Raw genomic sequence first — 57163 nt, 5'->3', positions numbered from 1 at the left:
CGTTCGCCACCGCGGGGCACCTGGCCTCCTGGATCGGGGTGTGCCCGGGAATGCACGAGTCGGCCGGGGTCGCCAAGTCCGGGCACACCCGGCACGGCAACGCCAACCTCAAACGCATCCTGGGAGTCGCCGCGATGGCCGCGATCAAAAAGAGGGACTCCTACTACACGGTCTACTACCGGCGCATCGCCGCGCGCCGCGGCCGCCAGCGCGCCCTGGTCGCGGTCATGCACAAGCTCGTCATCGCGATCTGGCAGGTGCTCACCCGCAAGATCCCCCACCAGGACCTGGGCGCGCACTACTTCACCCGACACGATCCGGCCCGAGCCATACGCCAGATCACCAGACAAGCCAACGCCCTCGGGCTGACCGTCCGATTCGATCCGATCGCAGCGTAACCACACACACGACCAGCCACCTCCTAAGCTGCGGGTTCCGTTCATCTTCGTGTCAGGTCAGGCAGCCAGCCGCTTGACCTTGGCGGCCGAAGCGACCGCAGAGACAACGATGCCGTCCGGCCCGTATGGCTCGAACGGCAGCAGGTCCACATCGGCTCCGTACCCTTTGAGATACGGCATCCAGCGCGGATCGGTCCTTCCCGAGGAGAGGATCCGCCAAGCGGATCCAGTCGGTTGGACCGGCTGCCGTTTCATCCGCCAGCCGAGTTCGATCAGCGGCCGGTCGGCCTTGACGTGGTTGCACCTGCGGCAGGAGGAGACGACGTTGTCCCAGGCGTGCCGACCCCCGCGCGAACGCGGGATCACGTGGTCGATGCTCGTCGCCGGGGCGTCGCAGTACACGCAGCGCCCGGCGTCCCGGGCGAAGATGGCCCGTCGGGTGAGCGGCACGCCGCGGCGCACCGGAACCCGGACGTAACGGGTGAGTTTGACCACCGAGGGGGCCGGCAGTTGGAACGCCGCCGCGTGCAGCGGGGCGCCGGTCTCTTCGAGGGTGACGGCCTTCTGGCTCAGGACGAGGACCACCGCGCGCCGCTGCGGGACGACACAGAGTGGCTCGTAGGAAGCGTTAAGGACCAGCGAGTGTGGCACGGGTGCCTCCTCCTATCAGCGCCCGGCGCGTGGCTCGCACCGGGCTCCGGGTACCCGACGGGAGGGTGGCGCGATGCTCGAAAGGCGTCGAGCCCTGCGGGCGGTACGGCCATGACGGAACCATGGCCCATCCGCCGAGCAGCAGGCTTGCCAAGCCTGACCGCGGCCGCCCGTCGTCGGGCGTGTATCAAGTGTGGCTGTCTGGGTTGTTCCCGCGCCACCCTGTTTCCACGCGACCTGCGGGAATTCGCCGATTGGTCACCGGAGGTTCCCGACTAAACACCATGAATCGGGCCAGGTGCCCGGCCGGTGGCCGTCGGCACCGCACGATTGGGCTAACGTCGGACCGTCCTGATCCGCTCTCGCCCGAAAGGATGATCCGGACGTTGTCCGCGTTCGCCTCTCCGGTACCCACGGCCCTCACGCTTCTCGCAAACCGCCCCGCCAAGCTCGCCGCGCCGTCGCCCTCCGTCGGACCGTCGCAGGAGCCGGTGACCGCCGACAGCGTCGGTCACTGGTTCTCGATACACGCCTCCCTGCTGATCAGCCACGGCGCGCAGATCGGCACGATCGTCGCGGCCTGCCTGGTGCTCCGTGCGCTGACCAAGCGGTCGATCAACCGGGTCGTGCACCACGCGGCGAAGGCGGCCGAAGGCCGCACCGGCCGGCTGCTAGGCGGCGCCGGCCTGATGGCGGGAGAGCGCACCCGGCAGCGTACCCAGGCGATCGGCTCGGTACTGCGCTCGTTGTCCAGCGCGATCATCTTCACCGTCGGCGGGCTGATGATCATCTCGGTGCTGACCATCCCGATCACGCCCATCCTGGCCTCCGTCTCGGTGGTCGGCGTGGCGCTCGGCCTCGGCGCACAGGGCCTGATCACCGATTTCATCTCGGGCATCTTCATGATCTTCGAGGACCAGTACGGCGTGGGCGACGTGATCGACGCCGGGACGGCCAAAGGCACCGTCGAGGAGGTCGGCCTGCGCATCACCAAGCTGCGCGACGTGGACGGAGTGATGTGGTACGTGCGCAACGGCTCGATCACCCGGGTCGGCAACAAGTCGCAGGGCTGGTCACGCGTGGTGGTGGACGTGCCCGTCGCATACACCGAGAACGTGACCAGGGCGCGCGAGATCATGTCGCTGACCGCTGAGGAGCTTTACGCCGACGAGGCGTGGCGTGACCGATTCTTCGAGGGCAAGCCGATGGTGGTCGGCCTTGAGTCGCTGGACGGCGCGTACGTCGTCATCCGAATACAAGCGCGAACCGCGCCGCAGAAGGACTTCGAGGTCGCACGCGAGCTGCGTGCCAGGCTCAAGTCCGCACTAGACACCGCCGAGGTACAGGTCGCCTCTCTGAAGTAACAGAAGCAATAGAAATAGTAGAAGTAGTAGAAGTAATGACGAAACGCTCTAAGTGCCATGCAATAGCGCACGACACGGCGTAACGTTCACCCGATCGGCAGCATTTACCCGATAATAAGACTTCTTATACCATACGGCTCAATCCCGGCGCACGTGCTATTTCCGGCCTGCGCACGGACAACCGCGCCAGCGTGTTCGCTGACGCCGAGTTGCACACCCTGATCGTCACCGCATCCGCGCGGTACCGGTCGTCCGACCATCCCAGCGTGATTCCGGTCGGCGCGGTGGTCACCCGGCGCTGCCGCAACAGCGGGCTGCCACGCCGCACGCCGAGCAGGTCCGCCTCCGCCACTCCGGCGGTTACCGCGTCGATCCGGTAGTCGGCATGCGCGTACAGGAACCCCAACTCGGTGAGCCGCTCGGTGACCGATCCCGACGTGAGATCCATCGCGAGTATGTGGTCTGCGACGGTGCTCGCGTACAGCGTCCGCTCCACCATCACCGGTGCGCCGTCGAGCAGCCGCAGCCGCTGCAAGTCGAGCACCTCAGCGCCGGTCGGCGCGTTCAGCCGCTGCGCGTCCGCGACCGTCACCCGGCGGATCCCCGCGTGCAGCACCCGCGCGGTCGGCACGTGGCCCTGGCTGACCGCCCACATGGCGAAGCTCTGCATCTCGGAGAAGCTCTGCGTCGGCACCGAGCCGACCACCGTACGCCGGGCACCCTGCCGGGTCGCGACCACGCCCTCCTGCTCCAGCAGCGCGACGGCCTGCCGTACCGTCCCGCGCGCCACCCCGTACTGGCTGACCAGATCACCCTCGGAGGGCAGCACCGAGCCCACCGGATACTCGCCCCGATCCACCGCGAGGCGCAGCTCGTCGGCGATCTGCCGGTAACGCGCGGGCACGCCGGGTCCCCCTGCCAGTGTCTGATCGGCTCATGTCTGATCGGCTCAGGCTGTGCGTTGGACGACGCGATGATAACCCCGAACGCAGTTCCCTGCGTCCAACACCCATCAGAACTCTGCCGGATCAGACCCAGGCCTCGACCAACGCGACGCGCCGTGCCGGCCCCGCTCCTCAAACACCCCGGCCCGGCGCGCCGAGATCCACATCAGCGCGCAGAATCGAGTACGAGACCATGTCGCGCCAGGCCCCGCCCCGGAAGCACGAGCCGCGCAACACGCCCTCGCGGGTGAAGCCGGCCTTCTCCAGCGACCGCTGCTCGGCGATGTTGGCGATCTCGGTGCCCGCCTCGATCCGGTTGACCTGCGTGTGCAAGAACAGGTACTCGACCATCAGCCGCTGCGCCCGCGTGCCGTACCCCTTCCCGCGCTCCCTGGCCAGCAGGCCGATGCCGATGTTCCAGCTGAACGACTTCGGCCCGGTCACCATGCGGTGCCAGCCGACGTCCCCCACGTAGACGTCGCCGGACTCCCCCACCTCGTCCGGCGCACCGTCGCGGACGATGGCGAGCTTGCCGCCGTTGTCGTTGATGAACCCCTCGTCGAACCGCTTGCGCATGCGCCCCGTGCCGGAGTAGCCGTAGAAGCCGAACTCGGAGGCGTCCACCGGATCCTCGTAGAGCCGCTCCAGCAGCGGCAGATCGGACTCGACCACCGGCCGCAGCCGGATAACCTCGCTCATGCCAGCACCTTACCGACGTGCCCACTCGCCCGCACCGCGCGGCCCGCCCGGAGCGCACGACGTCCAACCCGCAGCCGCGCGACGATCAACGGAGGCTGCCGTGCCCGCGCCCGTGCCCGGACCCAAGTCCAACCGCTCCATCCCCTCAGCGACGGTGATCCCGGTCCTGATCTATCCCGATGTGCGCGCCGCGGTCGCCTGGCTCGAAGCGGCGTTCGGCTTCGCCGAACGTGTCCGGATCGGCGAGGACCACCGGGCGCAGCTCGCATTCGGTGACGGCGCCGTGATCGTGGGCGACGTGCGACACGACCGCCGACCGCCCCGCCCGGGCGAGGCCACGCATTCCGTCATGGTGCGCGTCAACGACGTGGACACGCACTGTGAACGCGCCCGGCGCAACGGCGCGCGGATCACGATGGAGCCGACGGACTTCGAGTACGGCGAGCGCCAGTACCACGCCGAGGACCTGGCCGGTCACCAGTGGACTTTCTCCCAGACACTCGCGGACGTCGCGCCGGAGGAGTGGGGCGGAACGTCCATCGTGCGCGACTGACCTGCACTCACCCGTGCGCCCCACGGTCAGGGCCCAGCGCGACTGACCAACTTTCTTATGCGACGAACTTCCGGCGCGGGACACCAGCGGCACCATGCCTATGCGTACGCCCATTCCCGCTTCCGTGCGAGTGCGCACGCCCACCCGGCCGGCCGCGACGCAGCGCCACCCGCCCCCGACGCGGGATCCAGCGCGGCACCGCGTTCCGGTACTCCCGATAGGAGTCCCCGAAACGCCGCTCCAGCCTCGGCTCCTCATAGCCGATGACGAACAGGTGGAAGAAGACCGCCATCGCCCCTGCGTACGCCAATACACGCAGGGACGTCCACAGCCACGCTTCTCCTAACACGACAAGCAGCGCGGAGATGTAGATCGGATTACGCACCCGGCGGTGCGGGCCAGCCACAACAACCCGCGTCGGCGCGTCCCACAACCCCGGAGTGCCCCGACCCACCGCCGCGAAGTTCCATACGCACCACACGTACAGCGCCGCCCCGGCCGCGATCACCGGTGCCGCTTCCCACGCGGTCACGGCCGGGGAGTGCCCATCATGCGCAGCGAGCCGCCACGGCGCCCAGACGCCGCCCAACCCCGGCACCACCAGGGTGAACACGACGTTGCGGACGATCAGGCTCCAGGTACGCGCCATCTTCGCTCATCACTCCCTCCTTCGCTGATACCCACACTCTGTGCAGTACAGCGCAGCGCATCAACAGCTCAGTTGGATGCCTGTACGACTGCGACGTACGGCGAAGGAGGAATGTGACGCGCGATCACTTCATGATCACTGCATGCGTCGGCGAGAAACGCGCCGCACGAGCAACCCGCCGGCAAGCAGCAAACCCGCCCCTGCGGCGGCCCACGGGCCGAGCGAGACGCCGGTCTCCGCGAGCGACGGGGTGACCACGGTGCCGCTCGGCGAGATGGCCTGCCCCGAGGAGTTGACCGTCCCGATCGTCGTGCCGCCGCCGGTCTGCACGACCGACCCGGGCGGCGGGGAGGGGATCGCGGCGCAGTCGGACCAGAAGACCTTGAACTTCGCCTCGCCGTGCTCGCCGGTGAAGTTCCAGACCAGCTTGTAGTGCCCGGCGGGCAGGCTCATGACCACGGAGTGGCCCGCGCCGTTCGACAGCGTCATCGAGCCGCTCTTCACCTCGGCGTGCCCGGTCGGCGGCTGCTGCCTGATGAGCCAGGTGATCTGCTGCACCGGGTCGAAGTTGAAGGCGTCGAGGTAGAACCGGCACACGTGCGGCTGATTGCGGTGGTCGACGAAGAAGGTCCCCACCGCGTGGATCTTCACATCGCCGTTGTCGCCCGGGATCGTCTTGGCGGCGCTCGCCGGGGCCGCGGCGGCGAAGCCGAGCAGCGTGGTGACCAGCGCCGCGAGCAGAAACGTCAGACGGCGTCTACCGCCGAATGAGGTACGCATAGGAACCACCGTTTCATGATTAATTCATAATGAATGGGCATATCTGCATCCATTCGTATCCCACGGCGGTCCCGTCACCCCGTTCTGTCACTTGGACAGCCCTGACGCGGTGTCATATTTCACTCGTTCGCCACACGCAGTCGCCGACCGATGCCGACGATGCGATTTGCAACGCTCGTACCGGGGCCACCGCTCGCCCCACAGGAAGGCACCGGTACGGACGCGGCGGCGCGGGTGCGCTCTTGCGCATGCGCGGTGGCGACGCGAGCGTGACGTATGTCAGTGATCTGTGATCATTCGCGAGTCGACGCGGAGACGGAGGGTACTGTGATGGGGAGTACAGCGATGCGGAGTACCACGATGGGGAGTACAGCGCGGCGGGCCCTCGGCACCGCGATCGTGCCACTGGCCCTCGCGCTCGGATCGTTCGTCATCTCCGGCCCCGCGGCGGCAAGCATGAGCGTGGCCTGCCACGTCACCTACACCGTGCTCGGTCGATTCCCCGGCGGCTTCTACTCGTCGATCGCGATCACCAACACGGGAACCGCTCCCATCAACGGCTGGACGCTCGCCTTCGACTTCGGCGGCGACCAGAAGATCAGCGTCGCGTGGGGAGCCACCGCGGCTCAAACCGGCAGCGCGGTGACGATGACCGCCAACTCCTATGACTCGTCGATCGCGCCCGGCGCCACGCTGAACGAGGTCGGCATGGAAGGCACCTGGACGGTCAGCGACGCGTCGCCGACCGAGTTCACGCTGAACGGCGGCGCCTGTACCTCATAACCGATCGAGTCCGGAAGACCGAACCACGCGAGCACGTCCTTCTCGAATCGCGTCAGGGCACAGATCCCGTCGGCGGCGACCGCGAGGACGAAGAGGCCGACGGCGTGGCTGATTCCCTCGGATGCGCGCACGTAAGCCCCGAACGCCGGTTGGCCGTTCGCCCTGGTCGGCACGAGGTCGAATCGCCGACCCGAGCCCAAGATGCTCGCGAAGAAGCGGGCCGCGGCATCACGGCCCTCGTATTCGAAGGGCATCGGCGGCATGGAGGTGAAGACGTCGTCGCTCAGCAGGGCAACCAGCGCGTCGAGATCCGCGGACTCGTACGCACTGACGAACCTCGCCACGAGCGCGTTCTCGGCCGGCGAGCCGCCGAGGGGAGAGCGTTCGCGGTCCGCAGCCGTCGGTCGCCGGCGTTCCAGACCGCTGCGCGCCCGTTTGAGGGCGCTGGTGACCGACTCCACGGTCGTGTCGAGCATCTCGGCGACCTCGGCCGCGTGGAATCCGAGCACGTCGCGCAGGACGAGAACGGCGAGCTGACGTGGTGGAAGCACTTGAAGCGCGGTGACGAAGGCCAGCGAGATCGCCTCGCTCTGCTCGTAACGAACCTCGGGGCCGGGCGCAGGCACGTCGATCACCCCCTCAAGGAGCGAATCGGGATAGGGCTCAAGCCAGACGACTTCGCCGAGCCGGGTCGGCGCGGGCGGCTCCACCCCCGGCACGTCCCACTCCTTGGCCCGCCGCCGGCCAGCCGCGCGACGCTCGTTGAGGCACCGATTGGTGGCGATCCGGTACAGCCAGGTCCGTAGCGAGGCCCGCCCCTCGAAGCCCGCGAGTCCCTGCCAAGCGCTCAGCAACACGTCCTGCAGAGCGTCCTCGGCGTCTTGGAAGGACCCGAGCATCCGATAGCAGTGCACCCGCAGCTCGCGGCGGTATGGCTCGGTGAGCTCACCGAACGCAGCCCCGTCGCCGGCCCTGGCCCTCGCCATCAGGTCGATCGTTGCCTCTGCCATCTCGGCCCGCGTCACCCCAACGCCTCCTCGTTCTCACGCCACGCTGCCCATCGAGCTGTCCCAGCCCTGTACAGACACCGATCGAGGGCCGAATTGGGCGGTCCGCGGGCGCCCAGTTTCCCGGCGGCGCGACCTCTGTACCCGTGACCGTGAAGCCACGAGTGGAAGAAGACGCGAAATGGGAAAGCTCATCGTCACCACCAACAGCTCGCTCGACGGGGTCGTGCAGGACCCGGACGGCAAGGAGGGCTCCCCGCTCGGCGGCTGGTTCGGCCGGTTCGGGGCCGACGACCTTGCGCAGTGGACCGAGGTCGAGACCGCCGAGACCCTGAACGCGGAAGCCCTCCTGCTGGGCCGCAGGAGTGACGAATGGTTCGCCGCGCGCTGGCAGTCACGCACCGGCGAGTGGGCGGACAAGTTGAACTCCATGCCCAAGTACGTGGTGTCCTCCACCTCGAAGCAGCCCGAGTGGTCCAACTCGACGGTCCTCACCGGCGACGTGGTGGGCGAGGTCGAGAAGCTCAAGCAGGGCATCGACGGCGAAATCCTCGTCTACGCGAGCTACCAGCTCGTCCAGACGCTGATCGAACACGACCTCGTCGACGAGATTCGCCTGATGATCTTCCCCGTCATACTCGGGGACGGAGCGCGCCTGTTCGGCCGGACCAGCGACAGGAAGGCGCTGCGCCTCGTCCGTACGAGCACCGTCGGAAACGGCCTGACCTTCGTCGCCTATGAGGTCGTGCACGCCGTCTAGCCGTGGCCCTCGCGGCACGTCCACGCTGAATCAGTCTGGGATCTTCCGGAATTTCCGGAAGATCCCAGACTATTCGCAGGAGGAGCATCGGCAGCCATGCCTCAAGACTCTTCATGCCTGCTGGCGAGAGAGCAGCCGGACACGGCCGCATGATCGCAGTTTGCGATACCAAACGGCCGGCCGGCAGCGCTTACACAGTTACACGGTGACGGTCTCCCGATCGGCCATCCCGGAGCGGGCCGCCGCATCGAGAGTCGTACGGACCGTCCTCACGACCCGCTCCGCGGTGAGGTCGTAATGCGCGACGAGGTGCTCCTGGTTGCCGACCTCGTCGACGAACTGATCCGGCATGCCCAGCCGCAACACTCGTATGGGCGCCCTCTCCGCGAGTGCTTCGGCCACCGCGCCGCCGAGGCCGCCGCTGCGCCAGTGCTCTTCGAGGGTCACCACGAGCGTGGCCGGTCGCGCCGCGGCCACCAGTGTCTCGGTGTCGAACGGCCGCAGCGTGTGCATGTTCAGCACGGTTGCCTCGATGCCCTGCTCGGCAAGCATGTCCGCTGCGGCGAGGCAGGCGAGCACCGGGTACGGGCCACAGCTCACGAGCACCACGTCGCCGCCCTGCCGCAGCGTCTGTGCCTGCCCGATAATCGGTGGCGGAGCCGCGGGCAGCTCCGGGGTCGGCTTGCGACCGAGCCGGACGTAAAGCGGTCCGGCCAGGTTCAGGCTCTGCTCGACGAACGCTTCCGTGGCGGCGGCGTCGGCAGGCACCACCACGGTCATTCCGGGCAGCACCCGCAGCACGGCGAGATCTTCCAGGGCCTGGTGCGTCGGACCGAGGTGGCCCGCGGCCAGACCGCCGTGGGTGGCCATGATGCGGACCGGCAACCGGTTGTAGGCGATGTCGATCTTGATCGCCTCCAGCGCCCGGGACGTGGCGAAGGCGGCCATCGTGTTGACGAACGGGATCCGCCCGCACGCGGCCATCCCGGCGGCTATGCCCATCAGGTTGTGCTCGGCGATGCCGAGGTTGAGGTACTGATCGCCGGCCGCCGCGACGTGGTCGGCGCCGAACAGGCCGGTGTCGGAGTCCAGGCAGATCAGCTCGGGATGCCGGTCCAGTGCAGAAAGCAGGCCGTCCCGGTATGCCTCTCGGGTCGCGCGGCTCATCCGGCGGTCTCGGTGGCTCGCAGCGCGTTGATCGCCCGCGCGTGGTTTCGCGGCGACAGCGTCACGTAGTGGCTGGCGCTGCGGCCGGCCAGGAACGGGAGCCCCTGGCCCTTGACCGTGCGGGCGATCAGCACGCTCGGCTTGCCCGGTTCCCACGGCGCGGCGCCGAGATGTTCCGCCAGCCGGGCCGGGTCGTGCCCGTCCACGTCGCGGACCGCCCATCCGAAACTGCGCCAGCGCTCGGCCAGCGGTTCCATCGGCGCGATGCCCTCGGTGGCGCCGGTCAGCTGCAAGCCGTTGCGGTCCACCACGGCGATCAGCCGGTCCAGGCGCAGCGACGCGGCCGCGATGGCCGCCTCCCAGACCGAACCTTCCTGGAGTTCGCCGTCGCCGAGCAGGACGAAGGTGCGCGAGGCGCGGCCGGCGTAGCGGGCGGCCAGCGCGAACCCGCAGCCCAGCGCGAGTCCGTGGCCGAGCGACCCGGTCGGCAGCTCCACGCCGGGCACGGCGCGTACCGGATGACCCATCAGCCTGCTGCCGGGCCGCCCGTATCCGGCCAGTTCCCCGACCGGAAAGAAGCCCCGCTCGGCCAGCGTCGCGTAAAGCCCCACGGCGGCGTGGCCCTTGCTGAGCAGGAAGCGGTCACGTTCCGGGTCGTCAGGCCGGTCCGGGTCCACGTTCAGCACCGAGAAGTACAGCGCGGTGAGCACGTCGGCGCAGGAGAACGCGCCGCCGAGATGACCGCCCTCGGGCCCCGCGCACATGTCGACGACGTGCGAGCGGATGCGTGCGGCGACCGAGTCCAGCGTGTCCCGCTCCAGGAGCGGCGTGACGGTCATGACGCCGCCTTCGCGAGCGTGGCCACCATGTCGCCGTTCGCCCACACCTTCTCGAAGGCATCCGCGTACCGGGCGAGAAGCTCACCCGACCCCGGATTGAGGTGGCGCTTCTGGATGGTCAGGGAGTCGGCGATGACCGCACGGGCCACCGGATAGCCCTCACCCGCGACCGTTGCGGGCGCGCCGGTCACGGACCACGGGTATCCCGCGCCGAAGCCGATGCGGTCCACGAACACCTTCTGGTCGGGCAGCGGCATGAGCTGGTACTGGGACATCGGCACGCCCTCGGCGCGCAGCAGCCGCCGCAGAGTCGAGCGCAGGGCCTCCGGCCGCACCCCATCCGGACCGACCGTGTCCAGACCGAACGCGGCAGGGTCGAACCGGAACCGCAGGATGTGCCAGACATGCGTGGTGCCCGGCAGCGCGGTCGGCACTTGCAGGCCGGGCAGCTGCGCGAGCCGCGCGAGGAACTCGGTGATGTTGCGCTGCCGAGCGCTCTCGTATTCGTCGAACCGGGCCAGCTGCGCGCCGGTGAACGCGGCTTGCAGGGCGTTCATCTTGTGGTTCCAGCCCAGGCCGTAGGACACGTAGTCGCGGTCGCGGCCGGCCTCGATCACCTCGCCGAACTGCCTGCCCCGGCGCATCGCCTCGGCCAGCTCGGCACTGCCGGTCACCAGCAGGCCGCCTTCACCGCAGGTGGGAATGTTCTTGGTGACCTGGAGACTAAACGCGCCGACGGCGCCGATCCCGCCGACGGGTCGCCCGCGATGGGTCGCCCCGGGAGCCTGCGCGGCATCTTCGAGCACGGGGATGCCGTGCCTGTTCGCGATCTCGGTGATCCGGTCCATGTCGGCGGGCGCGCCGTGCAGGTGCACGGGAATGATCGCCGCGGTCCGGTCGGTGATCCGGCGCTCCACGTCGTCGGGATCGATGTTGAAGGTGACCGGGTCGATGTCGGCGAACACGGGCACGGCCATCTGGTGGACCGGTGCGAGCCCGGTGGCGATGAAGGTGAGCGCGGGCACGATCACCTCGTCCCCCGGCCCGACGCCGAGCGCGGCCAGCGCGAGGGACAGCGCCGCGGTCCCGTTGGACACGGCGACGCAGTGCTCGAAGCCGAAGCGGCGCGCCCAGCTCTCCTCCAGGGCGGACACCGGGTTCACCCCGTCCGTGTCGGAGACCAGTCTCGCGCCGTCGAGCGCGTCGATGACGGCCTTGCGGTCGTCGTCCTCGACCAGCGGCCACTCCACGTGGCGCCGCTCCCTCGGCACGGCCGCCGTACCGCCGAATGCCGCCAGCTTGCTCATCGTTCTCCCGTTCACGAGATCGCAGTGTTCGACACCGGCACGTCTTCGAAAATGGACACGGCGGTTGAACCGCGGGCGGTCACAGTCGCGCCGCTGCCGCGCCGACGGCGTCGACCGCGCGCGCGTACTTGCCGCGCAGCACCGTGGCGTGGTGCGCGATGTCGGCTGAGGCCGCACGGGGGTCTTCGAGCCCGTGCGCGCCGGTGAACCGCAGTCCGGTCCACGCGTGCGCGACGGCTTCGACCGCGCGTCCGGCGCCGGCGAGTGCCGGATCGCCCCATTGCCGGCCGCAACTGCGCAGCAGTTCGCCGTGCAGTGCGGCCTGCGCTTGCATGCCCCAGCCGAACGGATAAAGCTCACGCAACGCGTCGGCGTCGCCGGCCCGGCACCGGTCGAGCAGTTCCGCGGCGAACTCGTCGTATCCGGCCAGTCCGGTACGGGCACGGGCGTCTGCGGCGGGGTCGGCCGTGTTGGATCCGACTGCTGTGTTGGATCCGGCTGCCGGAGTGGATCCGACCGCGGTGAAGGCGTCGACGTCGGTGTGCAGGAAGCCGCCGAGCAGTTCGGGAGTCAGCGGCGCGGGTGGGGCGTCGAGGCGGACATCGAGGCAGCGCCTGCCGATCCGTGAGTCGCTGAAGAACGCGTCCTGGACGTCGGTCGGGTTCGCCGAACCCCAGCTGCGCAGGAACTCCTCGATCGGGACGGCGCCGCGGAACGCGGGCGGCATCGCGTCCGAGACGTACACCACCCCGCGGGTCTCGTCCAGGCCGTAGACCACCACGAGGTGCGCGGCGTGCACGTCGCCGTACGCGGGCCGGAACGGCAGATGGAAGTTGTCCACGGCGGCGATGACCAGCCGGTCGTCGGCCAGCGTCTCGCGCACCTCCCGCCAGACGTCGTTCTCGTCGGCGGGCTGCCACCAGCGCGAGTGCAGTTCGTGGTGCGGGGCCAGGGCGGCGCCGAGGTCGGTGCCGCCGGACTCGTTGGCCGGGCACGGGTAGTAGAACTCTTCGGACCTGACATCGCCAGGCAGGTGCAGGAACCGCCAGCCCGCACCGAGTACGGACAGCGGATCGGCGCCCGCTCGCGCCAGCAGCGAACCGAACGTGGATTGCAGGCAGCTGACGAGGTCGCGGTACCACAACTCGGGTTCCGGCCCGGTGATCATGTACGTCCGTGCCGTCATCTCGACGGTCATTGTCAGATCTCCATCCGCTGGAGGGTGACCGCGAAGAGGTGCACCGCGACGTTGCGGGGCAGCAGGATGCCGGTCAGGTCGGCGCGCCGGGTGACCGGCACCCGCTGCGCCCACATCAGTGCGGGAACGCCTCGTTGCACGTGGTGCGGGTAGTGCATGACCAGGCTCTCGAACGCCTTGACTTCGCCGAACCAGGCGGGCGCCGCCCAGAAGTCGGAGATCCGCAGCGGTTCCGCGTCGACCGAGCCGTCGGCGAAGCTCAGTTCGACGGTGTCCTCGCAGCGGCGTTCGGACGCCGCCAGGACGTGTATCCAGTCGTAGCGGCCCTCCGGGACGCCGATGAACTGCCCGGCGCAGCGGATGTTGTCCGGCCCGTCGCAGACCGGCGGAAACTCGAAGGGGACGCCGTCCACGTGGACGAGGCTCCCGCCCGCGGGCAGGTATTCGGCCGCGAACGAGTTCCCCCATACATTGAACGCCCCCGCTTTGGTATCCGTCGCCGCCGAGATTGCCGTGTTGTTGCGATGGCCGGAGATGTCGACCGGGTCGCACAGCCTGGTTTTGACGGAGGACACCGAAATAGCCGTCAAGTGACCCACCTCACTGGAGCGCCGATTTATGTCCAAAACCTAGTCCCGTCATTCACTGCTTTCGTCCGCATCGTGATTACCCCGAATGCTCGAATCGCTGTTCCGGCGCGCCCGCCGGGTAATCGCCCCTCTTCGAACTTGGCCGTGGCCGACGGCGCAGGTCGGCCGACGCAGGGTCGGCCGACGCGCGGCGGCGGGCGGGCCCACGGTCAAGTCCGAAGAGCCGTAATCATGCCGACTATTCCGGCCGCAGCGCGGCAGCGCGCAGCTTGTCGTAGTACGGCTGGTGGTAGTCGCGGTAGGCCCGCAGAACCGGGTCCGCCGCCACCGGGTCCGTCGCCACGGTCTCGGCTCCGCCGCCGATGCCGCGCGCGAAGCCGGCGGTCTCGCTGGTCGACCTGTGCCACCTGCTGGTCGTCCGCCACTCCGACCGCATGCCCGGCTCCCAGTTCAGCGCGTCCGGCAGGAAGGGGATTCCTACCGCCTCGCAGTACGCCCGCACGGTCTTGGCCGGCCGGTCGAGCAGGTCGTCCGAGTCGATCACGACCGGTGTGGTACCGGTGGCGGTCCGCACGGCGGTGAAGATCTCGTACAGCCGGGCGAAGCCGATCTCGTCACGGCCGAGGTCCGGGTTGAGCGCGTGGTGCGACGCGATGGCCTCGGCCGGGTCGCGGATGATGAACGTGTGCGTCGCGGCCGACAGGAAGTCCTCGTCGGCGAGCAGGGCCGGGTAGTGGAAGTCCGTGGTGTCCTTGAAGAACACCGGCTTGTGCACCGCGATGGCGCGCAGCGCCGCGAGCACGTCCTGTTCGCTGTGCGCGACCCGGTCGCCGACCTCCACCTCGCCGAAGTCGACCACCAGGGAGAACGGTTCGTGCACGACGACGCGGTCGTCCCGCTGCGCCATCATTCGCGCGAACGCGGTGGAGCGGGAGCGCGGCGCGCTCCACAGCGCGAGCACCGGGATCCGCTTCGGAACGTGCTCCACGGTTTCCCCTTTCGAAATCCAGTCAAGCGTGGCACGGGCCGGGCCCGGCCCAGGTAAGTGAAATGCGCAGTCGCCGGGGACGGAAGTCAACGCCACGCGTCATCGCGAATGGACTTGTCGCGGACGCGCATGGCGCCGACGTACCCGTAGCCTCCATTTCGGGCTCTTCGAAACTAACCGTGGCCTTATGGGCGGCTGTAGACCCGCCCGCCGCCGCGCGTCGGCCGACCCCGCGCCGCCGGCCACGGCCAAGTTCGAACAGGGCTGTTTCGACGTGGCAGACCGCATTTTGCTGTCCGGTCCACCAGTGACTACGGAGGTCATGTGTCAGCGGCACCAGGGCGCCCGGGTGACGGCATCGCCGTACTCGCCAGCAGGGTCGGCGCGGACGAGAAACGGCTGTTCGACGCACTCGACCGGCGTGGTGTCCCCTTCGAGCACGTCGACACGCGCGGGCAGTGGTTCGCGGCCGGGCGGCATGACCTGCCGTGGGGTTTGGTGCTGAACCGGGAGATCGGCCAGGTTCGCGCGGCGTACGCGGCCCGCTGCCTCGCTTCGGCGGGAGTCGAGGTGGTCAACAGCCCGGACGCGACCGAGCTGTGCGGGGACAAGTGGCGCACCACCGTGGCCCTGGAGGCGGCCGGGGTGCCGACTCCGCGCACCGCGCTCGGCCTCACCCCGCAGGCCACGCTGGACGCGCTGGACGCCATCGGCTATCCGGCGCTGATCAAACCGCTGGTCGGCTCGTGGGGCCGGCTGGTGGCCCGGCTGCCCGACCGTGCCGGTGCGGAGGCCGTGCTCGAATACGTCGCCGCGCTGCCCGGCCCGCAGTCGCACATCGGGTACGTGCAGGAGCTGATCGACAAGCCCGATCGGGACATCAGGGTGATCGTGGTCGGCGGTGAGGTGCTGGGCGCCGTCTACCGGACCGGTGAGTCGTTGCGCACCAATGTGGCGCTCGGCGGGCAGACCCGACCGTGCGAGGTGACGCCGGAGATCACCAAGCTCTCGATCGACGCCACCGCGGCCGTCGGCACGGACATCGCCGGCGTCGACCTGATCGAGGAGCGTGACGGCCGGCTGCTGGTGCTGGAGGTCAACCACCGGGTCGAGTTCACCGGTTTCCAATCCGCGCTCGCCGACCGGGTCGACGTCGCGGGCCACATCGTCGACCACCTACTGGAACGGGCGCAACGATGAACTGGGCGTTCGCTTCGTCCGGCAGGGTGACCGAGACATACGCCCTCGGGCTGCTGCGCAACATGCTGGAGATCCCCTCCGCGTCCTACCAGGAGCGCGCGCTGGCCGACTATCTGGCCGGTGCGATGACGGACCTGGGGTTCGAAGCGCACATCGACGGGGTGGGCAACGTCATCGGTGTGGTCGAACGCGGCGACGGTCCGACGGTGATGCTGCTCGGGCACCTGGACACCGCCTCGGGCCGGCTCCCGGTCCGCTCCGAGGACGGCAGGCTCTACGGCCGCGGCGCGGTGGACGCGAAGGGACCGCTCGCGGCGATGATCTGCGCGGTGGCCGGCGCGGCCGACTTCCGCGGCCGGCTCGTGGTGATCGGCGTCGTCGAGGAGGAGACCCCGCGTTCCAGGGGCGCGATGGCGATCCGGGCCACCCACGACCGGCCGGACGCGCTGATCATCGGCGAACCGAGCGGATGGTCGAGCGTGGTGCTCGGGTACAAGGGCAAGCTCGACCTGCGCTACACCGTCAGGTGTCCTGCCACGCACCCGACCAACCCGGCGCCGAAGGCGTCCGAACTGGCCGTCGCCTGCTGGGGCTCGCTGGTCGAACTGCTCGGCCCGGACGCGGGCCACGACGTGTTCGCCCGGCCGGGCGCGACTCTCTGCCGGCTCAATGCCGACATGACCACGGCGACGGCGGATCTCAGCATCCGCATCCCACCGGGATTCGACGTCGACGGCCTGGTGCGCGGGCTGCGCGACCGGCTGCCGGCCGGCGAGCTCGAAGTGGTGAACTCGGTGGCGGCCTGCCGAGTGGACCGGGCCGACCCGGTGGTCCGCGCGTTGGTGTCCGGTGTCCGGCGGCTGCACGCCCAGCCGCGACTGGTGGTGAAGACGGCCACCTCGGACATGAACACCCTCGCCGAGGTCTGGGACATCCCGATGGCCACCTACGGTCCGGGCGACAGCAGCCTCGACCACGCCGACGACGAGCACATCATGCTGTCGGACTACCTGCGCGGCATCGATGTGCTCACCATCGCGATCTCGGAGTTGGCACACTCGGCCGTCCGCTCCGGCGACCGGGTGATCGACGCGCCGCAGCCCGAAGGGAGTCTCAGGTGACCGATATGACCCAGCGCCTCGCCGCGCTGCCCGCGCCGCGCCGAGCGCAGTTCCTCGCGCGGCTGAGGGAGCAGGCGGAGGCCGCAGCCAGGCGGGGCCCCACACCGCGCGGGAACACAGGTCCGGCACCACTGTCGCAGGCTCAGGCGACGCTGCGCTTCTTCGACGGCCCGGGCTCCCTCGACCGTCCGACCTCTGACAGCCCTGTCTCCGGAGCGCCGCTGTGCATGCGTTTACGGGGCGACTTGGACGTGAGCGCGCTGCGCTCGGCACTGGCTGCGGTCGTGGGCAGGCACGAGGCGCTGCGGACCGCGATCGTGCAGCGTGAGGGCGGCCCCATGCAGGTGGTCGTTCGCGAGGTCCCGGTCGAACTGCCGCTGATCGAGGCGGCGGGCGACGACCACGAGCAGCGGCTCGCCGCCGCGCGGGCGCTGGTGGCGAAGCTGATCGGGAGGCCGTTCGACCTGAGCAGGACGCCGATGTGGCGCGCGGCGTTGATCCGGGTGGCGCCGGAGGACCACCTGTTCCTGCTCGACATACCCGCCATGGTGTGCGACGCCTGGTCGCAGGGTGTGCTGACCCGTGAACTCGCCGAGTTCTACCGGTCGTCGCGCGACGGCGACGAACCGCAGCTCCCTGATCTTCCCGTACAGTACCCGGACTACGCGGTGTGGCAGCGCGACCGGCTCGACAGCGGCGACCTGGACAGGCTGGTCGCGTACTGGCGGGGCAAGTTGGCGGGCGTCGAGGTGCTGGAGTTCCCGGCCGACCGGCCGCGTGGCGACACGCGGACCTTCGCCGGCGGCAGCGGCGTCTTCGCGGTCGGGCACGAAGGCCTGGAGCGGGCGGGTGAACTGGCCCGGCAGGAGGGCGCGAGCCGTTTCGACGTCCTCGTCGCGGCGTTCTTCACCCTCCTGCACCGATACTGCGGCCTGGACGACCTGGTGATCGGCTCGCCGGATGCGAACCGCCGGTACGAGACGGTGTCATCGGTGATCGGGCGGTTCACCGATATGAGGGTGCTGCGCGCAGACGTCTCCGGCGACCCGACCTTCCGCGAATTGGTCCAGCGGGTCAAGGGCGTGTCGTCCGAGGCGTACGAGCACGGCGGCCTGTCGTTCGACAAGCTGGCCGACGCGGTGAATCCGGTCCGTGATCCGTCGCGCCCGCCGATCTTCCAGATCGTGTTCGGCGTGCAGGACGTGGGCGCCGCACCCGAAATGCTCGATATGCCAGGCATCGCCACCTCCCGGGAGCTCACCCGGCCCGGCATCCCCCGGTTCGACATGAGCTGGCATCTGGCCCGGCAGACAGCTCCCGGCGCCGACGCGCCGCTGGGCATCGAGTTCGACACCGACCTGTTCGACGCCGAGAGCATCGCCAGGTTCGCGCGGCACTACGACGAGCTGCTGCGCGCCCTGACCGCCGCCCCGGACTCCCCGTTGTCCGCCGCGCAGATGCTGAGCCCGGCGGACGGGGAGTTCCTCGCCGAAGCCGCCAAGGGGCCGACCCGGCCGATCCGCGAAACCACCATCGTCGAACAGTTCGAGGCGCGCGTCCGGGAGGCTCCGGACAGCGTGGCGCTCGTCGTCTCCGGCGTCGAGATCAGCTACGCCGAGCTCAACGACCGTGCGAACCGGCTGGCCGCGCTGCTTCGCGGGCGTGGCGCCGCGCCGGGCACGAGGGTCGGTCTGTGCCTGCGCAGGAACGCGGACCTGACGACCGCGATCTTCGCGGTCCTCAAGACCGGCGCGGCCTATGTGCCGCTCGACACGACGCATCCCTCCGCCCGGGTCGCGGAGATCGCCGCCGACGCGGGCGTATGCACGGTGATCGCACACGCCGAGGTCGGCAAGACCGTGAGCGAGGTCGCCGCACCCGTCGTGACGCTGGACGACGTCCGCGAGGAACTAGCGGCGCTGCCCGGTCACAATCCGCCGCTCGCAGCGGAGCCCGGCAACGTCGCGTACGTCATCTACACCTCCGGTAGCACCGGCAAGCCGAAGGGGGTGCTGCTTGAGCACCGCGGGGTGGTCAACTTCACCGACTCCACCCGAGAGCTGTTCGACCTGACGACGGCCGACCGGGTGCTCGGGTTCGCCTCGGTGACCTTCGATGTCTCCGTCTTCGAGACCTTCTCGGCGCTGCTGACCGGAGCGCGCCTGTACCTGGCGACCGATGACGAGCGGTTGTCCATCGACCGGCTCCAGTCGCTGATGGAACGAGCCGGCATCACCGTCATCGACCTGCCTCCGACCGTGATGCCGCTACTGGCGCCCGAGAAGTTCACCGAGCTGCGCATCGCGTTCGTCGGCGGCGAGGCGTTCAGCGGTGAGCTGGTGAACCGGTGGAACCCGGGCAGGCGGCTGTTCAACGGTTACGGGCCGACCGAGTGCACGGTGACGATGATCGTGGAGGAGTGTCCGGGCACCTGGGACGTCTCGCCGCCGATCGGCCTGCCGATGACCAACCACGTGGCGCACGTGCTGGACCGCGACCTGCGCCAGGTGCCGATCGGCGTGCCGGGGGAATTGGTGATCGGCGGCGCCGGACTGGCGCGCGGCTACCTCGACCGGGACGAGCTGACCGCGGAGAAGTTCGTCGCCGATCCATTCGGCACCGCTCCCGGCGGCCGCTTGTACCGGACCGGAGACCTGGTAAAGCGGCTGGCGGACGGGCGGCTGGTCTTCCTCGGCCGGCTCGACCAGCAGGTCAAGATCCACGGTCTGCGGATCGAACTCGGCGAGGTGGAGTCGGCGGTGACCGGCTTCGACGGGATCGGGCAGGTCAGCGTGCGGCCATGGACCGACGACTCCGGTGACAAGCATCTGGTCTGCTATGTGACCGGCGTGACCGAGGAGCAGGTGCCGTCGGTGCGCGAGCATCTCGGCGCGCTGCTGCCGTCGTACATGATCCCGTCGTACTTCGTGGTCCTGGACGCGCTTCCGCTCACCAGCAGCGGCAAGGTCGACTGGCGCAGACTGCCCGCGCCCGACCCGCGCCACGCGGGCGACGGGGCGGGCGACGAGCCGCGCACCGCGACCGAACGGGTGCTGCTGCACGACGTGCTCACCCCGCTGCTGCGCAACGGCCGGCTCGGCGTGCACGACGACTTCTTCCTGGCGGGCGGCAACAGCCTCCAGGCGCTTCAGCTGATGTCGGCGATCAACCGCAGGTTCGGGGTGGAGGTCTCGCTCGGCGACTTCTTCGTCTCGCCCACCGTCGCGCATCTGGCCGTCACCATCGACGCCGCCCGCGCCGCACGGCGCGGTGCCGACGATCCGTTCGACGCGCTGGAAAGCCTTTCCGGGGAGGCGCCTGCTCGGACCGGTGCCGCCGGGCCCGGCGCGAAGGACGGCGGCCGGGCACCGGTGGTGATGCGTGCGTCGGGCCCGGCGCAGGTGATCCTTCTGCATCCGTCCGGCGGTGAACTGTTCTGCTATATGCCCTTGGTCAGGGCACTGCGCAAGGACGTCGGTGTGGTCGGTTTCTCCGCCGATCCGCAGGACGCCGCGGTGGATCCGCAGGACGGCATGGCGGCGGTCGCCGCCAGGATCGCGCGGGCCCTGATCGCGAGCGGTCTGCCGGAGTCGTGCTGCCTGGCCGGCTGGTCGTACGGCGGCGTGCTCGCCTTCGAGGTCGCCAGGCAGATCGAACGGGAGACCGGAGAACGGCCGCCGGTGGTGCTGCTGGACGCCGCCTACGACGAGGACGCCCTCTACGACCCGGACGCAGCCCCGCTCGACGAGCCGACGGTGCGGCAGCGGTTCGTGCACGACGTCGCCAGGCTGGCGGGACGTGACGGTCCGGCGGTGCGCGCGGTGCTGGACGATCCGGCCGCCGGCGCGGCCGGCGTCAGGCAGACGCTGACGGGGCTCGGCGTCGAGCTGGAGCTCACCGAGCAGGAGCTGTCCTCCCGCTACGAGACCTTCCGGGCCTGTGCCCTGTCGATGCAGGCGTACCGGCCGCCGGGTCCGTACGGCGGGTCGGTCAAAGTACTGACAGCCTCGTCTCACACCGCTTTGAAGGACACCGCCCTGAAAGACACCGTTCTGAGAGACACCGCCATGGAAGAGCAGTGGCGGACGGTGTGCACCGGCCGGTTCCGGGCCGAGAGCGTGCCCGGCGACCACTACACCCTTTTCACGGAACCGGCGTTGAGCCGGGTCGTCGCGGCGATCGAAGCGACGCTCGCCTCTTGAGGAGACGTACATGCGGTTCGGGTTCACTGAAGATCAACAGCGCTTCCGGGCGGGCGCGCGCGAGACGTTGCGCTCCGCCAGGGTGCGTGCCGCGGCGCAGCAGGCCACCGGCGCGGACGGTGTCGAGCCGGACCAGCGGCCGCTCTACCGCCTGCTCGGCGAGCTCGGCCTGCTCGCCGTGCACTGGCCCGTCGAGTTCGGCGGAGAGGGCCGCCCGCTCACCGATGCCGCGATCGTCGCCGAGGAACTGGTGCGCGCGGGAGTGCCGGACACGCTGCATGTCAACACCATCCAGATCGTCGGGCAGTTCCTGCTGATGGCGGGCAGCGAAGAGCAGAAGCGCCGGCACCTGCCCGCGCTGGCCCGCGGCGAGAGCTTCGCCTCGGTGCTCTACACCGAACCTGACGCGGGATCGGATCTCGGCGCGCTGCGGGCCGTGGCCGAGCCGGACGGCGACGGCTACCGGATCACCGGGACCAAGGTGTTCAGCCTCAAGACACGGTTCGTCGACCTCGGGCTGTGCGCGGCCCGTACGACGCCGAACGCCGGGAAGTACCAGGGAATCAGCCTGTTCCTGGTCGACATGGGCGCCCCCGGCGTGACGGTGTCCGTGATACCCGGCATCGGCGACGAGCACTTCCACCGGGTCGACCTCGACTCGGTGCCCGTGTCGGGCGGCGACCTGCTCGGACCGCGCGACGAGGGGTGGCCGCTGCTCAACCAGGCACTGGCCATCGAACGCACCGGCCTCGACTACCACCTCAAAGCAGAGCACTGGCTGGATGCCGCGCTGGAGGCGCTGATCGACCGCGAGAGCGTGTCCGACACGCAGCTCGAACAGATCGGCCGCTGGCACGGCGCGCTCACCGCCGACCACGTCCTCGCCTGGGAGGTGATCACCGGGATCGCGTCGGACCAGGTCGACCAGGTCTCAGCCGCCGTCGCCAAGTACCACAGCAGCGAACTCGCCCAGAGCATCGCGGCGTGGGCCGTCGACATCCCCAGCCCAGAGCAGCGGGCGAACCGCGCCAGGGCGGCGGTGATCCTGGACTCCGCCTACCGGGAGGCGCCCGGAACCACGCTGTCGGCGGGGACCTCCGAGGTGATGCTCCAGATCACGGCCGCCGGGTTCGACTCCATCGGACAGGAGAAGCACTGACATGGACCCCACCCCCGACCCGCTCTTCGTCCAGTTGCGCAAGGCGCTGCGTACGGGCCTTGACGGCGTCCCCGCCCGGAACGAGGTGCACGGTGCGCCGGTGGCCGACGCAGCGTCCGGTCCGACCCGGAAGGTGCTCGACGAGTTGGGCGCGGCCGACTTCGAACGGCCGGCCTCCGCCGGGGGCCTCGGCCTCGGCCTGACGGCCGGGGTGCTCGTCAGCGAGGAACTCGGCCGCGCTGCGTGCGGCAACGCCTACCGGGCCGAGGCGATGGCGGCCGACATGGGCGGCCCGGCGGGCGCGGCACTGGCCGGGCTGGAAGCGCTGCCGGTCGGTGCCGGGGTCACCGCGGTCCCACGCGGGAGCGGCTGGGAACTGACCGGCACGGCCACGGTTGACGGCATGACAGTCGACGACATGAGAGTTGACGGCACTGGCGCCGGGCCGATTCTGGTGGCCACCAGGACGGGGGGCGAGCCGGTACTCGTCGCAGTGCCGCGCGATGCGCCCGGCCTCGGCATCGAGGTCGCATGCCGGCCGCCAGCCGTCCGGTTCAAGGCCACGCCGGTCACCGCAGCGGACGTGGTCGGGACGCTGGACGACTCGCCCACCGGCCCACTTGCGCGAGCCCGGTTGCGGCAGGCCGCCTATCTGTTGGGGATCGCCGAGGGCGCGCACCAGGTCGCGGTGGGATACGCCGGTTTCCGGCGCCAGTTCGACACCAGGCTGCGTGATCTGCCCGCCGTCTCCTTCGGATTGGCACGTGCCCAGGTGGCGTTGCGCGCGACCGGGGCGGCGGTGTACCGGGGGGCTTGGCTGGTCGACTGCGAGCCCGACGAGGTCGGTACCGCGCCGGTCATAGCGCTGGCGATGGCCGCTGAGACCGCGCGCGACGTGGTGCGGCTGTGCATGCAGAGCTGCGGGGTGAGGGCGATGACCGCGGAACTCGGCCTGCACCGGTACTTCCGGCTGGCCGCGGCCGAGTCCACCCGATACGGCAATCCCGCCACCCTATGGCGGCAGGTCGGTACCGCCCGTCTCCAGGCGGCCAGACTCACCGCCGCCGCCGACAGCGCGGCCGACAACACAGGGTTTACCGACGACGCAGGATTCACAGACGACGCAGAGTCTGCCAATAACACAGAGTCTGCTAATAACACAGGGTCTGCCAATAACACAGCGTTCACCGACGGCACAGGGTTTGCCGACAACGACGACACAGCGCTTCCGCTCGCGGTGGCGGCCCGGCCGTAATGGGAGTCAGCGGAAGGGGCAAGCTCAGGTCGGGGTCGGCTCGCAGGCGGGTCAGTTCACGCGCAGGTCGACTCGCGACCCTGACCTCTCGCCGCCGAGGGAGTGTCCGGCCAGATCGATGAGCCCGGAACGGTAGGCCAGCGACACGAGCTCGGCGCGGTCGCGGACTCCGAGCTTGGTTCGCACCCGGTAGAGATGGGTGCGAACCGTGGCCTCGCCGATGATCAGTTCGCGGGCCACCTCCTCGGTGGACATGCCCCGCGCCACCATCTGGGTCACCACCCGCTCTCGCGGGGTCAGCTCGGTCAGCTCAGGCCACGGCGCGGGCTCCGGACGCTCCGGCTGCTCGCGGAACCAGGTGACCAGGCGCTGCGCGACGTCGGGCGCGAGCATGGTCTGCCCGGCCGCCGCCGCCTGGATCGCGGTGATCAGCTGCTGCGGGCTCGCGTCCTTGCCGAGCAGGCAGCTCGCGCCGGCGTGCAGCACGTCGCTCACCGTCTTGTCGGCGTCGGACCTGGTGAACACGACGATCTTGGGCGGCGCGTCCTCCTTGCCGAGCCTGCGGATCATCTCCAGGCCGGAAATGGTGCGCAGGTTCAGATCGGTGACCACGACATCGGGCCGCGCGGTGCGCACCAGAACGATGGCCTCCATGCCGTTGTCGGTCGTGCCGATCACGTCGATGTCAGGGACCGCATCGAGCAGAGTCCGCAGACCGTCCCCGATGACCGGCAGTTCGTCGCAGATGAGTACCCGAATTGTCATTGTCTCCGCCTCGATAACGATTGGGGTGTGACTCTTCGACGGTGCGATAGGTGGCCGTCAAGCCATAGACACGCTGACTCCGTCCGGCGCCGCACCGCCCCGTCCGCACCCACGACCCGTTCGAGCCGCAGCCCGTACCCTGTCTCCACCGTTCGCTGCTCCAACTCGACGCGCTCACGCACACCGGGCTGCGCTCCCACAACCCGGCAGAGCCCCGCCCTCAGCTCACCCGTTGCCGTTGTTGCCGCCAGTCACGGAGACGGCCGCGGCCGATATGGGAGCGACGGAAGCGACATGCTGCTGGACTGCCGCCGACGCGACGCAGGAGACGGTGGCTTCCCCTAGAAGTGCTGCGAGAACGATGACGGAGGCGGCGATGGGGACGACGCGCATCAGTGAGCTCCTTTGTTCCCTCGGAAGGGCGGGCCCCTTCGACTCCGCTGATGCTCCCGACTCGCCTTCCCGGCCCGTTCCCCTCTCGACACCCGCCCGATACCGCACGGGCGGCCGCCCCGCTCAACGTGCGGTCTCGCGCACTCCCATGAGCGAGAAGAGGCGGCCCGCCACCTCACGGTGTTTCTGGGCCGCCTGCCGATCCCCCTGGGCATCGGCGGTACGGGCGAGGCCCCACAGCGCGCTCGCCTCGTCGTAACGCAACTCCATCCGGCAGGCGATCTCGTAGGCCAGCAACTGCTGAGCCCGCGCCCCGCTCAGGTCGCCCTGCGCGTACAGTGCGCGCCCGGCCGAGAGGTGAACGGTGGCCCGGTGGATATCGTCGGTGCTGCGTGTGGCCTCGGCGAGTGCATGTGTGGCGCTGCTCGCCGCCTCCTCCAGCCTGCCCATGCACACCAGCACATCCGTCCTGCGGGCGAGCACGAGTGGCAACACGGAGGGCATGCTCATGCGCTGGCACCGCTCAAGCGCTGCGTCGGCCCGGGCGAGCGCCTCCTCGAAGCGGCCCAGGCCCTCGATCGCCTGGGAGAGATTGCTCAGCGCGTCGACGGAAAGCTGTATCTCCTTGATCGAGTCGAAGATGGCCACCGCCCGCTGCGCCGACTCCGCCGCCTCCTCGAACCGCCCGAGGCGCACCTGAATGAGGCTCAGTGTGCTCAGCGACGAGCCGTCGAGCCGGGTGAAGTCGAGCTCCTTCGCGCAGCGGTTGGCCTCCTCGCTCAGCCGCAGCGCGCGGTCCAACTCCCCCAAGCTGTTGTACGCCTGCCCCAACCGGGCCTTGCACTCCGCCTCGCTGTGCGCGTCCCGCATCAGCTGAGACAGGTCCACGGCCTCCTCAAGGCGGGCGACGGCGTCCCGCAACTGGCCGAGCCGCCACTTGCCCATGGCCAGGTTCATGAGGTTCAGCCGGGTCAGCGCCCGGTCCCCGAGCTGCCGCGACGCGCTGACGCCCTTTTCCAGCGCCACGTTCGCGCGAGTGTCGTAGCCGCGGATGCTTGAGTGGAAGCCCAGCTCACGCGGCAGCCGCGCGGTATGCCAAAACAGTCCTCTGTGATAAGCGGCGTCGACGGCCAGCAGCAGGCTGTCGCGGTGCTGGTCGAGCCACTGGAGCGCCGCTTCCTTGTCGTCGAACCCGTCGCCGCCCCGGTCCGGCTCGCCGTGCTCCCCGAAGCGGCGGCGCCCGGGGAAGAGCACGTCGCACGCGTTTTCCGCCCGGTTCAGGTAGTGATCCAGCAGCCGGCGCACCGCCTGTCCGTCCTCTGGCGCCTTCTCTCCCTGCGCCACGCGGTGCACGAAGCTGCGTACCAAGTCGTGCAGGGCGTACACCCCCGGTTCTCTGGCCTCCAGCAGCCGTACGTCCACCAGTTCTTCCAACACGCCCTCGGCCGTCAGCGGGTCCGTGTCCAGCAGAGCGGCGGCCTCGTCGGCGTCCAGGTAGCGTCCGGGGTGGTGGCCCAGGAGCCGGAAGGCCGTTCGTTGTTCTTGCGGCATGGACTGGTACGACAGCAGCAGCGCGCCCGCGACTCCCCGGCCCTCGCTGGCGAGTTCGTCCAGGCGCCGCTCGTGGTCGCGCAGCCGGTCGACGAGTCGCTGGACGGTCCAGAGCGGGCGGTTCGCCAGCCGGGCGGCGGCGATCCTGACCGCCAGTGGCAGTCCCCCGCACAGTCGCACCAGCTCACGGGCCGCTTCCGGTTCTCTCTCCACCCGCTCGGCACCGAGGGTGTTGCGCAGCAACTGGTGGCTGTCCGACGCCGGAAGGGCGCCCACGGTGAGCCACTCGGCTCCGTCGAGCCCGGTCAGCCGGGGGCGGCTGGTGATCAGCACCAGGCTGTCGGAGGAGGCGGGGATCAGCGCCCTTACCTGGTCGGAGGCGGCGGCGTTGTCCAGGACCACGAGCATGCGCCGGCCGCGCATGTAGGACTGCCACAGCGCGGCGCGGCCCGCCGGCACCACGGGTATCTCGCTGCTGGGGATCCCGGCGGCGGCGAGCAGGTCGCCCTGCGCGTGGAATGCGCTCAGCGGCGTCTGGCCCGGCGTGAAACCGTGCAAGTCGACGAAGAGTCTCCCGCTGGGGTACTGCTCGGCCAGTTGATGTGCCGCGTGGATGGCCAGTGCCGTCTTGCCGCCGCCGCCCATGCCGTCGATGGCCAGGACCGTCGGCGAGCCCTGCGGGGCGTGCCCGGCCGCGTCACGGATCCACTTCAGCTCGGCGATCCGGCCGGAGAAGTCCGGCACGTCGAACGGCAGCGCGTGCGGAGCCTCGGTGACCGGGTGCCAGGCACGGGACGCGGTGCGTTCCGGGCGGGCGAGCGCCGGGTCGTGGCGCAGGATGCGTTCGTGCAGCCCGGTCAGCTCGGTGCCGGGGTCGATGCCCAGTTCCTCGGCGAGGTGTTCCCTGGCGCGGGCGAACTCGCTCAACGCGGCGGCCTGCTGGCCGCAGTGGTAGAGGGCGAGCATCAGCCGACTGCGAAGCGCCTCGCGCAGCGGGTGCTCGTCCACGAGGGCGCGCAGTTCGCCGGTGATCTCGGCGGCCTCACCCGCGTCTATGAGCAGGTCGTAGAGCTGCTCCGCGGCGGTGAGCCGTTGCTCCTCCAGAGCCGTCGAGGCGGCGTCGACCACCCGGCCGCCGGATCCCGCCAGCACCGGCCCCCGCCACAGGGCCAGTGCCTCGCGTAATCGCGCCGCGGCCCGCTCCGCCTCCCCGGCGTCCAACGCTTCCCTGGCCTGCCGCAACAGCAGCTGGTAGCGCAGCAGGTCGAGCTGCTCGGTGTCGACGACCGCGCGATACCCGGGTCCGTCGGTGACGATGGTGTCAGGTCCGTGCGGGATGAGGCGGCGCAGCTTGGCCACCGTTTTGCGTACTTGATGCTCGGCGCTTTCCGGAGGCTCCTCGTTCCAGGCGGCCGCGACCAGACGGGAGATGGGCACGACGCGCCCGGCCTCCAGGAGCAGCACGGCGAGGACGCGCCGTTGCAGAGCCCCGTTGACCGACACGGGGTCGGCGCCGCTGCGGACCTCCAAGGAACCGAGGACGGCGAACTGCGGCTTGGGACCGGTGGCGCCTCCGATGTCGGTCGATGTCACGGCCCGCACACATACCTCTCCCCGTAGATGGGACGCACGTCACCGTGAGAATAGGTTATTGCAGGTATTGTATGAACCCTGACACGATCGTGGCCACGCTCCGCCCCCGTACATCCGTGCAGCTCTTTCTGCACTTGTGGGCAGCGCCGATGGCGGACTTACGCCACCGCAGAACGCGTCATCCGGCCGGCCGGATGTCGGTGATGAGATCTTGCCGCGCCTTGGAGACCCGTTCGAGGGTCAGCTCCGGAGTCTCGCCCTCCACCACCACATAGCCGCGCCGGGCGCGTGGGTCGCCGACCGGGGGGATCCGGTCGCCGACGCTGTACGGGAAGCGTGCGCCGCGGACCCACGGGGTCACGGCGATGTCCTCGGTGCCCGCGTACGTTCGCAGGTGCCCCTCGGGAAGCAGGAAGAAGCCGATCTCCGCGTGCTGAGAAGCGCTCGGCACGACCGGGGAGTCGCCCAGCAGACTCGCGAAGAGCGCCGCCTCGAAGTCGAACCCGCGCGCGATCTCCACGAGCAGGGGGATCCGGTCGGCGCCCAGGCACGCCCGGCACGACACGATCCGCGGTCCGCCGGGCAGCAGCGCCACCTGCGTGTGGGCCGGTCCGAAGCGGTACCCGCTCGCCTCCAGCCAGCCCACGGCCGCCGCCTCGACGACCTCGCGTTCGTCGTCGGCCAGCGGCGCCGGATGGAGGTAGCCCGTCACGAGGTAGTGCGGGGACCCCGTGGTGCGTTGCCCGGTCACGCCCACGACGTGGTGGTGCCCGTTCACGGTGAGCGTCTCGACGCTCAGCCTGGGAGCCTGCGCGGGAGCCCCTTCGCAGGCCTGGAGCCGCTCGTACGCATCCGGGGGGTTGGGAGACAGACCCAGCCGCCACGCTTCCTCGGCCACCGGCAGGACGGAACTGCCGTCTCCGCAGTGCAGCACCGCTTCGATGCCGTTGCGCTGCGTGGTCTGCTTGATGGTCTCGCGCAGCCGGTCCTCGTCGGCGAAGTCGATGAGCAGCAGTTCTTCGGAGAGCTCTTCGATCCGGGGCGCGAAGTCCGCCTCAAGCAGCAGCGGATCCCATATCGACCAGACACGGAACCCCAACTCGGCTCCTCGTCGCACGAGTTGGTGACTGGGCATCACCAGGAGCAGCCTGAATTGCGAGCTCCTCGGGGAATATGCACACATGCACGCCACTGTGTACCGCGCTCTTCCCGCCCCGTTCCCCTCCCCTTCCCCGCCGGGCGACCCAGGCCGGCGCGGGCGGGGACGGTCACGACAGACCCGTTTACAACAGACCCCTTGCCACAAGCAGCGCGTGCACCTGCCGGACCGACTCGTCGACCGTGTGGTGCTGTGTGTGGACACGCAGATCCGGGTCGACCGGCGCCTCGTAGGGGTCGTCCGCGCCGGTGAGGCCGCTGAGCTCGCCTGCCGCCTGCCTGGCGTAGAGGCTCTTGACGTCCCGGTCGGCGCAGATCTCGACCGGAGTCGCCACGTGCACCTCGATGTAGGGGACGCCGCGTGTCGCGTGCAGCTCCCGGACCGCCGTGCGGGACACCGCGTAGGGGGCGATGACCGGCACCAGTACCGTGACACCGTGCTCGGCGAGCAGCCCGGCGACATAACCGATCCGCCGCACGTTGGTGTCCCGGTCCTCCTTCGAGAATCCCAGTTCCGCAGAGAGGGCGGCACGGACCTCGTCGCCGTCGAGCACCTGGACCCGGTGTCCACCGGAGCGCAGCCGCTCGGCGAGACCCGCCGCGATCGTGCTCTTGCCCGCGCTCGGCAGCCCGGTCAGCCAGACCGTGCCGCCCTGCCACCGGTCCGGCGTGCCATTCGGTTCGCTCATGCGCGGATCTCGCTTTCACGTGTGCCGTGGGCCGGCGACAAGGAGTGAACTTGCTCTTTCGCAGTGGACGGATCACCCGGCCAGAGCCGGATCTCGCCCAGGTCCGGACGCAGTATCACCGCCGCGACGGTCCGCTCACGCCGGATGTCGCCGTTGTTCGGCACGAGGATCGGTGGCGTCGAGAGGAGCCGGTGATGGCCCGCGGTATCGCCCGCCTCCGGGATGCCCGCCGCTCGAACCGCCTCCAAGCGTCGCCGCGAGGAGTTCTTGGCGAAGACGTTGATCTCGTCCCTTCCGGCGAAATCCGGGTCCAGGAAGTGGTTGGTGTGCGCCAGCTCGTCGCCTGCGAGCAGGCTTCGCCGCGAGCCCAGGGCCTCGACGCACACGGCCCGCTCCTCGCCGCACACCATGAACGATCGCGAGCTGGCCAGCGGGAGCTCACTGAGAATCTCGACCGCCTGGTCGACGCTGTCGGCGGTGTCGAGCACATGCCGGATCGCCAGGTATGGCGGCACTCCCGGCTCCCATTCGCCGCCGAGCACGAGGTTGAGGCCCACGGCGATTCCGGCGTCGTTGACACCGAGGTAGCCCAGGAGCCCGGCGAAGCTGAGCACCAGGGAGCGGTGGCGCGGTCCGGAGACCGCCAGGAGAGTGATCTGATCGTCGAGATTCCCGTTCAGGTCCACCGTCTGGGCCAGCACCGGCTGGTTGCGGACCGAGGCATACGTGGTGCAGTCCCCGCCGGTGACACGGCTGTATCCCAGAAGCTCGCGGCGCAGTTGCAGCAGCCAGGCCGCATCGCGCTCGACTCCGGCGCCGGCCGCGAGGCCGTCGACTTCCTCGGCGAGGTCAGGCAACGCAGTGGTGACCATGTCACGGTGGGCGGCGATGCTCGGTCGCAGCGAGTCGAGGTCCATCGGTCGGTCGCTGAGGTGGCCGAGGCGAGCGAGCGAGTCGCCGATAAAGTCGCGGAGCCGTCCGGCCAGCGCTTGCCCGTGCGTGAACCCACGGTCGCGCGGCGGGCCGGACAACTCAAGCAGCGGCGCGCTGTTCATGCGGACGGGTTGGCGGCCCTGCCGAGCCGGCGCAGCTGGTCCTCGACCGTGGGCCATTCGGCGCGCAGAACCGAGTAGTAGATCGCGTCGCGCCTCCTGCCCTCGGGCATGGGGTTGAAGCTGCGCAGCACGCCTTCTTCGTACGCACCGATGTTGCGCAGTCCGGCACGGGCCTGAGCATTGAGTATGTCGGTCTTGAACTCGACGCGTTCAGCGCCCATGGTCTCGAACGCGTGCTCCAGCAGCAGGTACTTGACCCAGCGGTTGACGCCCCTGCCCTGGAAGTCGACACCGAGCCACGACCATCCGATCTCAAGGCGCCGGTCGGCTTCGGAGAGGTTGCCGTAGCTGGAGCTTCCGGCGGTCTGCCCGGTGCCTTTGTCGACGATGACGTAGACCGCGCGCTTGCCGCTGCCCTGGTCGGCGAGCATGGCGTCGAAGAACTTCTCGAAGTCGGCGTCGGTCTCGACCCGGGAGACGAAGTACGTCCAGATCCGGTGGTCGAACGCGATCTTGCGGATCGGTTCGCGGTCGTCCTGCGAGATCGGATGGAGTTCGACATGCTCGTTCTCAAGGAGCATGGAAGCGCTCTGGCTCCAGGCGGCGTGGCTCAAGGGTCTCAGCCCTTCCGGGCGACGTGGGGCCGCAGCGCGTCGACGACGTTGCCGAGGGTGCGCATGCCGGCGAGGTCGTCTTCGGTGAACTTGTCGAGGCCGACTTCGGCGGCTTTACACAGCGAGGTCAGGAACAGCACCTTGTTGAGAGAGGTGATCCCATAGGTCTGGACGAGGTCCTCGGCGGGGTCGAGGGCCACGGGGTCGGGATGGTCGCGCAGCACCCGGGAGAGCTGCTCGCGGGCCAGCGTGTCGAGGTCAGTGGGCATTGATGCCTGCCTTCGGGTCGTCGATCCGGTCGCGGTAGCGGTCGGCGATGCGCTTGCGGATCGGTTTGAACTGAGAAGTGAGCAGACCGTTGTCGACGGTGAACGGTTCGTCGGCGACGATCACGCGGACGATGCGTTCATCGGGTTCGGACGCGGCGTTGACCGAGCCGAGAGCCCGGGCGATCGCGGCGGTGTCGACCGGGCCGGGGTGGGGAGAGACGACGGCGACCAGCCCGGCCTGGCTGGGGCAGTAGAGGACGCATTCGGCCACCGCTCCGGTGTCGCGGAAGCGGGTCTCGACGGGCCTGACGATGATCTTCTTGCCGTTGTCGAGGACGATGACGTCGTCGGCGCGGCCGAGGATGTACAGGAATCCGTCCTCGTCGACGCGGCCGAGGTCACCGGTACGGACGATACCGCCCGGCCTGAACATTCGTTCACTGTCACCGGGGGCGGCGTATGTGTAGGCGGTGTTGACCGGGTGGTCGCTGCGGACGCAGACCACGCCCTCGTCGTCGATGATGATCTCCTTGCCGGGGAGAGGCCGGCCCACGCTGCCTTCACGATGGGCGCCGGGGTGGTTCTTGGTGGTGATACAGGTCTCGTTGAGGCCGTAGCCCTCGTAGATGGCGACCCCGGCTTCGCCGTAGAACCCGAGCATCGCCGGGTCGGCGGGAGCCGAGCCCGTCCACAGGTAGCGGATACGGTCGCCGAAGAGTTCGGTGACCGCCTTGGCGGGCTCGATGCCGTCGGCGATCTGGCTTTCGAGATGCCGCTTAGCGGTGTCGAAGAACGCGGGGACGCCCATGACGACTGTGGGGCGCGCGGCCGACATCACGGCGAAGACGGACTGGTACGTCGTGATCGTGACGTCGTGCCCCCAGTACAGCGCCGAATAGAGCCAGTAGCGCTGCTGGAGCAGCGAGAGGGGCAGAAAGGTGAGGATGTCGTCGCCCGGACGATGGTCGAACAGGCTTTGGACGGCGTGCAGCGAGGAGTCGATACTGCCGACGGTGGCCTCAAGCCCCTTGGGCACTCCGGTGGAGCCGGAGGTGAACTTGACGGTGGTGCATTCTGTGGCGCCCCATTCCACCGGGACCGTGTCCAGAGCCGCCGCGGCTTCCTGGGCATCGTCGGCAATGGTGGAGATCGGCAGTACGCGGGCCGGAACATCGTCGGGCAACCGGACGTCGGTGTAGAGAAGGTCGAGGCCATAGCGCTCGCTCAACTCGGCGTCGGGACTGAACTTGCCGGGCTCGAAACCGGCGGTCTGCGCCTTGACCATGAGGGCGGCGAGGTCGAGCAGCACCCATTCGAGACGGTTGGCGGAGAGGATGCCGACGCGGTCGCCCGCGCCGATGCCCCGGCGGCGCAGGCCCGCGGCGACGGCCCTGGCCCGGTCGTGGAACTCGGCCAGCGGCATGGTGCTGCGGTGGCCGAGGCCGGCGACGGTGATGGCGCCGTCGTGGGAGGGCCTGGCGGCGATGATGCGGTTGATGATCGATTCGGTCATCGCTGCTACCGCGCCTTCGCAGCCGTGCTGTCGGTGCTGAAGCTGTGCTCGATGCCGAAGCTGTGCTCAGTACTGAAGCTGTGCTCGATACTAAAGAAGCGGGCGCCCGAGAGGGTGCACCGGCTGCCGGGCTCGACCAGGTCGGCCGTGTCGGGCCAGGTCTCGATCGCCGGGATGCCGAGGGCGGCGGCCAGTTTGGCCGAGAAGCGCGGCATCAGCGGGGCCGAGGCGGTGGCGAGGAGGCGGGCCGCGGCCAGTTCGAGGGCGATCGCGGTGCGGGCCTCGGAGCTCCATCGGTCGTCCTGGGCCAAGGCGGACTGCTGACGGGAGAAGGCGCGCACGTCGGTGACGATGCCGTCGAGCGCGGCCGCGGCGGACCTCAGCGAGAACCCTTCGGGACCGAGTGCGGCGGTGACCTCGTCGAGCCGTAGCGACAGACGGGCCAGGAAGGCGGTGTGCTCGCTGGTCCAGGTGCCCGCGTCGGGCACGACGCCGCCGAAGTGGCGCTCGACGCGATCGCCGAGGCCGACGAGCCACGTCTCCCACTCGCCGACGAGTGTGTCGGCGCAGGCGCGGTCGAATTCGGCACGGCGGAAATCGGTGCGCTCGGCCTCGGGACGCGTGCGGGAGAGGTAGTACCGGACGGCGTCGACGGTGTCGGGGGTGAGGATCTCCTTGCCCCAGATCGCGTGCCGCCTGCTGGTGGAGAACTTCTGGCCTTCGAGCAGGTAGAACTCGTTGACGTGGTAGTCGATGTCGGGGTCCCACTCCGGGAAGGCCAGCCGGTACAGGACCGGGTAGAGGATCGAGTGGTAGAAGCTGTTGTCGTAGCCGAAGAAGTGCACGAGTTTCCAGTCGCGGGAGGGCGCCTCACGCGACCAGCCCTCCCCCAGGCCGGCGCCGAGCCGTTCGATGCCGTGCAGGAAGCCGTAGCTCATCTCCGGCCAGACCCAGATGACCTGGCCGTCCAGGTCGTCGCCGGCGGGCCGCACTCCCCAGCCGGAGGGATGGGAGACCGGCAGGTCGAGCGTCTCGCGGGCGAAGACCCGCCGGGCCAGTTCGCGCAGGCGGACCGGGACCCGGCCGAGCCGGTGGTGGTCGGCGACGGTCTCGGCGAACTTGTGCAGCGGCAGCGTGTAGCGCTCGGCTTCGGCGCGCTTCGGCGCGGTGCTGCTGAGGCGGGAGGCCGGATCGGCGAGGTCTGCGACGAGGTTGGGCTCGCCGCACTCTTCGCAGATGTTGCCGCCGGTGTGCTGGGAGCAGCCGGGGCAGATGCCGTTGACGTCGACTTCGTAGAGGTACTCGCCGCTCTCGGAGTCGAAGAGCGCAGGCGTCGCCTTCGCTCTGACGTGCCCTGAGTCGAGCAGGCGGCTGAAGTAGCGCTGGAGGCCTTCGGGGTAGCCCTCATCCGTGCTGGTGACGTAGTACTGGTCCACCTCGATGTCCATCGCCTTGAGCGTCGCGGCGATCTCGGCCGAGTAGTGGGCGGCGGCCTCGGCGGGAGTGGAGTTCTCGCGGGCGGCGACGGCGGCGACGTAGCTCTGGAAGTCGTCGCTGCCGGTCAGGTGCCAGGCACGGTTGCCGTTGAGGCGCTGGTAGCGGACGTAGACGTCGGCACCGAGGTAGGGGCCTGAGAGGTGGCCGAGATGAAGGTCGCCGTTGGGAGTCGGCGGAGTCGAGAACACGAACTGCGGACGGTCGGTGTGGTTCGCGCGGACACGCGACAGCGCCGAGGCACGGGCGCGGGCCGAGTCGCGCCAGTACTGGGTGAAGAAGATCAGGTCCGTCTCGCCGGTGTTGGTGATGACGTGTGATTCGAACGGCTCCCACAGGGCCACGGTGCCGGGCCTGGCCGGGTGGGTGCGGCCGTCGATGGTCAGCTCGCCGGTACCGGCGACCACGACGATGAACTCGGTCTCGTCGTGCCGGTCGCTGTGCGAGGCGGCGCCGGGGGCGACACGGCCCCAGCCGGCGCCGACACCGAGGCCCTCGACCGAGGACATGTCGATGCCGAAGACTTCGGACAGTTCGGACTCGCTGTAGTGGTTCAGGATCATGACTGCCTCTGTCCTGGCTGGGAAAGGCTTGCGGGCGGTGTGGAACCGGCTCGGAGAGCGGCGAGGTCCAGGACAGCGACGGTCTCGGCGGCAATGGCGGGGGCCAGCCGGTAGCCGGAGCCGTTGGCGGCTCCGGCGAAGACCAGGCCGGGCCTCAGTTCGGCGACGACGGGTTCGCGGTGCGGGCTGTAGGCGTCGCAGAAGACCCGGCCCGAGTTGCACAGGGCCGCCAGGCCGGGCGCGAAGCGGCCGAGGACGGCGCGGGCATCGTCGAGGTCTGACCGCTCCAGGACGAGTCTGGCGTCGTCGGGGGCGACGTCCCAGCGATCGCAGGTGTAGCTGAACAGCAAGTGGCCGCGCTCGTGCAGCGGCAGGAGGAAGGCGTCCTCGTCGTGGAAGATCGTGAGCGGATCGCCGGGCGCGGGAGAGGATTCGAGATGCATGGCGACGACCTTCTTGACGCGCAGGCCGAGCGGGGCGACCAGGTCGGCCCAGGCAGGGTGCGCGATCCACGGCCCGGGGGCCAGGACCACCCGGCGGGCGAGCAGCCCGCGCCCCTGGCCGAGGGTGAGCAGGCGTTCGCCGCCGCTGGAGAGTTCCGTGACCTCGGTTCCCTCCAGCACGGTCACGCGGTCGCGCAGCCTGGCCAGAACGCGACCGGCGACTGCTTGGACGTCGGCGTAGTGGCACCCGTGCAGGGTCCACGCACGGGCGCCCGGCGCGGCTGCCCAGCCGCGGGCCGGGTCGGCCGGAGCGGTCTCGTCCCCGAGCCGCAGGTAGGTGGTGGAGATCACGTCGGCGTCACCGGTGGCGACGACCGTCGCGTCCACTGCACGGATCGGCAGGCCGAGTTCGCCGGCCAGGCCTTCCCAGGCGCGGTGGGAGTACCCGGACATGGACCTGACGCGCTCGGTCGCACCGCGCGGGAAATGTACGCCGGCCGAGCGGCCGGAGGCGCCCTGGCCGATCAGACCGCGTTCCACGACGGCGATGGTCGCGTCGGGGAAGGCCGCGAGCGCTTCGTGGGCGACGAGCGCGCCGATGACTCCGCCGCCGACGATGGCGAGGTCTACCGTGTCCACTGCACCTGAAGCGTCCGCTGCGTCTACGGGGCCTACTATGTCTACAGCGCCCGCCGCGTCTACAGCGTCCACTGCGTGCCCCGTCCGTTCTTGGCCGACCAGTCGATGAACGACATCGCCAGTTCGGGGCCGCTGCTGCCGCGCAGCCGGTTGACGATGCGCTGGGCCCGCCAGGCGTTCAGGCTCAGGTTCACGTCGGGCAGCCCTCGCTGGCCGCGCACCGCGTTCTGCATGAAGATGTTCCGGTCCGGCGGGCCGTCCCAGCTGACCGCGAAGTCCTCGTCGACCCGGGCCTCGCCGTTCTCGGTCTCGATCCGGCTCATCAACGGCTCCAGGAAGGTCTTGGGCGCGGGGCGGAAGCCGGTCGCCCACACCACCGCGTCGACCGGAAGGCACTGGCTCTGGCCGGACTCGTCGTTGTGACGCAGCATCACTTCGAAGACCCCGCTGCTCGCGCGGTCGACGGACACGATGGTCCGGTTGGGCAGCAGCCCGAAGCGGTGCTCGTCCCGCTCGATGAACTGGAGCCGGTACAACTGCTGGTAGATCGCCCGGAGGGTCGACTCGGAGATCCCGTCCGAGCTCAGGATGTGCGCCGAGTTGAGCTCGGCGCGCTTGGACTCGGAGAGCCGGTAGAAGTACTCGGAGTACTCCGGCATGTAGAAGTCGTTGGTGAACGTCGAGTCGTCGATCGGGAAGTAGTTGCGGCGCCTGGAGATCCAGGAGACGCAGGCCGGGCGCTCGGATTCGGGCCGCGAGATCAGGTCGAGGAACGCCTCGGCACCGGACTGGCCGCCGCCGGCCACGGCGACCCGCCTGCCCGCCAGTTCCTTCGCGTGGCTCAGGAACTGGCTCACGTGGAACTGGCCCGCGCCCAGGTGCGGGGCCGCGAAGTCGGGCACCCACGGAACGGTGCCGACGCCCACGGCGATGTTGTCGGCGGTGACCTGGCGGCGATCGGTGGTGACGCGGAAGGCCTCCCCGTCGAAGTCGACCCGTTCGACGGACTCGGAGAAGACCACGTTCTCGTTGCTCTCGGCCGCCCAGGCCAGGTAGTTGCGGAACTCGGTGCGCGGCACCGAGGAGAACTGGGCGTTGAGGAAGTGGTACATCCGGCCCTGCTCGTGCAGATAGGACATGAACGAGAACCGGTTGGTCGGGTCGGACAGGCTCACCAGGTCCTTGAAGATCGACACCTGGAGGGTCGCGCCGGTGATGAGCTGGTCGTCGTGCCAGGTGAAGGCCGGCTTGCGGTCGAAGAAGAAGTTCGGCTGCCGCGGATCGCCGTGCAGCAGCGCGGCCAGACTCAGGTTGGCTGGGCCTGCGCCGATGCCGACGAGCCGCAGGTGACTGGTCTGCCGGGCGGTACCGGACGTCGTCATTGGCTTCGGTGCAGGTCCCACGTCGAGTCCTTCCTGTAGAGGTGCAGGCTGTTGAGCAGGTGATCACCGTGGTCGCCGGCGGATCGGTGCCGTCGTTACCGGCCGGTCGACCGGAGGGTGCAGGAAAGGCCGGCTTGGGCGAGTCGGTCGAGCCAGCGGCTCGCCTCCTCGGCGTCGGCGGCGGCCCGGTGCAGGCCCGGCGGCAGAGCGGAGGCAAGGATTCGTCCGACGCCGCACGCGGCGGTGGCCGAGACGCACCGGGCCATCGCGGTGTCGGTGTCGTCGCCGGTCACATCGAGCCCATAGCGGCCGGACCAGCGCCGGCCGTCGCGTTCGACCTCCAGGCCGACGGCGAGGACGACCCGGTCGCGATCGGTGTCAGTGGTCGGATACCGCTGCGCCAGTTCGCCGGCGAGTGCGGCGAGGCGGACGCGATCACCGGAGGCGACGGTGTCGAACACGTCCTTCCACGCCGCCCGCCAGCCCTGCGGACGCAGAGTGCCGCGGACGAAGGCATCGGTGTGCCAGCCTTCGGGGAATCCGTACTGGCCGATGAAGCCGACGCTGTCGCGGTTGGGATAGACCTCGAAGACCTCACCGTCGAGCGCGAGTTCTTCGGTGTCCTCCCATGGCCGCTCGACTTCGCGCACCTGGCCGTCACGCACGTACCGGGCGGGGGAGGTGAGGGCGGTCAGCACTCCCAGCGGGGCCCAGCTGAACTGGTAGCGAAACTCGTTGGGTTCGGCGGGGATGCCCCCGCAGTACGAGGTCAGCGAGACGCGGTCGGCGCGGTCGCCGACCGCGGCGCGCGCCCGGTCGACCAGCAGGTGGGCCATGAGGTGGTCGATGCCGGGGTCGAGCCCGGCTTCGGTGAGGACCACCAGGCGCTGCGCCGCCGCCTCCGTCGCCAGTTCCCCGATCTCGGGCGAGGTGTAGCTGGTGCAGGCGAAGTGGGCTCCGGTGTCGATGGCGGTGCGCAGCAGGCCGGGGTGGTGGCCGGCCGGCAGCATCGAGACGAGGACGTCACCGGGACGCAGCGCGGTCGCGAGGTCGTCGCGGTCGAGACCGCGTGCCTGCACCGGGGTCTGCGGGGCGAGAGCCTCAAGGCGGGCACCGGCGCGTTCGCGGGTGCGGCCCCACAGGACGACCTCGGCTTCCCGGCCGAGAAGGTCGAGTCCGGTGCGGCCGGTCGACAGGCCGGTGCCGACCCAGTGGACGGTCCCGGTGGGTTGGACAGGAAGGTCAGACATCGTTGAGACCCGTCTTGCTCAGGGCGGCGTGAAAGGCTCGGCGGCTGCGTTCCCAGCAGTCGCCGTCGGGCAGTTGCGGCAGATACGCGGCCAGTTGGGCGGAGAAGTCGTCGCTGGCTTCGCGCGGCAACAGGGACGGAAGGTTGTCGATGGCGATGACCGCGAGCCCGTCGGCGGCGGCACGGACCGGCTCGTCCCAGCCGGTGAGGCGGTCGTAGACCGGCAGCAGATGGGCCGGAGAGCCGACGTCGCAGGTCACGTCGACGATGAGCGAGAGGCGGCGGTCGGCCCGCAGATGCTCGGCGGCCAGGAACGGCTCGCCGGGCTCGGTGGTCTGGACGGCGTTGATGAGGATGTCGTGGTCGAGGACGGCCTCGCGGTCGAGGTCGGCGGTCTCGGCCAGGTCCCACAAGGTCGCCTCGATGCCGGCGTGTTCGAGAGCGGCGCGGGCGCCGCGGCCGCAGCGTCCGAGGGCACCGATGACGAGCACGCGTGGCGGCTGCGCGAGCTTGCCGAGGAAGGCGTCGAGCGCGTTCTTGGTGGTCGGTCGCAGTGGACGCTCAAGGTCGCCGTTCCAGTGCCGGACCGCCAGCGCGGCGCCGACGTAGCCTGCCCAGTGGCCGAAGGCGGCGAGGCGTCGTTCACGGACGTCGGTGAGGTATTCCAGGTCGAGGATCTCGCCGCCGCCGGCCGCAAAGCGAGCCAGGAGTTCGCGAGCGCCCTGCTGCCCTTTGTACGCGTGCGCGAAGTACAGGTGGTGGCCGCCGATGGGAGCGGTGTCCTCGGGGAGGGCTTTGAGTCCGAGGACGTAGGCGTCGGCGGGCGCATCGGTCCAGGAGCCGGCGGGGGCGGACTCGGCGCCCGCGTCAAGGTAGTCGTCGATCGGGTGGCAGCGTGCGGACGAGTGCTCGACGGTCACCTGCACGCCCTGCTTGACGAGCATGGCGGTATCGGCAGGGGCCAGTGGGGTGCGTCGCTCGCCGGGGTGGGTCTCGGCGCGCAGCCAGAGGTGCGGTGACGTCATCGGTGTCCTTACAAGTCGCGGTCGTTCATGTCACGATCGTTCACAGCGCGTCGGCGATCGTCATCGCGATCACTTCCGACGAGCCCTCATAGATTCGCAGGGAGCGGATCTGGCGGTAGAGCCGCTCCATCGCGCTGCCGGAGACGAGCCCGGCGGCGCCGAAGATCTGGACCGCGGCGTCGACGATCTCGCCGGCCGCCTCGGTGCTGTAGAGCTTGGCGGCCGAGGAGTGCTTGGCGTAGTCGAGGCCCAGGTCCATCGCCCAGGCGGCGCGGGCGGTCAGCAGGGAGGCGGCCGAGAGTTTGACGTCCATGCCCGCGAGCGAGGACCTGACGAGTTGGAGGTCCGCGAGCCGGCCCCCGTAAGCCTTTCGAGTACGGGCATGGTCGAGCGCGAGCCGGAAGGCGCGCCTGGCGAAGCCGATCGCGGCGGCGGCCACGGTTGCCCGGGCCCGTTCGAGCACGTCGAGCGCGACCACGAGGCCCTGGCCGCGTTCGCCGAGCACGGTCTCGGGGCCCGCGCGGAAGTCCGTGAACGTCAGCGAGGCCCACGAGCGGGGCGCGATCGCACCGATGGGCTCGGCCCCGAAGCCGGGTGCGGCGCAATCGACGAGGAAGGTGGTCAGGCCCAGCGGGCCCGGTCCGTCTCCGGTACGGGCCAGCACGACGCACACGTCGGCGATGTCGCCCTGCGCGATCCACGCCTTGGTTCCGTTGAGGACGAATCCATCCCCGTCCGGGGTCGCTTCGAGCGCCACGGCGGCGAGGTCGGAGCCCGCGCCGGACTCGGAGAGAGCCAGCGCCCCCGCGCTGGTCCCGGCTGCCAAGCCGGGCAGGTGGCGGCGGCGCTGCTCGTCGGTGCCGTGGCGGGCGATCGCGGCGGCGGTGAGCTCCTGGATCGAGTAGCCGAAGTCGGCCAGGTCCTCGTGGTACGCCAGGGCCTGGCGCCTGAGGCACAGGGACCTGATGTCGCGGTCCGGCTGGCCGGACCTGATGTCGCGGTCCGGCCGGCCGGACCCGATATCGCAGCCCGGCCGGTCCGGGCCGAGATGGCGCAGCCAACCCGCCTGGCCGAGTTCGGCGAGCATGCCCCGGCCGGCGGCGGCCGGATCGGTGGTGTCGAGGCCCGCCCACGCCTTGGCCCTGTCCGCGCACCACTGCCCGATCTCGTCGGCGAGGGTGCGGTGAGCGGCGTCGAACAGCGGCAGGGCGAGGACGTCGGGGTCGAACGCTTCGGGGAGACTCATCGTGATCCTCACTCGGACGGTTGGACGGCGAAATGCGCTCAGCCACGTCTAAATGGACACTACGGGCACGCCGAGACCATGCGCGTCCGCGACAAGTTCATCGTCGACGACGCATCACGTTGGCTTCTCTCCCCCGCGGTTGCGCATTTCGCTTACTGTGCGGGCGGCCTGCGCACGTCGATCAGCGTGGCGATGTCCGCGATGTGCGAGCCGCCGACCAGCTCCTCCATCTCCACGTTGACCGACGTCTCCTGGAGAATGCGGAACTGGAGGGCGACCGTCTGCAACGAGCCGGCGCCGAGCTCGCGCAGCGTTCGCATGTCAATGTCTTCAGACTCGGGCAACTGCAAGACGTCCCGGACCATGGTCCGCAGCCGCGGCAGCGTGGTCTGCACTTCGGTGACTCCTTCGTGTTCATGCTCGGTCGGCGCGCAGCAGGACGCACACCCGCAGCCCGGAGATGCTCGACGCCAGCAGGTAGAGCCCGCCCGCCCGGATGGTGTCGGCAGAGCGCCGATCGGCGAGGTTGATCAGCGGATCCGCGGCGAAGCAGTGCCCGACCCTGGCGATGTTCGAGGTGTCGAGCTGGGATTGGGCGAAACCGGCCTGCACCTCCTTCATCGTCACGACCGGCAGGAAGATGTTGTTGTGCAGCAGGCCGTCGATCTCGCCGATGCCGATGCCGGCCTCGGTGAACAGTCGCCGGTTGGCAGTTCTGGTCAGATCGGCGCTGATCTCGTTGCCTCGGCCGAGCGCGGCGGGGTCCTGAGCGTACGCGCCGGCGACCCACTGGTAGGACTCCGAAGCGCCGTCCGAGCGCCGGGTGACCAGGCAGCTGGCCGCGCCGTCGCTGAACAGCGCGAAGTCGGTGAGCCTGTCGGATTCGGCGGCCACCCGGTCCGCCGTGATCACCAGCACGGTCCGCAAGCGGCCCCCGGCGACCATCGCGGCGGCGGCCCGCAGCCCGGCGAGCATGTTCGCGCACCGGTTCAGCGTGATCCCGGTGACCGGAACATCGAGTTCCAGCCCGCGCAGGACCGACCCGACGAGTTCGCCGTGCGCCGCGACTTCGGCGGGGAACGTGGTGGAGCACAGCACGAGCGCGTCGACTTCGGACGGCTCGACGGCCGCCGCGCGCAGCGTCTCGCGGCCGGTTCGCACCGCGAGAGCGGCGGTGTCGAGCGCCGTGCAGTGAACCGCGCCCCATCCCCACAGCTGGGCGTCGGGCACCATCCGCTGCCGGTCGACGAACTCGGCGAACCCCTTGATCTCGGTGTGCTCCATCGAGGTCTCGCCGAGCACGTACCTGGGAGTGCGCAGAACCACGCCGCCGGTTTCGTCCACAGTCATCTCACTCCGACCGACGGCGCACGAATTCGGCCATCTCTTCCAGCGCGTCCCTGGCGGTGTCGAGTATCGAGGCCATGGCCACGAAACCATGCGCCTGGTCCGTGTACCGGTGATACTCGACCGGCACGCCCGCTTGCGAGAGCGCATCCGCGTAGGCTTCGCCCTCGTCGCGCAGCGGGCAGTACTCGGCGGTGATCACGAGCGCCGCCGGAAGTCCGCCGTGGTCGGCCGCGAAGAGCGGCGAGGCCAACGGGGACTGGCGGTCGGCGGGATCGGCGAGGTACACGCTCCAGAACCATGCGGACGAGTGCGCATTGAAGAACATCGGGTCCTTGTTCTGGCGCACGGACTGCGTTTCTTCACCGTCGGCGCGGAACGGCGGATAGACGAGCACCTGCGCGGAAATCGGCGGTCCGTCGTCATCGTCCCTGGCTATCAGGGCCATGACTGCGGCGAGGTTGCCACCGGAGCTGTCCCCGGCGACGACGATGCGCTCGCTGTCGCCGCCGAACTCGGCCGCATGGTCCGTCACCCACTTCAGGCCGGCATAGCAGTCGTCGATGGCGGCCGGGAACGGGTGCTCGGGCGCCAGCCGGTAGCCCACGGACACGACCACGCAGGGAGTCATGGTGGACAGCGCGCGGCAGATCGAGTCCGAGGTGTTCAGCGAGCCGACGACCCAGCCGCCGCCGAAGAAATACACCACCACGGGAAGCGCGCCGTCGCTGTGCGGCCGGTACACCCGCAGCGCCTGCGGGCCGGCCGGACCCGGGAATTCGAGATCGAAGACCTCGTCCGGCTGTTTGTGCCAATCCCAGACCGTGGCCTCGGTTTCCGCGTCGGATCGCCGGGCCTCGTCTATCGACATCGTGTAGAGCGGCGTGAACCCGGTTGCGACGCGATACTCCCTGACCCTCGCGACGATCGGATTAAGCGGCATTCAAGCTCCCTCGGTTCCTCGGCGCCAACGGCCTGTTCCGGACGCTCATCGGCCGATGAGGCTCTTCTGGGCCGGCGGCCGCATGCGCAGGTTGTGAATGCCGCCGTCCACTTCCAGCACCGTGCCGACCGAACCACCAGACAACGGGCTCGCCAGGTAGGCGATCGCGCCCGCGATCTCGTCGGTCGACACCAGGCGGCCGATCGGCAGGGTCGCCTCGATCGCCTCCAGCGCGGCCGCCGGATCCGGCGTCCGGCTCAGCTGCCGGTGCACCCAGTTCGAGTCCGCGGCGCCAGGAGCGACGCAGTTGACCCGGATGCCCTCGGTGACGTGGTCCGCCGCCATAGCCAGCGTCAGCGCGTAGACCGCGCCCTTGCTGGTCGAATACAGCGCCCGCTTCTCCAACCCGGCCCATGCGACGATCGAGCACGTGTTGACGATCGCCGCGGCGGGTGAGCGTCGCAGGTGCGGCACCGTGTGCCGGGCGACCCTGACCATGCCGACCACGTTGGTGTTCAGGACGTGCAGCCACTCGTCGTCGCTGTTCTCGGTGACATCTCCGACCGCGGGGATTCCGACGTTGTTCACCACCACGTCCAGCCTGCCGAACCGCTCGACCACGGCGTCCACAGCGGACTTGACCTGGGCGTCGTCGGTGACGTCGGCCTCGATGCCGACGATGTCGTCCGGGAGCCCCTCCGGCTTGATGTCGAGAACGGCGACCTGCGCTCCCCTGTTGTTCAGCAGTTTCGCCGTGGCCAGGCCGATCGACCCCGTACCGCCGGTGACGATCGCGACCAGTCCTTCGAAGTCGTTCACTGATGATCTCCTGTTCATTTCGAGCTATTGATGAAACGGGAACTGCCAACCCGGCGTCGTCGATCAGTGCCGCTATGCCAGGTTCGTGGGATGGGAAGTCGTGAATGCCGCAGGGCGCAGCCGCAGGCTGAGCTGGGCGCTCAGCAGACCGAGCACGCCGACCAGCGTCCACAGCGCCCATGGGTCGATCGCGTACACGGCGCCGCCGACGAGCGGCCCGGCGCCCGTGCCGATCGTGTACGCGGCGCCGTACAACCCCTGATAACGACCGACCATGCCTGGCGGGGTCAGGCTCGCCAGGTGGGCCTGGACCACGGAGGAGTACGCCATCTCGCCGAACGTCCAGATCAGCACCGTCAGCGACAGCAGGCCCATTCCGGTCGTGAGCCCGGTCAGTGCGAGACCGACGCCGCTGAACAGGTTGCCGACGGCCAGCACGTGCTGCGGCCGGTACCGAGAAACCACGCTGATGATGGGCAGTTCCAGCAGCACCACCACCAGACCGTTGAGACCCATGAGCAGACCGAAGTCACGCGTGCTCAGGCCCACGTCGCTGACGTGCAGGGGCAGGCCGACGGTGGTCTGGATGTAGACGAACATGGCGAACACGGTCATCAGCAGGAATCGCACCAGGGTGGGGTCGGTGAGCGCCTGCCGGTACCCGACGGCCGGGTCCGCCTGCGTTTCCGCGCCGCCGGTCTCGCGCTGCGGCTGGGGCGCGTCCCGCAGCAGCACCGCCACGATCACGCCGAACAGCAGGAGCGCGGCGGCCTCTCCCAGGAAGAGCCCCACATAGGAGACACCGGCCACCACACCGCCGATGGCTGCGCCCAGGGCGAAGCCGACGTTCTGCGCGAACCGGAGCACCCCGAAGGCGGCAAGCCGTTGCCGGGGAGACGCCACGGAGTCGACCAGCACCGCGGCTATGGCCGGCCGGTAGCTCTGCGATATCACGCCGATGAGACCGACCACGGCGACGATGGCCGCGAGCGACCGGAGAAACGGTACGGCCGCTGTCAATCCGGCGGTGATCACGACGGACAGCAGGATGGCCGTTCGTCGGCCGACAGTGTCCGTGAGGTAGCCGCCGATGACGCTGCCGAGCACTCTGCCCAGACCCGACACGCCCAGCACGAGCCCCGCGGCCCCGGCCGAATGGCCGCTGTGGGTCAGATAGAGCACGACGAACACGGGCAGGAAGGCGCCGGCCTGGAGAATCAGGCTGCCGAGACAGATGACCCAGACCCGGCGTGGCAGGCCGCGCAGCGAGTCGCGGAACCGCGGCTCGTCAACGCTCGGCCGGTCCATCACCGTGGTACTCACGCGACTGTCTCGGTACGCACGTGGATCGCCGCGGCCGGGCCGTCGGCGTAGAGGTAGTCACGCTCGATCTCTCGCAGCTTCTGATAATCAGCCTGAAGCTGCGCCGGATCATCGGAGATGAGAATCACGTACCCCGGCTGAGTCGCGACGTCGATCGTCCGGGAAAGCGGCTGCCCTTCCGGCTGCGTCAAGCGAGTGAAAGCGTGGGACGGGAGCGCGTGGATGGCGGCCATCGTCTCGTCGGATGGGGCCACGCCGTGCTCTGCCTCGTTGATCAGATGCACATAACGCATGCGTTGCAGCAACCGATACGCGGTCGTGGGCAGCCGGTCGAACTCGGCCAGGTCCGCCACGGACAGGGCGAGAAGATCGACCTGGTTGGTGCCGAGGCACCGGTTACTGATCTCCGGAACCTGACCTCCGCCGAAGCGTGCCGCGCACTCGACGAGCACCGGTCCCCTGGCGGTCATCATGACCTCGGTGTGACTGGCCCAGTGCCGGACCTCCAGGGCATCGAGCACCTGGTGGGCGTAGGACTCCACCTGCCTGGCGACCGGATCGTCCGGCGAGAGCGGCTCGTTGTAGTCGTAGATGATGTTGCCGCCGGGCAGCTGCTTCTTGTAGTACCGCCAGATCTCGGCGGTGTGGTGCCTGCCGTCACGGCTGACCGCGTTGACGAAGTACTCGTCCCCGTCCAGGAACTCCTGCGCGAGCACCACCGTGTTGGGCTCGCCGTGCCGGTCGGCGCTGGCCATGATCCTCGCGTGGACGGCGCGGACCTGCTGCGCGGACGAACATGCCACGACGTTGTCGGTGCCGCCGCTGGCGACCGGTTTCAGGACGACCGGGTAGCCCACGCCGGTCTCGGCCCACTCGATGATCTCGTCGGCGGCGGACGAGACCATGGTGGCCGCGTGCTCCAGCCCGGCATCGCGCACCGCCAGGACCATGTCGTACTTGTTGCGGCGGGACGTCGACCGGCGCGTCCCGTTGCCGGGCGTGCCGAGTTCGGCGGAGAGCCGGTCGGACAGCTCGACACCCGACTCCCCGCTGGCGATCACCCAGCCGACTTCGTGCTCGCGCAACGCGGACACCGTGGCGGCGACGTCGCCGTCGTGCCGGATGTTGTCCACGAAACCCTCGGGGAACGGCAGCCGGGCCAGGTAGACGTCGGGGTGCGGCGACTGGACGTGCACGACCTCCATGCCGAGCCGGTGCAGCGCGGGCAGCAGGAGGCGTCCCATCGAGAACGCGTCGACGAACGCCACTCGCCTCGCTCGCGCGTGGGAACCGGCTGGCATCGTCATCCACCTCCTTGTAAGTCGGACCTGGTGAGTCGGAACAATTCCCGGACGGACGTCTCTGGTCAGCCGGTCAGGCCGGCGGCCGGATCACGAACTCGCTGTCACCACCGCCGTCACCTCGGTGCCGGATCCGGCCAACGCCCGGCTGACCGGGTCGGGTGCCCGCCCGTCCGCGATGCGGACCGACGCCACTCCACCGGCCAGTGCCTCACGTGCCGCGACGAGCTTGAGCGCCATGCCACCGCCGGCGAACCGGCCGGGCGCGCCGGCCGCGGGCACCTCGTAGGTACTCAGCACGCTGTTGTCGTCGCCGGGATCGGCGAGCACCCCCGGCGCGCCGGTCAGCAGCACCAGCCTTTCGGCGCCGAGTGCCGCCGCGAGCGCGGCCGCGACGCGGTCGGCGTCGACGTTCACCGGATGACCGTGCTCGTCGATCGCGGGCGGCGAGACCACCGGCACGAAGCCGGACCGCAGCAGGGTTTCGGGCAGTTCGGTGCGCACCTCGGTGAGCCGCCCGCTGAGGTTGTCCCGGACCAGCGTCGTGCGACCGTCCACGACGGCCCGCACGGCGGACTTGCGGCGGGCGCGCAGCATGCCGCCGTCCAGACCGGTGAGACCGACCGCGGGCACGCCGAGCCTGGACAGCTCCGCGACGATCCTCGGTTTGACCCCGCCGGCCAGCGCGAGGATGACCACTTCCAGCGTCGCCGGGTCGGTGTACCTGGTGGTCACCTCGTCCGGGGCGACGAGGGTGCGCTGCGGAACACCGAGCTTCCCGGCCAGTCGTGCGATCTCCCCGGAGCCTCCGTGCACCAGAAGAACCGACCGTCCCTCACCGGCGAGCCCGGCCACGTCGGCGCAGACGCCCGCAGCGTCGACGGACGCGTTACCGCCGCACTTGACGACTGTCAGCCCTTTGGTGACCACGGCATTTCCGGCCGCCAGAGCATTTCCGGTCACCACGGTGTTTCCGGTCACCACAGTCTCCAGTTCGCCGGGATCAGATCGGATGCAGGCCGGGGAAGGACAGGCCGAGTGCTTCCGGCCAGCCCATGCGGATGTTCAGGCACTGCACCGCATTGCCCGCGCCGCCCTTCATGAGGTTGTCCAGTGCCGCGATGGCCACCAGCCGCCCGGCCTCCTCGTCGACGGCGTAACCGACGTCGCAGAAGTTCGATCCAAGCAGGATCTTCGGCTCCGGGTAACGGAAGGTGCCGCGCTTGTGGGCGACCAGGCGGACGAACGGTTCGTTCTGGTACTGCTCGCGAAACGCCCCGCGCACCGCCGCCGTGTCCACGCCGGGGCGCAGCGTGGCATGGCCGATCGTCTGCACGCCGCGCACCGCCTCCACCCCGGTCGCGGTCATGGTGACCGCAATGCCGAGGTGCCGGGAGATCTCAGCCTCGTGTCTGTGACCGGTCGGCGCGAACACCCGCATCGCCCCGCTGCGCTCGGCATGCAGGTTCGCCTCGCCCGCGGTGGCGCCGGAACCGCTGGAGCCGGTGCGCGCGTCGAACCGCGCCATCGGCTCGACCAGGCCCCGCACCACGAGCGGGTACAGCGCGAGCACGCCCGCCACCGCCATGCAGCCGGGCACACTGACCAGGTCCGCGCCGCGCAGGCGTTCCCTGTGCAACTCCGGTATGCCGGGGACGAAGTCGCCGAGCAGCTGCGGCGCGGCGTGCGCGTTCCGGTAGTAGCGCTGGTAGACCTCTGCGTCGTCCAGCCGGAAGTCGGCGGTGAGGTCGATGACCTGCTTGGCCCGTCCGACCCAGCGGTCGATCTGTGTCATGGCGGCGCCGTGCGGCGTGGCCAGGAACACCGTGTCGCACTCGTCCACCTCGTCGGCCGAGCAGAACAGCAGGTCGGTCGCGGACCGCAGGTTCGGATGCACACCGTCGACCCGCCTGCCGGGGAACCGGGACGACACCGCGTCCACCCTCTCGACCTCGGGATGGCCGATGAGCAGCCGCAGCAGTTCGCCGCCGATGTAGCCAGCCGCGCCGATCACCGCTACGCGGATCATGATCGGGCCCCGGCCGATGTCGCATGGCTGCGCACGGCCGCTACTCCCCCCAGTCCTCTTCGACCTCGGGCGCGAGGGCGAGCACCACCGGATCCAGCGCCACGATCTCCAGTTCGCTTCGGCAGCCCGCGCAGTCGACGATCTCGTTGAGCCGCGCCGATTGGCCGATCTGCACCTGGTCCCCACACTCCGGGCAGGCCTGCATGGTGGTCATGTGACAGTTTCCTTTCAATCGGTTGTTCCCGAGCGAACTCGTCACGGCACAACCGGACTGCCGCGCCGATGAGGACGCTACGGCCACGCCGGCGCCAGGTGCATCCGCGGCAAATTCATTCGCGCGGACACGTCGCGTTGACGTTTCCCTCACGCGGCTAAGCACCCCGTTTACCCCGGCGCGACCCCCGCCCGTGCCAGTCTTGACGACGGTCCGGCGCGCTTCCCGACGCCGGCCCCGAAGCTCAGCCCCGGAGGCCGCGGCGTGAAATCCGTACTGATCCTCTCCAAGTGGAACGCCGGCGGCGTGGGCTTCGCCGTCCAGCGGCTGCGAGCCCGCGGCCTGCGGCCGGTGCTGATCTCCGAACTTCCGGACAACCGCAACCGCGACTTATGCGATGACCACGTCCTGGTGGACTGGGACGCCGAAGACCTGCCCACGCTCGTCACCCGGCTCGACCAGCGCGGCATCACCCCCGTCGCCGTCGTGAACATGATCGAGCCGTTGATCCCCTGGCGGGTCGCCATCGCCGGGCACTACAACCTCCCGGGCGCCGGCGCCGGCCTCAACGTACTGGCCAGCAAGGCCCTGGTTCGCGAGCGAATGCGAACCCTAGGACTGTCCGCGATCCGCTTCTGCGCCGACCCGGCCGAGGCGGACTTCTTCCCCGCCATCGTCAAGCCCTCACGCGCATCGTCGGCCTCGTGGCTGGTTCGCCGGGTGGAGACCCCGGCCGAACTCCTTGCCTACCAACAGCTCCTGGCCGACCGCGGCCTGGCCGACACAGAGCTGATCATCGAGGAATACCTGCCCGGCACCGAGTTCTCCGTCGACGGCCCCGCCATCGACGGCCGCTTCCATCCGGTCCTGGCGGTCGAGAAGCCCGACCACGACGACGCCAGGCACCACGACGCGGGGCTTCGGATCCACCCGCCGCAGCAGGATCACGTGCGCGAGGGTGTACGCACCCTGACCGAGGCGATCGGCGCCCTCTGCGCCGACCTGCGCCTCGACCAGCTCTGGCTGCACGTCGAGGCCCGAGCCGACGAGGACGGCCGGACGGAACTCATCGAGATCAATCCCCGGCCCGCCGGTCTCATGTATCCCACGGTGACCAAAGAGGTCACCGGAATCGACACGATCGAAGCGCTGATCTCCATGTCGCTGGGTGAATTCACCTTCAGCCCCGGCCAACCGGCCCCGCCCCGCGACTGGACGGTCATCGGCTGGGTCGACGTGGAAGCCGACGAACTCGGCACCGTCGAGATCAGCACCACGGAACACGACCTGCAAGCACTACCCGGCGTATTCAAGGCAGAGATCTTCAACGGCTACCAGATCACCGACCTGGAGAAGGAGAACTTCTTCCTCCGCTTCGCGCTCACCGCCGATTCCGTGAGCCAAATGCGTACCCGAGCCGCAACCGCCCTGAACATGCTCGATTACCGCATAAAATAGAACCCTGCCAGACACAAGGCAGCAGTGGTGACAGTGGGACCCCTACCCCGCACGACATCCCGGTGGATATCGCGCGTACAGCAGAGGTCCCATTGCGCATCACGCTTCGCGCACCGCCCATCGCGTCAAGCAGCGAGCGGCTCAGGCAGTGGCGTGATGCGGTAGTCGAGCGTGCTCATGACGGTCTCCACGCGGTCGCGCAACTGACTCACCGAATCGGCGGTGACCGCGAAGCAGGTGAAGAAGTTCTCCTTGTCCAGGCTGCTGACCTTGAACCCGTCGATGACCTCGACGTCGATCACGCCGGGCAGTGCGCGCACGTCGTCCTGCGTGGTGCTGATCTCGACGATGCCGAGTTCGTGGACTTCCACGTACACCAAGCCGACGAACCGCCCGTCGCGGGTCGAGCCCGGCTGCGGCTGTGGGACGGCGAACTCGCCCAGCGACATGGAGATGACCGCCTCGATCGGGTCGATCCCGCTGACCTCGCGGATCGCCGCGGGATGCATGCCGCCGCCGGGCCGGGGATTGATCTCCAGGAGCTCCATCCGGCCGTCTTCGGTGGCCCGGGCCTCGACGTGCAGCCAGATCTGGTCGAGGTGGAGGTCGGCGCTGACCGTGTCGACCGTTTCGATCAGGGCACGCACACCCTCGCGCACGTGATCCTGCTGGGGCGGGCTCACCAGGATCCCCGCGTCGTGGTGCCTGGTGTGGTCGTGGTCGGTCTTCTCGATCGCCAGGACCGGATGGTAGCGGCCGCCGACGACGGGGCCGTCCACGGAGAACTCGGTGCCGGGCAGGTATTCCTCGATGATCAGTTCCGTGTCGGCCAGGCCGATCTCGGCCAGGTGTTTCTGGTAGGCGACCAGGTCGGCCGGGCCGTCGACCCGGCGAACCAGCCACGAGGCCGCACTCTCGCGCGTCGGCTTGATGACGGCGGGGAAGTAGTCGACCTGCGCCGGGTCGGTCCAGAAGCGGATGTCGGAGAGCCCCAGGGCCCGCATGTGCTCCCGGACCCGCGCCTTGCTGAGCAGCACGTTGCGGCCCGCGTCGGCGCCCGGGAGGCCGTAGTGCGCGGCGATGGCGATCTGCCAGCCGATCAACGGTTCGACCTGGTTGACGACGGCGATGGGGACGATCTCGTGCTGCTCAAGCCGGGTGATGAGCGTGGGCAGGTCCTCGCCGTTCCAGTCCATCACGACGTGGTCGTCGCACTTGTCGCGGTTGCGGTCGTCGGGGAAGGCGGAGATCAGTACCGGCCGCAGGCCACGGGCTCGGACCCGGTCGATGGCAAGAGCCACCGTGCTGGAATAGATCCATTTGGAGAGGATGAGCACAGATTCCACGTCGTACCCTTCAGGGTCGGGTTGCGGGAGTGATGACCGGCCTGATGCGTCAGGCCGGCGCCGGGGAGGTTTCGCCGACGGTCGCGAAGCGGTGGCGCGCGGCTAACGCGACCGCGGTGGCGACGAACATGGCGACGACCGCGCCGAGCAACGCCGCCCGGGTGCTGTGGTTGCCGATCAGCAGGCCACCGAGTTGGGCGCCGACCGCGGAACCGCCGATGTTGACGGTGATCGCCCAGCTGAACGCCTCCGTGACGGTGTCCGGCCGCGCAGTGCGCGCGACAAGCTCGTACGAGACCGCCGTCAACGGGGCGATCAGCACGCCTTCGAGACCGAGGGTCACACCCATCGACCAGTTGTTCCAGGCCAGCAGGGTCAAGCCGGTGAACGCGCTGAGGACGAGCAGGCCCGCGGCAAAGGTCAGCTCGGCGGACCAGCGCAGCTTGCGCCCGCCGTACCAGAGCCCGCCGAGTATCCCGCCGACGCCCCACGCCCCGAAGATCAGGCCGACGCTGTCGGCGGAGCCGTGATCACGAGCGAATGCGGGCAGCGCGATGTTGAACACACCCGTGGCGACAGCGGCGCTCATCAGCACGACCAGCAGCCGGACCAGGCCGGCGGAACGCAACGCGCCAAGCGGGTCACGCTTTCCGGCAGCAGCACGCCAGGCCCGCGAAGCCCGGGTCGTCGCCATTCCCATGGCTCCCGCACCGGCGAGCACGCCGCCGAGGACGACCGCCGTGGCGGGACTGCCCCAGAACAGCACCATGCTCAAAAGCAGCGGCCCGAAGACCACGAAGCTCTCGCTCAGCACCGCCTCCAGCGAAAAGCCCACCTGTCGCGTGCTGTCCACCGCGATCCACAGAGCGCGTATACAACCGCTGATCGGCGGAATCGCGGCACCCGCGACAGTCACGCACGCCGCCTGCGTCGCCAGCGACGTCGACTCGGTGGACACGAAGCCGATCAGGGCCAGCGGATGGACGACGCCGGTGATGAGCAGCAACGGCGTTTGCCCGTGCACGTCTACTCGTCGAGCGACGAACGGGGCGAACACCGCTGCGCCCAGGCTGTAACACGCCAGCAGCAGGCCGGCCGAGCCGTAGCTCGCACCACGTGAGGTGGTGAACACCACGAGGGCAAGTGAGACCAGATAGAGCGGGAACCGGCCGATGGCACTCCAGAACAGCGGGGCACGCATGGATTTGGTGCGCAGAGCGGCGGCAATCCCGTTCTTCGCGGGCGGGAGCTGCGCGGCGCCGCCAACGCCGGTCCTCGGCGTTTCCACAGGTCCGCTTTTGATCCGAGTATCGGTTTTACTCCCGGATATTGCGTAGGTCATTGCGTCTCGCAGTTCTCGCGGGCATGGCCCTATGGTGCGGACCCGCGGAAAGGTGGCGGTTGTTTAACTCGCCTCGTTGATTCCAGGGCAGGCGGCACACACAAGGCGCGACCGAGACGGTCGTGGGCGACAGCGAAGCCGTCACTGCTCAAAGGACGCTACGACCAGGCCGACGTCATGTGCGTCCACGACAAGTTCATTCGCGGGGACACAGGGCGTTGACATTTCCCTCCTCCGGCTAAGCTTCTCGCTTACCCCACCGCGACCCCCGTCCATGCGACTCTTGACGACAGTCCGGACGTTTCTTGATACCAGCCCCGAAACATGCCCCCAAGAATCTGTGAATTCAGCAGAACCTACGTCTTCTGCGAAGGAGTCACGTCTCGTGCAGTCCGAGTCCCATGTTCCCGGCGGCGGGACGGCAACCCTGGCCCCTTCACCCTTCTGCGTCCTGGACGACGCGGCCTCTTACGCCGCGGCCGTCGACGAGTTCCTCGCCGAGCCCTTTTCCGCGACCGTCCCGGTTTGGACCGGCGGACGAGCCGACCTCGCAGCCTCCGTAGAACGTGCGGGCTCCCTGTACGCAGAAGTGAGCCGACCGGCTGCCCGCACGTGTGGCGTTCTGCTAAAGCCCGAAGCGCTGCCCGCCGCTCTCGCCGCGCTCATGGCGCCACTCGCGCGCACGTGGCTTGACGAGGGGGAACTCGGCGCCGCGTTACTCGACAAACTCGGCACAGACGAGCCGCCCACCGGACATCGAGTGTCCAAGCCCGATGACGACGCCGACCACCGGCGTGGCATGCACTCCCTGCTGATCGCCGGCCTCTACGAGCACTTCACAGTGGATCTCCTCTGGCCGGTGCTGCGCGCCGCCGCCCGGCGACCTGATGTGCGCCTCACATTCCTCACCGGCCGCGACGCGGCCTCCCTCGCCTGGTTCACCGCGAAGCAGTACGTTCACACGGCCCCGGACGTGCACGAGTTCGGCCTGTTCACCGGCACCGACCGTGGGCTCACCCGCAGTGGCGTCCACCTGCGCGACGAGCGGGGAGTGCAAAGTGCGGACGTCAAGTCCGAGGTGCTCGGAACCCGTTGGCGGCGCATCTTCTTCCAAGGGCACGGGAAGGACGACTCACTCAATCTCGCGGAATTCACCGTGTGCGGCCTGAACGAGGCCGTCCGCCGCGACCCAGACCGCCAAGGCCCGGTCTGCGCCTACCAGAACAAACCAAGCTGCTACAAGCCGATTGACAAGTTGATCCAGCTACGAGAGGTCCGCGCCGCCGAGGTCGTGCTGAGTTCGTGCAACAACGCCCCCCTCGCCGACGCGGCCATCTATGACCCCAAGTACCAGCTGATGCTCAACGCGGTCGACGGCACCGCCAAGGACGTCGTGGCCGCGATCACGGTCCACGACTCCGATCGCGCGGAGAACAATGCGTGGATGGAAGCAGCACTCGTGCACGGCTCCTCCGTCGAAGCCCTCAATTCGAGCATCAGTACCGTGCAGCCCTTCCCCGCTTACATCCACTTCGGCATGGGCGACGACGAGGGCGTCACGCCGCAGCCGCCGTCTCTCGCGCCGGAACCGCTGCTGCTCACCACCGCCACCCGCCTCCACGCCTATCTGGCAGGCGGATTGCTGTCCCCCAACAACCCGCTGCGACCCCGCCTCGGAAAGCTGGCGGCCAAGGCGGAGAACCAGGTCTCCAGGCGATCCCAGGCAACCCAGGACCGGGCCACGGCGACCCGCAGCCTCCTCGACGACCTACAATCGCTGGACCAGGCCATCGCCGCCCAGTTCGTTCAAGATCCGGACAACGACTTCAGCAACTACCCGGCCCACTTCGGGGACCGCAGCCGTCTCGACTCGTCGTCGCTCACCCACGTGCGCTGCCAGTGCGGGCGACCCGCCGAGCGCTACATCCGTCGTGCCCTCGTGCCCACCGCGCTGGACACCGAAGGCATCATCTGCCTGCGTTGTGGCGACGTCCACTTCCGCCTGCCCGACGCACCGTTCCTGCTGCTCCACACCGACGAAGAGGTCCCCCAGGGCGGCACCCTCCAGGTGCGCGTGGTCGTGCACAGTGCACGACCCGGCGTGATGCGGCTCGGCCTTCACGTCGCCAAATACGGCCGTGACGATTGCACGGTCACCCCAGACGCGCGCAAAGTCCGCATCAGCGCAAAGGGCGACGGCGAGACCGAGTTCACGCTGACCGCGGCCCCTGACGCGCCCGCTCAGGGCTACCACATGACGGCATACGCCGTGCAGGACCTAGCCGTAACAACGGCACGCCGCCACTTCGGCGTCGTCCCCACCCCCGAAAGCGAAAGCAAAAGCAAACCCGCCCAGGGCACTGCTCTACCCCGCCGACCAGCCAACCAACAGGATCTGGCTTTGGCCCCGTAGGCTGGTCTGCATGGACTCCACAAACTGGATCATCGCGACGAACACCGGCAGTTACTGGGGTAAGTCGTTCGGGAAGGACGGAGTCACGTTCGTGCGGGCCAACGCCTACCAATATGACTCCCGCGAGCTGGCCACCGCCCAGATCACCCAGCTGGCAGCCGCCGGAGACACCCGGGACTATCACGTTGAGCCGTCTTACCCCAACCGTAGACGGTATTGATCCGCCTCGCGGCCACAGCAGCAACTCAGCCTCAAAACAACCATGCGGGTGTGACACAGCGCGTCGGGGCCACCGGAACGCATCCGGTGACCCCGACGGCCAAGCGTCTTCAGCTCACAGCGGCAGGATGTTGGCGGCCCGCGGGCCCTTGGGTCCCTGAGTCACCTCGAAGGTGACGGCCTGCCCCTCCTTCAGCTCGCGGAAGCCCTGGGCGGCGATCTCGGAGTGGTGGGCGAACACGTCCGGGCCACCCCCGTCCTGCCCGATCATCCCGAAGCCCTTTTCCGCGTTGAACCACTTCACGGTGCCAGTTGCCATACTCGTGAACTCTCCTTCATGGAGCGAACGCCCCGAGCCTGAAAACGTGCAGGCCCGCACTGCGTCACCCACTCCATACCGGGACAACCCTACCCGCACCATGCACACATCGCAGACTGACCACGGGTGCCGCACCAGCCCGCACAACGCATCTCGCCGACAGCCAGTGCGCGAGTCTCGCTGGTCCCCCGCTGGCCGCACCGATCGACACGCCTAACCGTCCACTCGCTCGACCGTCACGACGTGCAACGCCTTGACTCGCAGGAGAATCTCACCACCCGCGTCCATGAAGTCAATGTAGTCACCCACGGTCTTGAAGCTGTGGGCGACTACCTCACGTTCCCTCACTTCACTGGTCGAATAGCCCTTATTGATAACATATTTGGCCATATCGCAAGCATTGCGCATCGACCTACACAACGCCAGGCCGCCACCGCCCCTCAGCCTGAGGGCCCGGGGCTCCCCGGCACGGACAAGTAAAGCCAACTCGACCCACTCGCCGCACCGAACCTCGACGACGGACACCCCACCCTCACGTCTCGACCGGGACTACTCAGCAACGCCATAGCGCATCAGCAGCCGAACAACACAACGGCGGCACCGCCGAAACCAGCGATACCGCCACCAAGATCACACCTATGGCCCTACTCACCACCACCCTCGCGGGCGGAAGTTCGAGTAAGACTGCAACAGTGGGCGTCAGCAGGCTCCATCGCTGGCACTAGCGCGCTAGCATCGCTATCATTGCTTGCGGAGGTGGCTACATTGGCGGCGATAATGGTTCGCAATCTCGATGAAGACGTCAAACGGCGGCTGCGGATACGTGCAGCGCGGC

53 protein-coding genes and 1 pseudogene (1 of these 54 cut by a window edge) are annotated in these 57163 nt (G+C 69.3%); 14 read left to right on the top strand and 40 right to left on the bottom strand.

The window, feature by feature from the left end:
* A protein-coding gene (locus VGS97_RS04045; protein ID WP_326851812.1) for an IS110 family transposase crosses the window boundary here: on the top strand, positions 1 to 398 show its 3' portion. The gene continues 868 nt to the left of window position 1, outside the view; only the last 398 of its 1266 coding nucleotides appear in the window; the start codon falls outside the window, past its left edge; its stop codon occupies positions 396 to 398.
* Positions 399 to 455: 57 nt separating this feature from the next.
* Here VGS97_RS04045 and VGS97_RS04040 read toward each other — a convergent pair whose 3' ends face one another.
* The gene (locus tag VGS97_RS04040) at positions 456 to 1049 is read right to left on the bottom strand and encodes an HNH endonuclease (RefSeq protein WP_326851811.1); all 594 of its coding nucleotides are present in this window, start codon (positions 1047 to 1049) and stop codon (positions 456 to 458) included.
* 386 nt (positions 1050 to 1435) lie between these two features.
* On the opposite strand from VGS97_RS04040, the gene VGS97_RS04035 reads away from it, so the two are divergent.
* Entirely contained in the window at positions 1436 to 2413 is a 978-nt protein-coding gene (locus VGS97_RS04035) for a mechanosensitive ion channel family protein (RefSeq protein ID WP_326851810.1), read from the top strand.
* A gap of 124 nt (positions 2414 to 2537) precedes the next feature.
* On the opposite strand, the gene VGS97_RS04030 is transcribed toward VGS97_RS04035, so the two are convergent.
* Positions 2538 to 3317 carry a GntR family transcriptional regulator gene (locus VGS97_RS04030; protein WP_326851809.1) on the bottom strand — a complete coding sequence of 260 codons (780 nt, stop codon included), beginning with the start codon at positions 3315 to 3317 and terminating at the stop codon, positions 2538 to 2540.
* A 172-nt stretch (positions 3318 to 3489) separates the two neighbouring features.
* Positions 3490 to 4056: a GNAT family protein gene (locus tag VGS97_RS04025; protein WP_326851808.1), complete on the bottom strand. Its 567-nt coding sequence runs from the start codon at positions 4054 to 4056 to the stop codon at positions 3490 to 3492.
* A 100-nt stretch (positions 4057 to 4156) separates the two neighbouring features.
* On the opposite strand from VGS97_RS04025, the gene VGS97_RS04020 reads away from it, so the two are divergent.
* Positions 4157 to 4609 carry a VOC family protein gene (locus VGS97_RS04020; protein ID WP_326851807.1) on the top strand — a complete coding sequence of 151 codons (453 nt, stop codon included), beginning with the start codon at positions 4157 to 4159 and terminating at the stop codon, positions 4607 to 4609.
* 55 nt (positions 4610 to 4664) lie between these two features.
* Here the strand turns inward: VGS97_RS04020 and VGS97_RS04015 are convergent, their stop codons facing one another.
* Positions 4665 to 5258: an isoprenylcysteine carboxylmethyltransferase family protein gene (locus VGS97_RS04015; protein WP_326851806.1), complete on the bottom strand. Its 594-nt coding sequence runs from the start codon at positions 5256 to 5258 to the stop codon at positions 4665 to 4667.
* Positions 5259 to 5393: 135 nt separating this feature from the next.
* Entirely contained in the window at positions 5394 to 6038 is a 645-nt protein-coding gene (locus VGS97_RS04010; protein ID WP_326851805.1) for a hypothetical protein, read from the bottom strand.
* 276 nt (positions 6039 to 6314) lie between these two features.
* Between VGS97_RS04010 and VGS97_RS04005 the strand changes: the two are divergent.
* Positions 6315 to 6752 (top strand): annotated as a pseudogene (locus VGS97_RS04005) (cellulose binding domain-containing protein); the annotation flags it as partial.
* On the opposite strand, the gene VGS97_RS04000 reads toward VGS97_RS04005, so the two are convergent.
* Entirely contained in the window at positions 6701 to 7831 is a 1131-nt protein-coding gene (locus VGS97_RS04000) for a sigma-70 family RNA polymerase sigma factor (protein WP_349261969.1), read from the bottom strand. The pseudogene VGS97_RS04005 and the gene VGS97_RS04000 overlap by 52 nt on opposite strands.
* A 178-nt stretch (positions 7832 to 8009) precedes the next feature.
* Between VGS97_RS04000 and VGS97_RS03995 the strand changes: the two genes are divergently transcribed.
* Positions 8010 to 8588, top strand: a complete 579-nt coding sequence (locus VGS97_RS03995) for a dihydrofolate reductase family protein (RefSeq protein WP_326851803.1) — start codon at positions 8010 to 8012, stop codon at positions 8586 to 8588.
* Between the two features lie 198 nt (positions 8589 to 8786).
* On the opposite strand, the gene VGS97_RS03990 is transcribed toward VGS97_RS03995, so the two are convergent.
* From VGS97_RS03990 to VGS97_RS03965, 6 genes are all read right to left on the bottom strand, one after another.
* Positions 8787 to 9755 carry a transketolase family protein gene (locus VGS97_RS03990; RefSeq protein WP_326851802.1) on the bottom strand — a complete coding sequence of 323 codons (969 nt, stop codon included), beginning with the start codon at positions 9753 to 9755 and terminating at the stop codon, positions 8787 to 8789.
* The gene (locus VGS97_RS03985; protein WP_326851801.1) at positions 9752 to 10594 is read right to left on the bottom strand and encodes a transketolase; all 843 of its coding nucleotides are present in this window, start codon (positions 10592 to 10594) and stop codon (positions 9752 to 9754) included. Before VGS97_RS03985 ends, VGS97_RS03990 begins: the two co-directional genes overlap by 4 nt.
* A complete protein-coding gene (locus tag VGS97_RS03980) occupies positions 10591 to 11901 on the bottom strand; it encodes a DegT/DnrJ/EryC1/StrS family aminotransferase (RefSeq protein WP_326851800.1) in 1311 nt (436 codons plus the stop codon). Before VGS97_RS03980 ends, VGS97_RS03985 begins: the two co-directional genes overlap by 4 nt.
* Before the next feature lie 79 nt (positions 11902 to 11980).
* A complete protein-coding gene (locus tag VGS97_RS03975) occupies positions 11981 to 13099 on the bottom strand; it encodes a BtrH N-terminal domain-containing protein (protein ID WP_326851799.1) in 1119 nt (372 codons plus the stop codon).
* A gap of 2 nt (positions 13100 to 13101) precedes the next feature.
* Positions 13102 to 13698 (bottom strand): hypothetical protein, encoded by a 597-nt coding sequence (locus VGS97_RS03970; RefSeq protein WP_349261966.1) that lies wholly within the window; start codon positions 13696 to 13698, stop codon positions 13102 to 13104.
* A gap of 229 nt (positions 13699 to 13927) precedes the next feature.
* Positions 13928 to 14677 (bottom strand): sulfotransferase family protein, encoded by a 750-nt coding sequence (locus VGS97_RS03965; RefSeq protein WP_326851797.1) that lies wholly within the window; start codon positions 14675 to 14677, stop codon positions 13928 to 13930.
* A gap of 324 nt (positions 14678 to 15001) precedes the next feature.
* Between VGS97_RS03965 and VGS97_RS03960 the strand changes: the two genes are divergently transcribed.
* The 5 genes from VGS97_RS03960 to VGS97_RS03940 are packed head-to-tail and all read left to right on the top strand — an operon-like array spanning position 15002 to position 23614.
* Entirely contained in the window at positions 15002 to 15877 is an 876-nt protein-coding gene (locus VGS97_RS03960; RefSeq protein ID WP_326851796.1) for a RimK family alpha-L-glutamate ligase, read from the top strand.
* Positions 15874 to 16998, top strand: a complete 1125-nt coding sequence (locus tag VGS97_RS03955) for a M20/M25/M40 family metallo-hydrolase (protein WP_326851794.1) — start codon at positions 15874 to 15876, stop codon at positions 16996 to 16998. The genes VGS97_RS03960 and VGS97_RS03955 overlap by 4 nt, the downstream gene beginning before the upstream one ends.
* 5 nt (positions 16999 to 17003) lie before the next feature.
* A complete protein-coding gene (locus tag VGS97_RS03950; protein WP_326851813.1) occupies positions 17004 to 21200 on the top strand; it encodes an amino acid adenylation domain-containing protein in 4197 nt (1398 codons plus the stop codon).
* Between the two features lie 10 nt (positions 21201 to 21210).
* The gene (locus VGS97_RS03945) at positions 21211 to 22359 is read left to right on the top strand and encodes an acyl-CoA dehydrogenase family protein (RefSeq protein ID WP_326851793.1); all 1149 of its coding nucleotides are present in this window, start codon (positions 21211 to 21213) and stop codon (positions 22357 to 22359) included.
* 1 nt (position 22360) lies between these two features.
* Entirely contained in the window at positions 22361 to 23614 is a 1254-nt protein-coding gene (locus VGS97_RS03940; protein ID WP_326851792.1) for an acyl-CoA dehydrogenase family protein, read from the top strand.
* Between the two features lie 51 nt (positions 23615 to 23665).
* On the opposite strand, the gene VGS97_RS03935 is transcribed toward VGS97_RS03940, so the two are convergent.
* The 24 genes from VGS97_RS03935 to lysW form a co-directional block, all read right to left on the bottom strand.
* Entirely contained in the window at positions 23666 to 24379 is a 714-nt protein-coding gene (locus tag VGS97_RS03935) for a response regulator transcription factor (RefSeq protein ID WP_326851790.1), read from the bottom strand.
* Between the two features lie 225 nt (positions 24380 to 24604).
* Entirely contained in the window at positions 24605 to 24772 is a 168-nt protein-coding gene (locus VGS97_RS03930) for a hypothetical protein (RefSeq protein ID WP_326851789.1), read from the bottom strand.
* A gap of 123 nt (positions 24773 to 24895) precedes the next feature.
* Complete coding sequence (locus tag VGS97_RS03925) at positions 24896 to 27916, bottom strand: AfsR/SARP family transcriptional regulator (protein ID WP_326851788.1); 3021 nt, start codon at positions 27914 to 27916, stop codon at positions 24896 to 24898.
* A 178-nt stretch (positions 27917 to 28094) separates the two neighbouring features.
* Positions 28095 to 29015, bottom strand: a complete 921-nt coding sequence (locus tag VGS97_RS03920) for a hypothetical protein (protein WP_326851787.1) — start codon at positions 29013 to 29015, stop codon at positions 28095 to 28097.
* Between the two features lie 184 nt (positions 29016 to 29199).
* Positions 29200 to 29763 carry an adenylyl-sulfate kinase gene (gene cysC / locus VGS97_RS03915; protein WP_326851786.1) on the bottom strand — a complete coding sequence of 188 codons (564 nt, stop codon included), beginning with the start codon at positions 29761 to 29763 and terminating at the stop codon, positions 29200 to 29202.
* Positions 29760 to 30818: a C45 family peptidase gene (locus VGS97_RS03910; protein WP_326851785.1), complete on the bottom strand. Its 1059-nt coding sequence runs from the start codon at positions 30816 to 30818 to the stop codon at positions 29760 to 29762. The genes cysC and VGS97_RS03910 overlap by 4 nt, the downstream gene beginning before the upstream one ends.
* Positions 30815 to 31399 carry a GNAT family protein gene (locus VGS97_RS03905; protein WP_326851784.1) on the bottom strand — a complete coding sequence of 195 codons (585 nt, stop codon included), beginning with the start codon at positions 31397 to 31399 and terminating at the stop codon, positions 30815 to 30817. The genes VGS97_RS03910 and VGS97_RS03905 overlap by 4 nt, the downstream gene beginning before the upstream one ends.
* Before the next feature lie 38 nt (positions 31400 to 31437).
* Entirely contained in the window at positions 31438 to 31701 is a 264-nt protein-coding gene (locus VGS97_RS03900; RefSeq protein WP_326851783.1) for an acyl carrier protein, read from the bottom strand.
* A complete protein-coding gene (locus VGS97_RS03895) occupies positions 31691 to 33214 on the bottom strand; it encodes an AMP-binding protein (RefSeq protein ID WP_326851782.1) in 1524 nt (507 codons plus the stop codon). The genes VGS97_RS03900 and VGS97_RS03895 overlap by 11 nt, the downstream gene beginning before the upstream one ends.
* A 5-nt stretch (positions 33215 to 33219) precedes the next feature.
* Positions 33220 to 35271: a class I tRNA ligase family protein gene (locus VGS97_RS03890; RefSeq protein ID WP_326851781.1), complete on the bottom strand. Its 2052-nt coding sequence runs from the start codon at positions 35269 to 35271 to the stop codon at positions 33220 to 33222.
* Positions 35268 to 36353, bottom strand: coding sequence for an FAD-dependent oxidoreductase (locus VGS97_RS03885; RefSeq protein ID WP_326851780.1), 1086 nt, complete (start codon positions 36351 to 36353; stop codon positions 35268 to 35270). Before VGS97_RS03885 ends, VGS97_RS03890 begins: the two co-directional genes overlap by 4 nt.
* Positions 36354 to 36412: 59 nt before the next feature.
* On the bottom strand, positions 36413 to 37735 hold the full coding sequence (locus VGS97_RS03880; protein WP_326851779.1) for a lysine N(6)-hydroxylase/L-ornithine N(5)-oxygenase family protein: 1323 nt from the start codon (positions 37733 to 37735) through the stop codon (positions 36413 to 36415).
* A gap of 95 nt (positions 37736 to 37830) precedes the next feature.
* Positions 37831 to 38985: a saccharopine dehydrogenase family protein gene (locus VGS97_RS03875; RefSeq protein ID WP_326851778.1), complete on the bottom strand. Its 1155-nt coding sequence runs from the start codon at positions 38983 to 38985 to the stop codon at positions 37831 to 37833.
* Positions 38978 to 40009 carry a saccharopine dehydrogenase gene (locus VGS97_RS03870; RefSeq protein ID WP_326851777.1) on the bottom strand — a complete coding sequence of 344 codons (1032 nt, stop codon included), beginning with the start codon at positions 40007 to 40009 and terminating at the stop codon, positions 38978 to 38980. The genes VGS97_RS03875 and VGS97_RS03870 overlap by 8 nt, the downstream gene beginning before the upstream one ends.
* A 40-nt stretch (positions 40010 to 40049) precedes the next feature.
* Positions 40050 to 41255 carry an acyl-CoA dehydrogenase gene (locus VGS97_RS03865; protein WP_326851776.1) on the bottom strand — a complete coding sequence of 402 codons (1206 nt, stop codon included), beginning with the start codon at positions 41253 to 41255 and terminating at the stop codon, positions 40050 to 40052.
* A 152-nt stretch (positions 41256 to 41407) separates the two neighbouring features.
* A complete protein-coding gene (locus tag VGS97_RS03860; RefSeq protein ID WP_326851775.1) occupies positions 41408 to 41650 on the bottom strand; it encodes an acyl carrier protein in 243 nt (80 codons plus the stop codon).
* 19 nt (positions 41651 to 41669) lie between these two features.
* Entirely contained in the window at positions 41670 to 42605 is a 936-nt protein-coding gene (locus tag VGS97_RS03855; RefSeq protein WP_326851774.1) for a 3-oxoacyl-ACP synthase, read from the bottom strand.
* A gap of 1 nt (position 42606) precedes the next feature.
* Complete coding sequence (locus VGS97_RS03850; protein ID WP_326851773.1) at positions 42607 to 43545, bottom strand: alpha/beta hydrolase; 939 nt, start codon at positions 43543 to 43545, stop codon at positions 42607 to 42609.
* 45 nt (positions 43546 to 43590) lie between these two features.
* Positions 43591 to 44364: an SDR family oxidoreductase gene (locus tag VGS97_RS03845; protein WP_326851772.1), complete on the bottom strand. Its 774-nt coding sequence runs from the start codon at positions 44362 to 44364 to the stop codon at positions 43591 to 43593.
* 72 nt (positions 44365 to 44436) lie between these two features.
* Positions 44437 to 45687, bottom strand: coding sequence for an MFS transporter (locus VGS97_RS03840; protein WP_326851771.1), 1251 nt, complete (start codon positions 45685 to 45687; stop codon positions 44437 to 44439).
* Positions 45684 to 46994: an ATP-grasp domain-containing protein gene (locus VGS97_RS03835; protein WP_326851770.1), complete on the bottom strand. Its 1311-nt coding sequence runs from the start codon at positions 46992 to 46994 to the stop codon at positions 45684 to 45686. Before VGS97_RS03835 ends, VGS97_RS03840 begins: the two co-directional genes overlap by 4 nt.
* An 84-nt stretch (positions 46995 to 47078) precedes the next feature.
* The gene (locus VGS97_RS03830; RefSeq protein ID WP_349261968.1) at positions 47079 to 47918 is read right to left on the bottom strand and encodes a [LysW]-aminoadipate kinase; all 840 of its coding nucleotides are present in this window, start codon (positions 47916 to 47918) and stop codon (positions 47079 to 47081) included.
* A gap of 73 nt (positions 47919 to 47991) precedes the next feature.
* The gene (argC, locus tag VGS97_RS03825; protein WP_326851768.1) at positions 47992 to 49017 is read right to left on the bottom strand and encodes an N-acetyl-gamma-glutamyl-phosphate reductase; all 1026 of its coding nucleotides are present in this window, start codon (positions 49015 to 49017) and stop codon (positions 47992 to 47994) included.
* A 40-nt stretch (positions 49018 to 49057) separates the two neighbouring features.
* The gene (gene lysW, locus VGS97_RS03820) at positions 49058 to 49222 is read right to left on the bottom strand and encodes a lysine biosynthesis protein LysW (protein WP_349261967.1); all 165 of its coding nucleotides are present in this window, start codon (positions 49220 to 49222) and stop codon (positions 49058 to 49060) included.
* Between the two features lie 273 nt (positions 49223 to 49495).
* On the opposite strand from lysW, the gene VGS97_RS03815 reads away from it, so the two are divergent.
* Entirely contained in the window at positions 49496 to 50689 is a 1194-nt protein-coding gene (locus tag VGS97_RS03815; RefSeq protein ID WP_326851766.1) for an ATP-grasp domain-containing protein, read from the top strand.
* A gap of 125 nt (positions 50690 to 50814) precedes the next feature.
* On the opposite strand, the gene VGS97_RS03810 is transcribed toward VGS97_RS03815, so the two are convergent.
* Together VGS97_RS03810 and VGS97_RS03805 are read right to left on the bottom strand one after the other, a co-directional pair.
* A complete protein-coding gene (locus VGS97_RS03810; RefSeq protein WP_326851765.1) occupies positions 50815 to 52035 on the bottom strand; it encodes an ATP-grasp domain-containing protein in 1221 nt (406 codons plus the stop codon).
* A gap of 49 nt (positions 52036 to 52084) precedes the next feature.
* A complete protein-coding gene (locus VGS97_RS03805) occupies positions 52085 to 53323 on the bottom strand; it encodes an MFS transporter (protein WP_326851764.1) in 1239 nt (412 codons plus the stop codon).
* Between the two features lie 439 nt (positions 53324 to 53762).
* On the opposite strand from VGS97_RS03805, the gene VGS97_RS03800 reads away from it, so the two are divergent.
* Both VGS97_RS03800 and VGS97_RS03795 read left to right on the top strand, forming a co-directional pair.
* Positions 53763 to 55790, top strand: coding sequence for a hypothetical protein (locus tag VGS97_RS03800; protein ID WP_326851763.1), 2028 nt, complete (start codon positions 53763 to 53765; stop codon positions 55788 to 55790).
* 10 nt (positions 55791 to 55800) lie between these two features.
* Entirely contained in the window at positions 55801 to 56010 is a 210-nt protein-coding gene (locus VGS97_RS03795; RefSeq protein WP_326851762.1) for a hypothetical protein, read from the top strand.
* Between the two features lie 114 nt (positions 56011 to 56124).
* Here VGS97_RS03795 and VGS97_RS03790 read toward each other — a convergent pair whose 3' ends face one another.
* Both VGS97_RS03790 and VGS97_RS03785 read right to left on the bottom strand, forming a co-directional pair.
* Complete coding sequence (locus tag VGS97_RS03790; protein WP_326851761.1) at positions 56125 to 56328, bottom strand: cold-shock protein; 204 nt, start codon at positions 56326 to 56328, stop codon at positions 56125 to 56127.
* Positions 56329 to 56541: 213 nt separating this feature from the next.
* A complete protein-coding gene (locus VGS97_RS03785) occupies positions 56542 to 56853 on the bottom strand; it encodes a hypothetical protein (RefSeq protein ID WP_326851760.1) in 312 nt (103 codons plus the stop codon).
* Positions 56854 to 57084: 231 nt separating this feature from the next.
* Here VGS97_RS03785 and VGS97_RS29770 point away from each other — a divergent pair.
* The coding region (locus VGS97_RS29770; RefSeq protein ID WP_414641639.1) for a FitA-like ribbon-helix-helix domain-containing protein at positions 57085 to 57163 on the top strand (79 nt) is incomplete at its 3' end.

Source organism: Actinocrinis sp., assembly GCF_035946395.1.
Classification (GTDB): domain Bacteria; phylum Actinomycetota; class Actinomycetes; order Streptomycetales; family Catenulisporaceae; genus Actinocrinis.
This window is presented reverse-complemented; position numbering and strand designations above follow the sequence as displayed.

What these genes read in the sequence shown, in the direction of transcription:
- lysW (WP_349261967.1), bottom strand. Translation starts at nt 49,222, where the DNA reads ATGCAGGCCTGCCCGGAGTGTGGGGACCAGGTGCAGATCGGCCAATCG.
- VGS97_RS03935 (WP_326851790.1), bottom strand. Translation starts at nt 24,379, where the DNA reads ATGACAATTCGGGTACTCATCTGCGACGAACTGCCGGTCATCGGGGAC.
- VGS97_RS03865 (WP_326851776.1), bottom strand. Translation starts at nt 41,255, where the DNA reads ATGAGTCTCCCCGAAGCGTTCGACCCCGACGTCCTCGCCCTGCCGCTG.
- VGS97_RS03870 (WP_326851777.1), bottom strand. Translation starts at nt 40,009, where the DNA reads ATGACGTCACCGCACCTCTGGCTGCGCGCCGAGACCCACCCCGGCGAG.
- VGS97_RS03910 (WP_326851785.1), bottom strand. Translation starts at nt 30,818, where the DNA reads ATGAACAGCGCGCCGCTGCTTGAGTTGTCCGGCCCGCCGCGCGACCGT.
- VGS97_RS04000 (WP_349261969.1), bottom strand. Translation starts at nt 7,831, where the DNA reads ATGGCAGAGGCAACGATCGACCTGATGGCGAGGGCCAGGGCCGGCGAC.
- VGS97_RS03975 (WP_326851799.1), bottom strand. Translation starts at nt 13,099, where the DNA reads ATGACCGTCGAGATGACGGCACGGACGTACATGATCACCGGGCCGGAA.
- VGS97_RS03895 (WP_326851782.1), bottom strand. Translation starts at nt 33,214, where the DNA reads ATGACCGAATCGATCATCAACCGCATCATCGCCGCCAGGCCCTCCCAC.
- VGS97_RS03890 (WP_326851781.1), bottom strand. Translation starts at nt 35,271, where the DNA reads ATGATCCTGAACCACTACAGCGAGTCCGAACTGTCCGAAGTCTTCGGC.
- VGS97_RS03835 (WP_326851770.1), bottom strand. Translation starts at nt 46,994, where the DNA reads ATGACGATGCCAGCCGGTTCCCACGCGCGAGCGAGGCGAGTGGCGTTC.
- VGS97_RS03790 (WP_326851761.1), bottom strand. Translation starts at nt 56,328, where the DNA reads ATGGCAACTGGCACCGTGAAGTGGTTCAACGCGGAAAAGGGCTTCGGG.
- VGS97_RS04010 (WP_326851805.1), bottom strand. Translation starts at nt 6,038, where the DNA reads ATGCGTACCTCATTCGGCGGTAGACGCCGTCTGACGTTTCTGCTCGCG.
- VGS97_RS03940 (WP_326851792.1), top strand. Translation starts at nt 22,361, where the DNA reads ATGGACCCCACCCCCGACCCGCTCTTCGTCCAGTTGCGCAAGGCGCTG.
- VGS97_RS03795 (WP_326851762.1), top strand. Translation starts at nt 55,801, where the DNA reads ATGGACTCCACAAACTGGATCATCGCGACGAACACCGGCAGTTACTGG.
- argC (WP_326851768.1), bottom strand. Translation starts at nt 49,017, where the DNA reads ATGATCCGCGTAGCGGTGATCGGCGCGGCTGGCTACATCGGCGGCGAA.
- VGS97_RS03905 (WP_326851784.1), bottom strand. Translation starts at nt 31,399, where the DNA reads ATGCTCCTTGAGAACGAGCATGTCGAACTCCATCCGATCTCGCAGGAC.
- VGS97_RS04025 (WP_326851808.1), bottom strand. Translation starts at nt 4,056, where the DNA reads ATGAGCGAGGTTATCCGGCTGCGGCCGGTGGTCGAGTCCGATCTGCCG.
- VGS97_RS03930 (WP_326851789.1), bottom strand. Translation starts at nt 24,772, where the DNA reads ATGCGCGTCGTCCCCATCGCCGCCTCCGTCATCGTTCTCGCAGCACTT.
- VGS97_RS03880 (WP_326851779.1), bottom strand. Translation starts at nt 37,735, where the DNA reads ATGACGACGTCCGGTACCGCCCGGCAGACCAGTCACCTGCGGCTCGTC.
- VGS97_RS03955 (WP_326851794.1), top strand. Translation starts at nt 15,874, where the DNA reads ATGAACTGGGCGTTCGCTTCGTCCGGCAGGGTGACCGAGACATACGCC.
- VGS97_RS03995 (WP_326851803.1), top strand. Translation starts at nt 8,010, where the DNA reads ATGGGAAAGCTCATCGTCACCACCAACAGCTCGCTCGACGGGGTCGTG.
- VGS97_RS03850 (WP_326851773.1), bottom strand. Translation starts at nt 43,545, where the DNA reads ATGCCGCTTAATCCGATCGTCGCGAGGGTCAGGGAGTATCGCGTCGCA.
- VGS97_RS04015 (WP_326851806.1), bottom strand. Translation starts at nt 5,258, where the DNA reads ATGGCGCGTACCTGGAGCCTGATCGTCCGCAACGTCGTGTTCACCCTG.
- VGS97_RS03980 (WP_326851800.1), bottom strand. Translation starts at nt 11,901, where the DNA reads ATGAGCAAGCTGGCGGCATTCGGCGGTACGGCGGCCGTGCCGAGGGAG.
- VGS97_RS03985 (WP_326851801.1), bottom strand. Translation starts at nt 10,594, where the DNA reads ATGACCGTCACGCCGCTCCTGGAGCGGGACACGCTGGACTCGGTCGCC.
- VGS97_RS03950 (WP_326851813.1), top strand. Translation starts at nt 17,004, where the DNA reads ATGACCCAGCGCCTCGCCGCGCTGCCCGCGCCGCGCCGAGCGCAGTTC.
- VGS97_RS03855 (WP_326851774.1), bottom strand. Translation starts at nt 42,605, where the DNA reads ATGACTGTGGACGAAACCGGCGGCGTGGTTCTGCGCACTCCCAGGTAC.
- VGS97_RS03900 (WP_326851783.1), bottom strand. Translation starts at nt 31,701, where the DNA reads ATGCCCACTGACCTCGACACGCTGGCCCGCGAGCAGCTCTCCCGGGTG.
- VGS97_RS03990 (WP_326851802.1), bottom strand. Translation starts at nt 9,755, where the DNA reads ATGAGCCGCGCGACCCGAGAGGCATACCGGGACGGCCTGCTTTCTGCA.
- cysC (WP_326851786.1), bottom strand. Translation starts at nt 29,763, where the DNA reads ATGAGCGAACCGAATGGCACGCCGGACCGGTGGCAGGGCGGCACGGTC.
- VGS97_RS03875 (WP_326851778.1), bottom strand. Translation starts at nt 38,985, where the DNA reads ATGTCTGACCTTCCTGTCCAACCCACCGGGACCGTCCACTGGGTCGGC.
- VGS97_RS03945 (WP_326851793.1), top strand. Translation starts at nt 21,211, where the DNA reads ATGCGGTTCGGGTTCACTGAAGATCAACAGCGCTTCCGGGCGGGCGCG.